Annotated in this window: 51 protein-coding genes, 2 tRNA genes and 1 other RNA gene (2 of these 54 only partly in view); 34 read left to right on the plus strand and 20 right to left on the minus strand. The window is 33.3% G+C overall.

Annotation, left to right across the window (positions count from 1 at the left end):
* The 3 genes from ACFSC2_RS07160 to ACFSC2_RS07170 form a co-directional block, all read right to left on the minus strand.
* On the minus strand, positions 1–2,087 hold the 5' portion of the coding sequence (locus tag ACFSC2_RS07160; RefSeq protein ID WP_379816707.1) for a hypothetical protein. Its footprint begins 154 nt before the window's first position; 2,087 of the gene's 2,241 nt are visible here — the first part of the coding sequence; it begins with the start codon at positions 2,085–2,087; its stop codon lies beyond the left edge, outside the window.
* A gap of 242 nt (positions 2,088–2,329) precedes the next feature.
* A tRNA-OTHER gene (locus ACFSC2_RS07165) sits at positions 2,330–2,453 on the minus strand.
* A 178-nt stretch (positions 2,454–2,631) separates the two neighbouring features.
* Positions 2,632–2,747: transfer RNA gene (locus tag ACFSC2_RS07170), tRNA-OTHER, on the minus strand.
* 634 nt (positions 2,748–3,381) lie between these two features.
* Between ACFSC2_RS07170 and ACFSC2_RS07175 the strand changes: the two genes are divergently transcribed.
* The 7 genes from ACFSC2_RS07175 to ACFSC2_RS07205 all read left to right on the plus strand — a co-directional run bounded on the left by ACFSC2_RS07175 (position 3,382) and on the right by ACFSC2_RS07205 (position 12,952).
* The gene (locus ACFSC2_RS07175; RefSeq protein ID WP_379816708.1) at positions 3,382–3,891 is read left to right on the plus strand and encodes an HD domain-containing protein; all 510 of its coding nucleotides are present in this window, start codon (positions 3,382–3,384) and stop codon (positions 3,889–3,891) included.
* Between the two features lie 268 nt (positions 3,892–4,159).
* Positions 4,160–5,197, plus strand: coding sequence for a helix-turn-helix transcriptional regulator (locus ACFSC2_RS07180; RefSeq protein ID WP_379816709.1), 1,038 nt, complete (start codon positions 4,160–4,162; stop codon positions 5,195–5,197).
* A 220-nt stretch (positions 5,198–5,417) separates the two neighbouring features.
* Complete coding sequence (locus ACFSC2_RS07185) at positions 5,418–5,876, plus strand: MarR family winged helix-turn-helix transcriptional regulator (RefSeq protein WP_379816710.1); 459 nt, start codon at positions 5,418–5,420, stop codon at positions 5,874–5,876.
* Positions 5,877–5,922: 46 nt separating this feature from the next.
* Entirely contained in the window at positions 5,923–8,313 is a 2,391-nt protein-coding gene (locus ACFSC2_RS07190; RefSeq protein WP_379816711.1) for a 3-hydroxyacyl-CoA dehydrogenase/enoyl-CoA hydratase family protein, read from the plus strand.
* 93 nt (positions 8,314–8,406) lie between these two features.
* Complete coding sequence (locus ACFSC2_RS07195; RefSeq protein ID WP_379816712.1) at positions 8,407–9,588, plus strand: thiolase family protein; 1,182 nt, start codon at positions 8,407–8,409, stop codon at positions 9,586–9,588.
* Between the two features lie 173 nt (positions 9,589–9,761).
* Complete coding sequence (locus ACFSC2_RS07200; RefSeq protein WP_379816713.1) at positions 9,762–11,567, plus strand: acyl-CoA dehydrogenase family protein; 1,806 nt, start codon at positions 9,762–9,764, stop codon at positions 11,565–11,567.
* 368 nt (positions 11,568–11,935) lie between these two features.
* The gene (locus ACFSC2_RS07205) at positions 11,936–12,952 is read left to right on the plus strand and encodes a glycoside hydrolase family 18 protein (protein ID WP_379816714.1); all 1,017 of its coding nucleotides are present in this window, start codon (positions 11,936–11,938) and stop codon (positions 12,950–12,952) included.
* 74 nt (positions 12,953–13,026) lie between these two features.
* Here ACFSC2_RS07205 and ACFSC2_RS07210 read toward each other — a convergent pair whose 3' ends face one another.
* The 3 genes from ACFSC2_RS07210 to ACFSC2_RS07220 form a co-directional block, all read right to left on the minus strand.
* Complete coding sequence (locus ACFSC2_RS07210) at positions 13,027–13,512, minus strand: hypothetical protein (RefSeq protein ID WP_379816715.1); 486 nt, start codon at positions 13,510–13,512, stop codon at positions 13,027–13,029.
* Between the two features lie 95 nt (positions 13,513–13,607).
* Positions 13,608–14,129, minus strand: coding sequence for a DUF4251 domain-containing protein (locus tag ACFSC2_RS07215; protein WP_379816717.1), 522 nt, complete (start codon positions 14,127–14,129; stop codon positions 13,608–13,610).
* A gap of 4 nt (positions 14,130–14,133) precedes the next feature.
* Complete coding sequence (locus tag ACFSC2_RS07220; protein ID WP_379816718.1) at positions 14,134–14,571, minus strand: META domain-containing protein; 438 nt, start codon at positions 14,569–14,571, stop codon at positions 14,134–14,136.
* A gap of 213 nt (positions 14,572–14,784) precedes the next feature.
* Here ACFSC2_RS07220 and ACFSC2_RS07225 point away from each other — a divergent pair, with 213 nt between their 5' ends.
* From ACFSC2_RS07225 to ACFSC2_RS07245, 5 genes are all read left to right on the plus strand, one after another.
* Positions 14,785–15,312, plus strand: a complete 528-nt coding sequence (locus ACFSC2_RS07225) for a superoxide dismutase family protein (RefSeq protein ID WP_379816719.1) — start codon at positions 14,785–14,787, stop codon at positions 15,310–15,312.
* Positions 15,313–15,421: 109 nt separating this feature from the next.
* Positions 15,422–16,624: an LETM1-related biofilm-associated protein gene (locus ACFSC2_RS07230; protein ID WP_379816720.1), complete on the plus strand. Its 1,203-nt coding sequence runs from the start codon at positions 15,422–15,424 to the stop codon at positions 16,622–16,624.
* A gap of 89 nt (positions 16,625–16,713) precedes the next feature.
* On the plus strand, positions 16,714–17,580 hold the full coding sequence (locus ACFSC2_RS07235; protein ID WP_379816721.1) for a hypothetical protein: 867 nt from the start codon (positions 16,714–16,716) through the stop codon (positions 17,578–17,580).
* Positions 17,577–18,266, plus strand: coding sequence for a hypothetical protein (locus ACFSC2_RS07240; protein ID WP_379816722.1), 690 nt, complete (start codon positions 17,577–17,579; stop codon positions 18,264–18,266). The genes ACFSC2_RS07235 and ACFSC2_RS07240 overlap by 4 nt, the downstream gene beginning before the upstream one ends.
* A 64-nt stretch (positions 18,267–18,330) precedes the next feature.
* Positions 18,331–18,627 carry a hypothetical protein gene (locus ACFSC2_RS07245; RefSeq protein ID WP_379816723.1) on the plus strand — a complete coding sequence of 99 codons (297 nt, stop codon included), beginning with the start codon at positions 18,331–18,333 and terminating at the stop codon, positions 18,625–18,627.
* 445 nt (positions 18,628–19,072) lie between these two features.
* Here the strand turns inward: ACFSC2_RS07245 and can are convergent, their stop codons facing one another.
* The 4 genes from can to ACFSC2_RS07265 form a co-directional block, all read right to left on the minus strand.
* Positions 19,073–19,708 (minus strand): carbonate dehydratase, encoded by a 636-nt coding sequence (gene can, locus ACFSC2_RS07250; RefSeq protein ID WP_144218771.1) that lies wholly within the window; start codon positions 19,706–19,708, stop codon positions 19,073–19,075.
* Between the two features lie 113 nt (positions 19,709–19,821).
* A complete protein-coding gene (locus ACFSC2_RS07255; RefSeq protein ID WP_379816724.1) occupies positions 19,822–21,471 on the minus strand; it encodes a SulP family inorganic anion transporter in 1,650 nt (549 codons plus the stop codon).
* A gap of 81 nt (positions 21,472–21,552) precedes the next feature.
* Positions 21,553–21,834, minus strand: a complete 282-nt coding sequence (locus ACFSC2_RS07260; protein WP_379816725.1) for a hypothetical protein — start codon at positions 21,832–21,834, stop codon at positions 21,553–21,555.
* Positions 21,835–21,956: 122 nt separating this feature from the next.
* Positions 21,957–22,436 (minus strand): Dps family protein, encoded by a 480-nt coding sequence (locus ACFSC2_RS07265; RefSeq protein WP_379816726.1) that lies wholly within the window; start codon positions 22,434–22,436, stop codon positions 21,957–21,959.
* Between the two features lie 108 nt (positions 22,437–22,544).
* Between ACFSC2_RS07265 and ACFSC2_RS07270 the strand changes: the two genes are divergently transcribed.
* Positions 22,545–23,489 (plus strand): LysR substrate-binding domain-containing protein, encoded by a 945-nt coding sequence (locus ACFSC2_RS07270; RefSeq protein WP_379816727.1) that lies wholly within the window; start codon positions 22,545–22,547, stop codon positions 23,487–23,489.
* 29 nt (positions 23,490–23,518) lie between these two features.
* On the opposite strand, the gene ACFSC2_RS07275 is transcribed toward ACFSC2_RS07270, so the two are convergent.
* Both ACFSC2_RS07275 and mnmC2 read right to left on the minus strand, forming a co-directional pair.
* Positions 23,519–23,716 carry a hypothetical protein gene (locus ACFSC2_RS07275; RefSeq protein WP_379816728.1) on the minus strand — a complete coding sequence of 66 codons (198 nt, stop codon included), beginning with the start codon at positions 23,714–23,716 and terminating at the stop codon, positions 23,519–23,521.
* Positions 23,717–23,878: 162 nt separating this feature from the next.
* Positions 23,879–24,547, minus strand: a complete 669-nt coding sequence (gene mnmC2 / locus ACFSC2_RS07280; RefSeq protein ID WP_379816729.1) for a tRNA (5-methylaminomethyl-2-thiouridine)(34)-methyltransferase MnmC2 — start codon at positions 24,545–24,547, stop codon at positions 23,879–23,881.
* A 295-nt stretch (positions 24,548–24,842) separates the two neighbouring features.
* Here mnmC2 and ACFSC2_RS07285 point away from each other — a divergent pair, with 295 nt between their 5' ends.
* Positions 24,843–25,913 carry a branched-chain amino acid aminotransferase gene (locus ACFSC2_RS07285; RefSeq protein ID WP_379816730.1) on the plus strand — a complete coding sequence of 357 codons (1,071 nt, stop codon included), beginning with the start codon at positions 24,843–24,845 and terminating at the stop codon, positions 25,911–25,913.
* A gap of 213 nt (positions 25,914–26,126) precedes the next feature.
* On the opposite strand, the gene ACFSC2_RS07290 is transcribed toward ACFSC2_RS07285, so the two are convergent.
* Positions 26,127–26,507, minus strand: a complete 381-nt coding sequence (locus tag ACFSC2_RS07290; protein ID WP_379816731.1) for a pyrophosphohydrolase domain-containing protein — start codon at positions 26,505–26,507, stop codon at positions 26,127–26,129.
* A gap of 467 nt (positions 26,508–26,974) precedes the next feature.
* Between ACFSC2_RS07290 and ACFSC2_RS07295 the strand changes: the two genes are divergently transcribed.
* The 4 genes from ACFSC2_RS07295 (at position 26,975) to ACFSC2_RS07310 (ending at position 29,715) form a co-directional block, all read left to right on the plus strand.
* Positions 26,975–28,174: an SRPBCC family protein gene (locus ACFSC2_RS07295; RefSeq protein WP_379816732.1), complete on the plus strand. Its 1,200-nt coding sequence runs from the start codon at positions 26,975–26,977 to the stop codon at positions 28,172–28,174.
* 78 nt (positions 28,175–28,252) lie between these two features.
* Positions 28,253–28,795, plus strand: a complete 543-nt coding sequence (locus ACFSC2_RS07300) for an RNA polymerase sigma factor (protein WP_379816733.1) — start codon at positions 28,253–28,255, stop codon at positions 28,793–28,795.
* 33 nt (positions 28,796–28,828) lie between these two features.
* On the plus strand, positions 28,829–29,242 hold the full coding sequence (locus ACFSC2_RS07305) for a hypothetical protein (RefSeq protein WP_379816734.1): 414 nt from the start codon (positions 28,829–28,831) through the stop codon (positions 29,240–29,242).
* A 14-nt stretch (positions 29,243–29,256) separates the two neighbouring features.
* Positions 29,257–29,715, plus strand: a complete 459-nt coding sequence (locus ACFSC2_RS07310; RefSeq protein WP_379816735.1) for a sensor of ECF-type sigma factor — start codon at positions 29,257–29,259, stop codon at positions 29,713–29,715.
* A gap of 92 nt (positions 29,716–29,807) precedes the next feature.
* Here ACFSC2_RS07310 and ACFSC2_RS07315 read toward each other — a convergent pair whose 3' ends face one another.
* Positions 29,808–30,869 carry a WD40/YVTN/BNR-like repeat-containing protein gene (locus ACFSC2_RS07315; RefSeq protein ID WP_379816736.1) on the minus strand — a complete coding sequence of 354 codons (1,062 nt, stop codon included), beginning with the start codon at positions 30,867–30,869 and terminating at the stop codon, positions 29,808–29,810.
* Between the two features lie 395 nt (positions 30,870–31,264).
* Here ACFSC2_RS07315 and ACFSC2_RS07320 point away from each other — a divergent pair, with 395 nt between their 5' ends.
* The 3 genes from ACFSC2_RS07320 to ACFSC2_RS07330 all read left to right on the plus strand — a co-directional run bounded on the left by ACFSC2_RS07320 (position 31,265) and on the right by ACFSC2_RS07330 (position 36,040).
* Entirely contained in the window at positions 31,265–32,548 is a 1,284-nt protein-coding gene (locus tag ACFSC2_RS07320) for a hypothetical protein (protein WP_379816737.1), read from the plus strand.
* A gap of 143 nt (positions 32,549–32,691) precedes the next feature.
* Positions 32,692–34,671, plus strand: a complete 1,980-nt coding sequence (locus ACFSC2_RS07325; RefSeq protein WP_379816738.1) for a KUP/HAK/KT family potassium transporter — start codon at positions 32,692–32,694, stop codon at positions 34,669–34,671.
* Between the two features lie 136 nt (positions 34,672–34,807).
* Positions 34,808–36,040, plus strand: coding sequence for an RsmB/NOP family class I SAM-dependent RNA methyltransferase (locus ACFSC2_RS07330; protein WP_379816739.1), 1,233 nt, complete (start codon positions 34,808–34,810; stop codon positions 36,038–36,040).
* Positions 36,041–36,382: 342 nt separating this feature from the next.
* On the opposite strand, the gene ACFSC2_RS07335 is transcribed toward ACFSC2_RS07330, so the two are convergent.
* Together ACFSC2_RS07335 and ACFSC2_RS07340 are read right to left on the minus strand one after the other, a co-directional pair.
* On the minus strand, positions 36,383–37,423 hold the full coding sequence (locus tag ACFSC2_RS07335; protein WP_379816740.1) for an AMP-binding protein: 1,041 nt from the start codon (positions 37,421–37,423) through the stop codon (positions 36,383–36,385).
* Between the two features lie 7 nt (positions 37,424–37,430).
* Positions 37,431–38,363 carry a CPBP family intramembrane glutamic endopeptidase gene (locus tag ACFSC2_RS07340; RefSeq protein ID WP_379816741.1) on the minus strand — a complete coding sequence of 311 codons (933 nt, stop codon included), beginning with the start codon at positions 38,361–38,363 and terminating at the stop codon, positions 37,431–37,433.
* A gap of 113 nt (positions 38,364–38,476) precedes the next feature.
* Here ACFSC2_RS07340 and arsC point away from each other — a divergent pair, with 113 nt between their 5' ends.
* Positions 38,477–38,821, plus strand: a complete 345-nt coding sequence (gene arsC, locus ACFSC2_RS07345; protein ID WP_379816742.1) for an arsenate reductase (glutaredoxin) — start codon at positions 38,477–38,479, stop codon at positions 38,819–38,821.
* 90 nt (positions 38,822–38,911) lie between these two features.
* Entirely contained in the window at positions 38,912–41,356 is a 2,445-nt protein-coding gene (locus ACFSC2_RS07350) for a TonB-dependent receptor (RefSeq protein ID WP_379816743.1), read from the plus strand.
* A gap of 240 nt (positions 41,357–41,596) precedes the next feature.
* On the opposite strand, the gene ACFSC2_RS07355 is transcribed toward ACFSC2_RS07350, so the two are convergent.
* A complete protein-coding gene (locus ACFSC2_RS07355; protein WP_379816744.1) occupies positions 41,597–41,776 on the minus strand; it encodes a hypothetical protein in 180 nt (59 codons plus the stop codon).
* A 346-nt stretch (positions 41,777–42,122) separates the two neighbouring features.
* On the opposite strand from ACFSC2_RS07355, the gene fumC reads away from it, so the two are divergent.
* Positions 42,123–43,508, plus strand: coding sequence for a class II fumarate hydratase (fumC, locus tag ACFSC2_RS07360; RefSeq protein ID WP_379816745.1), 1,386 nt, complete (start codon positions 42,123–42,125; stop codon positions 43,506–43,508).
* An 89-nt stretch (positions 43,509–43,597) separates the two neighbouring features.
* On the opposite strand, the gene ACFSC2_RS07365 is transcribed toward fumC, so the two are convergent.
* Positions 43,598–44,800 carry an NAD(P)-dependent oxidoreductase gene (locus ACFSC2_RS07365; RefSeq protein WP_379816746.1) on the minus strand — a complete coding sequence of 401 codons (1,203 nt, stop codon included), beginning with the start codon at positions 44,798–44,800 and terminating at the stop codon, positions 43,598–43,600.
* A gap of 240 nt (positions 44,801–45,040) precedes the next feature.
* Here ACFSC2_RS07365 and ACFSC2_RS07370 point away from each other — a divergent pair, with 240 nt between their 5' ends.
* The 3 genes from ACFSC2_RS07370 to ACFSC2_RS07380 all read left to right on the plus strand — a co-directional run bounded on the left by ACFSC2_RS07370 (position 45,041) and on the right by ACFSC2_RS07380 (position 47,389).
* Positions 45,041–46,243, plus strand: a complete 1,203-nt coding sequence (locus tag ACFSC2_RS07370) for a serine hydrolase domain-containing protein (RefSeq protein WP_379816747.1) — start codon at positions 45,041–45,043, stop codon at positions 46,241–46,243.
* A gap of 67 nt (positions 46,244–46,310) precedes the next feature.
* Positions 46,311–46,707, plus strand: a transfer-messenger RNA (tmRNA) gene (gene ssrA / locus ACFSC2_RS07375).
* A gap of 205 nt (positions 46,708–46,912) precedes the next feature.
* Positions 46,913–47,389: a hypothetical protein gene (locus ACFSC2_RS07380; protein WP_379816748.1), complete on the plus strand. Its 477-nt coding sequence runs from the start codon at positions 46,913–46,915 to the stop codon at positions 47,387–47,389.
* Positions 47,390–47,465: 76 nt separating this feature from the next.
* Here ACFSC2_RS07380 and ACFSC2_RS07385 read toward each other — a convergent pair whose 3' ends face one another.
* Positions 47,466–47,621: a hypothetical protein gene (locus ACFSC2_RS07385; RefSeq protein ID WP_379816750.1), complete on the minus strand. Its 156-nt coding sequence runs from the start codon at positions 47,619–47,621 to the stop codon at positions 47,466–47,468.
* A 300-nt stretch (positions 47,622–47,921) separates the two neighbouring features.
* Positions 47,922–49,259: a DUF6734 family protein gene (locus tag ACFSC2_RS07390; RefSeq protein ID WP_379816751.1), complete on the minus strand. Its 1,338-nt coding sequence runs from the start codon at positions 49,257–49,259 to the stop codon at positions 47,922–47,924.
* 320 nt (positions 49,260–49,579) lie between these two features.
* Between ACFSC2_RS07390 and ACFSC2_RS07395 the strand changes: the two genes are divergently transcribed.
* From ACFSC2_RS07395 to ACFSC2_RS07425, 7 genes are all read left to right on the plus strand, one after another.
* A complete protein-coding gene (locus ACFSC2_RS07395) occupies positions 49,580–51,709 on the plus strand; it encodes a tetratricopeptide repeat-containing sensor histidine kinase (protein WP_379816753.1) in 2,130 nt (709 codons plus the stop codon).
* 510 nt (positions 51,710–52,219) lie between these two features.
* Positions 52,220–53,038, plus strand: coding sequence for an alpha/beta fold hydrolase (locus ACFSC2_RS07400; RefSeq protein ID WP_379816754.1), 819 nt, complete (start codon positions 52,220–52,222; stop codon positions 53,036–53,038).
* Positions 53,039–53,111: 73 nt separating this feature from the next.
* Positions 53,112–53,429, plus strand: coding sequence for a phosphoribosylpyrophosphate synthetase (locus ACFSC2_RS07405; RefSeq protein WP_379816755.1), 318 nt, complete (start codon positions 53,112–53,114; stop codon positions 53,427–53,429).
* A gap of 113 nt (positions 53,430–53,542) precedes the next feature.
* Positions 53,543–54,175 carry a hydrolase gene (locus tag ACFSC2_RS07410; protein ID WP_379816756.1) on the plus strand — a complete coding sequence of 211 codons (633 nt, stop codon included), beginning with the start codon at positions 53,543–53,545 and terminating at the stop codon, positions 54,173–54,175.
* Between the two features lie 86 nt (positions 54,176–54,261).
* Positions 54,262–55,647 (plus strand): alginate export family protein, encoded by a 1,386-nt coding sequence (locus ACFSC2_RS07415; protein WP_379816757.1) that lies wholly within the window; start codon positions 54,262–54,264, stop codon positions 55,645–55,647.
* Between the two features lie 201 nt (positions 55,648–55,848).
* The gene (locus ACFSC2_RS07420; protein WP_379816758.1) at positions 55,849–56,580 is read left to right on the plus strand and encodes a M17 family peptidase N-terminal domain-containing protein; all 732 of its coding nucleotides are present in this window, start codon (positions 55,849–55,851) and stop codon (positions 56,578–56,580) included.
* Between the two features lie 8 nt (positions 56,581–56,588).
* On the plus strand, positions 56,589–57,671 hold the 5' portion of the coding sequence (locus ACFSC2_RS07425; RefSeq protein ID WP_379816759.1) for an amidohydrolase. It continues 804 nt past the right edge of the window; the window shows 1,083 of its 1,887 coding nt (coding positions 1–1,083); it begins with the start codon at positions 56,589–56,591; the stop codon falls past the right edge of the window.

Consider the following 57,671-nt stretch of genomic DNA (forward strand, 5'->3'; position numbering starts at 1 on the left):
GCCAATAAAGCCTGAACTCCTTTAAAATCCAAACCTTGTACAACCTGACCTCCGAAAGTCATCTCTAACCAAACGATTTCTCGTTTTGCTACATCCAACACTCCAAAAACCAAACCTTTGGCAACATTCTGCGTCACACGAACTTGGTGATCTACACACGACGGATCGTACGCCACACCTGTTCGTTCCGAAATTTTCATCGGATATTTGCTGTTCATCCAACCTACAACCAAATTTGGCGTTATACTTCCGTTGCTGTACGCATTGCAGGTAAAAGTCACAAATTTTGCATCGGCTTTCGCCAATTCGTCGATGTTGATGTTGATGTATTCAGCAGTTCCAATTTTATTCGGAATACTTCTGATATCACCACTATGCTGACATCCCGTTGTAGTTAATCGGCTGAAAGAACAGATATCTGAACGTGTTTCATATGCGATATGACAGCTTAAATCCATATCCAAGTGCTGTGCTGGTAAATCTTTACCCCATTGCATAAACAATCGAACTTCGTTACCTTCAATTGGAAAACGTGTTCCCATTAAAGCAACTGGCAGATCTTGAACCGTATCGCTTCTATCACCAATCGAAACTGGCATATTGTACAATTGCGGATCGATATAGATCGTTTTGTTTGGGTTTGAAACCGACGCAAATCGTTTCTTCATTGCCAAAATACACAAATCTTCAACTTTAGCTTTCATGTCGTTTAACATAAAATCTTCGTACAAATTCAACAATGCATTTGGTGCAACACGTTTGTTATTTCCTCCCAAAGGTTTTACACTTCGTTGTATGTTTTTATCAAAATAGTTCTGTGCGTACATATTCAAAGTAAAAATCAATCTCGCCGGAACTTTATCGATAATCTCAGAAAAATGCGCCACAGTTTCTTCTGCACCAAACCAAAGCATATTCGAAAATAATGAACGTGCAAACAAACCTGGACGCTGTTTTAACAACGCAAATGTTTTATCGGCATCAAATTTCAATCTTGACGAATTCACTTTGCTTTGCCAAACATCATAAACTTGGTTGTAGAATACATCCATTAAAAAATTCAATTTTTCAAATCCTTTTCTTTTGCTGTATTCTGCCAAACGCAAGGCGCGGATAAAACGAACCCACATTCCTCTTTTCGGATGCATAGTTTCGCACATAGCTTCTACATCCATTTCCATATTATTCAACCAAGACGCGACCATTAAACATTCTTTTCGAGAATACTTAAGTTTCAAATCTTTTTGAGCTGCAATTCTAGCCTGCACACTTGTATCCAAAACACCATAAAAATGCTGACCGTTTTTAGACGCTCTTTTTACAATCGTTTTTGGCTCGATAATCTGCAGCATTCCGGTATTTTTATACCATAAATAACGTAAGATATCTGTTGGTGTTTTCAAAAATTGAGATGCCTGATCTTCATTACCGTTTTCAATCAAAAGATCAATCACCAGCATCAAAGTTTCCTTCATTGCAATGTCTGTTTTTGGCAGCGGCAAGTATTTTAAAGCTACTTTTAAACTATCAACCTGAGTTGCGTCTAAAGCTGTTTTAGATTGTAATAATGAAATATAGAAGTCTTGTAACTCTTTTTCAGTCCACAATTCAAGGACTTTCAATTTGCTTCCTTGACCGATATTTTCCAATTTACCAAATTCAAACGGAGTTCCGCAAAACGGACAACCGTTGTATCTTTCTAACGGAAAAGTATTATCTGGGATCATATGACCACATTGCAAAGTTGTTCCGTTTTTAGTTTTAAAAACGTTTGCAAACAATGTCAGGATATGATCTACCACATTTTCTCCAGTTGGAATATTCCATTCTTTCACCAATGGCGTCCAGTTTTTATCGGTTCCTAGAATTTCTCTTAAAACTTCTAAAACCTCGATTTTATATTTTGGGTTTACGTTGTTTAAAGCATGAAGCAATGACTCAGAAAAGGTGAATCCCAATTTTGAAACATTGGCTAACAAAACGGATGTTGTTCCTGATAAATTTTTAACCTCATTCGTAATCATTTCTGATGGAATGAAAATAGCATTTTGGCGTAAACTGATTTTTAATAATTCTTTTGTTTTCATTTTTTTTAGTTTTTATAAATTTAGATAATGGCGTTTCTGAGTTCTACCTAAAAGAGTTTTGAAGTAAGAAACACTTGACCTGAAATTGAGTGTAATTGATGAACTGTTTTATCTGGTGGGTTTCCCCGAGAAGTAAGTTAATCTTGACCCTCGATATTTTTATTAATGATGATTTTAAAACTTGCTGGACTCGAACCAGAAAAACCAATTTCTAGAAGTAAGTTTCAATTGACCATTAATAGTAAAGCAGATGGGATTCGAACCCATAACCCCAGGGTCCCCGATTGAAGTAAGTTTAGATTGACCTTCAATGAGATAATTTCGAAACTAATATGACCTGTGCTCTATCCGTTGAGCTACTGCTTCAGATTTTAATAAAGAGATAATTGTTTAAGTGTGTACGTGGAAGGTGTTTTCGAAGTAACTTAAACTTGACCTGCTCTATTTAATTTTATTTGTAAGAACGTGTTGTTTTATTTCTTGAACAAAGATTTCAAAACTCCTGCGCAGTTATTTTGCGCAGTAAAAAATTTTATTCAAATTGTGGAGCAGACGGGATTCGAACCCGCGACCTGGACATTAAAAGTGTGAGAAGTAAATTCTGATTGACCTTTTAAGGTAATTTCAAAATTACCTGCTCTACCTCTGAGCTACTGCCCCAATTTATAATATGAGTTTAAAAGGTAATGGAATAAGTTTGTACATTGGAAAGTGTTTTCGAAGTAACTCAGACTTGACCTATTTAGACTCTATTTTTATTTCTATGAACGTTTGTTTTTTATTTCTGAACAAAGATTTCAAAACTAGTGCGCGGTTATTTTGCGTAGTGAAAATTTGTTTTTCCTTTTTTAGAAATTCTGTTTGTTTTATTTCTTGAGCAAAGATTTCAAAATCACTACGCAATTATTTTGCGCAGTAAAAAAAGAATTTTAAATTTGAGAAAAAAAGTCCCAGAGGGACGGTATATTTATAGCTTTTTTTTCGATGTATCCGAAGAGCCCCAGTGGGGTGACATATTTATATATTGATCAACATAAATGCTGAAGTGTCGCTCCGATGGAGCTTTTACAACCGTGGTTTATGAATTAGCTATAAATATTTAGCTCTTTCAGAGCTTCTGTAATTTGAAATATATTGATCTATACATATTTTGATCTGCTGGAGCTTTTATAACCGTTGTGTATAAATTTGCTATAAATATTATTTAGCTCTTCCAGAGCTTTCTTCTATGCACGAATGTAATTAGCTATAAATATTGCGCTTCTCCGAGGCTCTATTCAATACAAAGATTAATATGGATTTAAAAAAAATCTACACCGATTTACTGCTGAATATTGGTTTTGAAGATAAGGAAATTCAGCAAAACTGGACTGAATTACAAAAAGCATATTCCAAGAAATCGAGATATTATCATAATTTGACGCATTTAGAAGAAATGATCGAATTATTTGATCAATATAAAACTCAACTTCAAAAACCAGATGAAATTCTTTTTAGCATTTTCTATCACGACATTATATATAAGGTAACGCGAAAAGACAACGAACTCAAAAGTGCCGAACATGCAGTAAAGGTTTTAGATCAAAATTCGGTTCTTGATAAAGATCTCATTTTTGAGGCGATTTGCGCTACACAATTGCATCAGCATAATAAAATTGAAGATATTAATTGGCTGATTGATTTTGATTTAAAAATCAATCAGCCAAAGAATGGGAGGATTATCAAATCTATTTTGAACAAATTAGAAAAGAATATCGTCTTTATCCCGACTTACTCTACAAACCCGGGCGTGCAAAAGCTTTGAAACATTTTCTGGAATACGAATTTATTTTTCAAACGGATGAGTTTCAGAATTTATATGAAGAGAAAGCTCGGGCAAATATTGAAAAAGAAATTTCATTATTAACGTAATTCCGTTGTTAAACCCGACATATTTTAAAAACCTGTCGGATTTTGAACACAAAGTATATATGTAGAGACGCACTGCAGTGCGTCTAACGTTGTGGATATCCGTTGCGTAGACGCACTACAATGCGTCTCTACAATTCAAACCGAAAAAAAACACAAACAGTATGTCACAAAACAAAAACGCCTTAATTCGCTACAAAACCATCGATAAATGTCTGCAGAATAAATACAGACAGTGGACATTGGAAGATTTGATCGAATGCTGTTCTCAGGCTTTAGAAGAATATGAGGGCAGACAAATTCCGATCAGCAAACGAACGATTCAGATGGATATTCAGATGATGCGCAGTGAAAAACTGGGTTATAATGCTCCAATCGTAGTGTACGATAAAAAGTATTATAAGTATGACGACGAAGATTTTTCGATAACCGATATTCCGCTGACGGAAACCGATATGAATGTTTTGACCGAAACCGTTTCGATGCTCAAACAATTCAAAGATTTCTCTTTATTCAGCGATGTATCGGATATTCTGCAGCGTTTGGAAGATAAAATCTATTCTGAAAAATCGAATACACAGCCCGTAATCTATTTGGACAAAAATGAAAAGCTGAAAGGATTACATTTTTTAGATGAAATTTATCAGGCGATTATCAAAAAAGTAGTACTGGTAATAACCTATAAATCTTTTAAATCCCGAGAAGAGAATAAGTTTCATTTTCATCCATTTATTTTAAAAGAGTTTAATAACCGCTGGTTTCTTATCGGAAAGAAAAAAGGTTCTCAGCCCATTACCAATTTAGCATTGGATAGAATTATTGCTATTGATTACGATTTTAATCTCAATTATCTAGAAGAAAAATTTGATGCTGAATCGTATTATAAGAATATTATTGGTGTAACTGTTAATTCGGGTCTTCAGCCGCGAAAAATCGAATTGTGGATTGATGCTGTCAATGCGCCTTATGTAACTACAAAACCTTTACATGCTTCACAACGTCTCATCAAGGAAAATGAAGATGGCAGCATACTCATTCACCTTTTTCTAATTCCAAATTATGAAATGGAACGTTTACTATTAGGCTTTGGCTGTGGATTGGAAGTTTTGAAACCAGAATACCTTCGAAACAGAATGAAAAAGATCTTAGACGAAGCTATTTCTAAATACCAAGAACCAAATATTACTGAAATAAATGCATGATTTTTTGAATAATTCAGAATTAAAACCAAAATAAATATCACAAAGAGATTTTTGCTAAAGTTAAATTGTTAAAATCCAAAAAAAGAATAGTATATTTCAAAATAAATAAACCACAAAACCCTCGAAATCAAAGGGATTTTTTAACTAACCAAAAATTTATCAAAAAATTATATGCATGCATAGTATTTTTTGATTATATTTGAAATCGATATAGTTACCTATGAAAGACAAAACGATAGATTATATTTTGAGAGCAACATGGCAGGCTGTTTCTAGAATGTATAATGAAGAGGCTGCAAAATACGATGCTACAATGGCAACAGGATTTGCTCTGTTAAGTATTGATAAGGAAGAAGGTACGCCATCAACCGCTTTAGGTCCAAGAATGGGTATGGAAGCTACGAGCTTAACAAGAACATTAAAATCAATGGAAGACAAAGGTTTGATTGTTCGCAAAAAAAATCCGAGCGACGGAAGAGGTGTTTTGATCTATCTGACCGAATTTGGAAAAGAAAAAAGAGAACTGTCTAAAAACACCGTTTTAAAATTTAACGAAACGGTTAGAAAACACGTATCAGACGAAAAATTAAATCATTTTATTGAGGTTTCTGAAATCATTAATGAATTGATTCACGATAAAAACATTTTTAATCAAACAGAAAATACAGATAAAGAATAATCAAAAACTATTCTAATTCTAACAAAAAACAAACAAGTAACAAATTATGAAACGCACAATTAAAAAAGTTGCTGTAATTGGATCCGGAATTATGGGTTCAGGTATAGCTTGTCATTTTGCCAACATTGGTGTTGAAGTTTTACTGCTTGACATCGTGCCGCGCGAGTTGACAGAAGCTGAAGCTAAAAAAGGATTAACGCTTGAAAGCAAAGCCGTTCGCAACCGTGTGGTAAATGACCATTTGGCGAACTCATTAAAATCGAAACCTTCTCCTATTTACAGTCAGAAATTCGCGAACCGAATCACAACTGGAAATACGACAGATGACATGGCAAAAATTGCTAATGTTGATTGGATTATCGAAGTTGTTGTAGAACGTTTAGACATTAAGAAATTAGTTTTTGAACAAATCGAGAAATTCCGCAAACCGGGAACTTTGGTTACTTCTAATACTTCTGGTATTCCAATTCATTTTATGAGTGAAGGAAGAAGCGAAGATTTTCAACAACACTTCTGCGGCACACACTTTTTTAACCCTGCGCGTTACTTAAAATTATTTGAAATTATTCCTGGCCCAAAAACTTCTACAGAAGTATTGGATTTCTTAAACGAATACGGATCTAAATTCTTAGGAAAAACTTCAGTTGTTGCTAAAGATACTCCAGCGTTTATTGGAAACAGAATTGGTATTTACGGAATTCAGAGTTTGTTCCATTTAGTTAAAGAAATGGGATTAACAATTGAAGAAGTTGATAAATTGACTGGCCCAGTAATTGGTCGTCCAAAATCGGCTACTTTCCGTACGGTTGATGTTGTTGGATTAGATACTTTGGTACACGTTGCCAACGGTATTTACGAAAACTGTCCAACAGACGAACAACACGAATTATTCAAACTTCCTGATTTCATCAACAAAATGATGGAAAATAATTGGTTAGGAAGCAAAACTGGACAAGGTTTCTACAAAAAAGTAGATAAAGATATTCTTTCTTTAGACTTAGATACATTAGAATACAGAGCTGCAAAAAAAGCAAATTTTGCGACTTTAGAATTAACTAAAACAATCGATAAACCTATTAATCGTTTTAAAGTTTTAGTAAAAGGAACGGACAAAGCGGGAGAATTCTACAGAAAAAGTTTCGCTGGAATGTTTGCTTATGTTTCAAACAGAATTCCTGAAATCTCAGACGAATTATATAAAATTGACGATGCCATGAAAGCTGGTTTTGGATGGGAAAATGGTCCATTCGAAATCTGGGATGCTATTGGTGTTGCCAAAGGAATCGAAATCATGAAAGCAGAAGGTTTAGAGCCTGCTGCATGGGTTACTGAAATGCTGGCTTCTGGAAGTGACAGCTTTTATACTGTAAAAGAAGGAGCGACTTATTTCTACAATATTCCAACAAAATCACAAGTAAAAGTTCCTGGACAAGATTCATTTATTATTCTGAACAACATTCGCGAAAGCAAAAAAGTTTGGAGCAACAGTGGTGCAATTATCCAAGATTTAGGAGATGGAATTTTAAACTTAGAATTCCAATCTAAAATGAATACCATTGGTGGCGACGTTCTACAAGCTATCAATAAAGCTATCGAATTAGCAGAAAAAGAACATCAAGGTTTAGTTATCGGAAACCAAGCAGCGAATTTCTCTGTTGGAGCGAACATCGGAATGATTTTCATGATGGCCGTTGAGCAGGAATATGACGAATTGAACATGGCAATTAAATTGTTCCAAGACACTATGATGCGTGTTCGTTATTCTTCGATTCCAGTTATCGTAGCGCCTCACGGAATGACTTTTGGCGGTGGATGCGAAATGAGTTTACACGCTGATAAAGTAGTTGCCGCTGCGGAAACTTACATGGGATTAGTTGAATTTGGTGTTGGAGTTATCCCTGGTGGTGGTGGTTCTAAAGAATTGACTTTAAGAGCATCTGATTTGTTCCGTAAAAATGACGTGGAATTGAACGTTCTTCAAGAGTATTTCTTAACCATCGCAATGGCAAAAGTTTCTACTTCTGGTTATGAAGCTTTCGACACTGGACTTTTACAACATGGTAAAGATATTATCGTGGTAAACAAAGACCGTCAGATCGCTGAAGCTAAAAAACATGCATTGTTAATGGCTGAAGCGGGTTATACACAGCCAATCAGAAGAAACGATATTAAGGTTTTAGGAAAACAAGCTTTAGGGATGTTCTTAGTTGGAACGGATCAAATGGAAGCTGGAAAATACATTTCTGAACACGACAAGAAAATCGCTAACAAACTGGCTTACGTAATGGCTGGTGGTGATTTATCTGAAGCGACTTTAGTTTCTGAACAATATTTATTAGATATCGAACGTGAAGCTTTCTTATCTCTTTGTACTGAGAGAAAAACTCTTGAGCGTATTCAGTATATGTTAACTAAAGGAAAACCACTTCGTAACTAGAAAATAGAACAAAGACAATAGAATATCGATTCAAGACTTTGTAAAGTCTATTTTCTATACTCTATCTTCTATACTCTTAAAAAACAAAAACAAATGAAAACAGCATATATAGTAAAAGCATATAGAACAGCAGTTGGAAAAGCTCCAAAAGGTGTTTTTAGATTTAAAAGACCTGATGAATTGGCTGCAGAAACGATCCAGTTTATGATGGACGAACTGCCTGATTTTGACAAAAAACGTATTGACGACGTAATGGTTGGAAATGCAATGCCAGAAGCAGAACAAGGTCTTAACGTTGGTCGTTTAATCTCCTTAATGGGATTAAAAGTGGAGGACGTTCCTGGAGTAACTGTAAACCGTTACTGCGCATCTGGATTAGAAACTATCGGGATGGCGACTGCTAAAATCCAGTCTGGAATGGCAGATTGTATCATTGCTGGTGGTGCAGAAAGTATGAGTTATATTCCGATGGGAGGCTACAAACCAACTCCGGATTACAAAGTTGCAGCAGCAGGTCACGAAGATTACTACTGGGGAATGGGTTTAACTGCCGAAGCGGTTGCTAAACAATACAATGTTTCCAGAGAAGATCAAGATGAGTTTGCTTACAATTCTCACATGAAAGCTTTGAAAGCGCAGGCAGAAGGAAAATTTGATAAACAAATTGTTCCGATTACAGTTGAGCAGACTTTCATCAATGAAAATGGTAAAAAAGAAACAAAATCATACGTTGTAAACAAAGACGAAGGACCAAGAGCAGGAACTTCTAAAGAAGCTTTAGCAGGTTTAAGACCGGTTTTTGCTGCTGACGGAAGTGTAACGGCTGGTAACTCTTCTCAAATGAGCGATGGTGCCGCTTTCGTTTTAATCATGAGTGAAGAAATGGTTAAAGAATTAAACCTTGAACCGATTGCACGTTTGGTAAACTTTGCTTCTTCTGGTGTTGAGCCAAGAATTATGGGTATAGGACCTGTAAAAGCGATTCCGAAAGCGTTGAAACAAGCTGGAATGACATTAAACGATATCGAATTAATCGAATTGAACGAAGCATTTGCTTCTCAAGCTTTAGCAGTAACTCGTGAATTAGGTTTAAATCCAGACATTGTAAACGTAAACGGTGGAGCAATTTCTTTAGGACACCCTCTAGGTTGTACTGGTGCTAAACTTTCAGTTCAGTTGTTTGATGAGATGAAACGTCGTGGTAATAAATACGGGATTGTTTCTATGTGTGTAGGTACTGGGCAAGGTTCTGCTGGGATCTACGAGGTGTTGTAAAAAGATATTATTAAGTAAAGTATATACGTTCAATTTGTCATTTCGACGAAGGAGAAATCTCCGTAAGTGGCTCGACAAAGATTGGAATACTATGCGGATAATCGTCGCGGAGATTTCTCCTTCGTCGAAATGACAAAAATTGAGCAAAAACAAAATATATAAAAAACATAATCATGGCAGATACAATCGAAAAAAACGTGACTCGTGGTGGTCAGTTTTTGGTAAAAGAAACAAAATGTGAGGACATCTTTACTCCAGAAGATTTCTCAGAAGAGCAGTTAATGATGCGTGACTCTGTAAAAGAGTTCGTAGACAAAGAATTATGGGCGCATAAAGATCGTTTTGAGAAAAAAGATTACGCTTATACAGAATCTTCTATGCGTAAAGCGGGTGAATTGGGACTTTTAGGAGTTGCGGTTCCAGAAGAATACGGCGGACTAGGAATGGGATTTGTTTCTACAATGTTGGTTTGTGACTACATTTCTGGAGCAACTGGATCTTTCTCAACTGCTTTTGGTGCTCATACTGGAATTGGAACTATGCCAATTACACTTTATGGGTCTGAAGAGCAAAAGAAAAAATACGTTCCGAAATTAGCTTCTGGAGAATGGTTTGGTGCTTACTGTTTAACGGAGCCAGGCGCAGGATCTGATGCTAACTCAGGAAAAACTAAAGCTGTTTTATCTGAAGACGGAAAATACTACTCTATCACTGGTCAAAAAATGTGGATTTCGAATGCAGGTTTCTGCAGCGTTTTCATCGTTTTTGCTCGTATTGGAGATGATAAAAATATTACAGGTTTCATCGTAGAAAACGATCCGTCAAACGGAATTTCTATGAATGAAGAAGAACATAAATTAGGAATCCGTGCTTCTTCTACTCGTCAGGTTTTCTTCAACGAAACAAAAGTTCCAGTTGAAAACATGTTATCTGAAAGAGGAAACGGTTTCAAAATCGCTATGAATGCCTTAAACGTTGGTCGTATTAAATTGGCTGCGGCTTGTTTAGATGCACAAAGAAGAGTTACTTCTGGAGCAGTAAAATATGCTAACGAAAGAATTCAGTTTAATACTTCTATTTCATCTTTTGGAGCTATTCGTTCTAAATTAGCTGAAATGGCAACTAGCGCTTACGCTGGAGAAAGTGCTTCTTATCGTGCTGCAAAAGATATCGAAGACAGAATCGCTGCTCGTGAGGCTGAAGGAACTTCTCACCAAGAAGCAGAATTGAAAGGTGTTGAAGAATATGCTATCGAGTGTTCTATCTTGAAAGTGGCTGTTTCTGAGGACGTTCAAAACTGTTCTGATGAAGGAATTCAGGTTTTCGGTGGTATGGGATTCTCTGAAGATACCCCAATGGAAAGTGCTTGGAGAGATGCTCGTATCGCTCGTATCTACGAAGGGACAAACGAAATCAACAGAATGCTTTCTGTAGGTATGTTAATCAAAAAAGCCATGAAAGGACACGTTGATTTACTTGGACCAGCAATGAAAGTTCAGGAAGAATTAATGGGAATTCCATCATTTGATACTCCGGATTTCTCTGAATTATTCGCAGAAGAAAAAGTAATCGTAGCAAACTTGAAAAAAGTTTTCTTAATGGTTGCGGGAAGCGCTGTTCAAAAATACGGACCGGATTTAGATTCTCACCAACAGTTATTAATGGCTGCTGCCGATATCTTAATCGAAATCTACATGGCTGAAAGTACAATCTTGAGAACTGAAAAATTAGCAAAATCTCAAGGTGAAGATAAAGTACAAGAGCAAATTGCTATGGCAAAATTATACTTGTACAAAGCGGTTGATATTGTAAACTTAAGAGGAAAAGAAGGAATCGCTTCTTTCTCTGAAGGCGACGAACAACGTATGATGTTAATGGGACTTAAACGTTTCACTAAATATACCAATCTGCCAAATGTTGTGGCATTGAGAGAAAAAATCGCAGAAAAATTAGTTGCAGAGAATTCATACTGCTTCTAATATAAAATAGTTTTTAGCTTTTAATTTGTTTTTAAACCCGCGCAAGTCCGAAACTGTGCGGGTTTATTTTTTTTGTTTGCCACAAATTTCAAGGATTATTAGGATTTTTTTAAATCATTTAAATCTTTGTAATCTGTGGCATTTAATTTTTAATTCAAAGACAAAGCGACGCAATATTTTTGCAACTATTTGCAAAATTTTCGTTAAAATTGTTTTTTGATTCATAAATAATATGAATTATTGCGTGTATTGCTGTACTTTTAACATTCTAAAAACTCAAAAAACATAAAATGAAACGATTTAACCTAATCGCACTTTTTCTATTTTGCCTTTGCTCTTGCAATATTTTTGCGCAAAAAGATAAAAAAATGGATATTATCGCCTACTACACTGGCGATGCTAATTTAATTGATCAATACGAGGTCAATAAATTAGACCAGATTATTTTTAGTTTCTGTCATTTAAAAGACGGAAAATTAACTGTAGATTCTCCTAAAGACTCTATTACAATCAAAAAATTGGTTTCGCTTAAAGCGAAAAATCCGCAACTAAAAATTATCGTTTCTCTTGGTGGCTGGGGAGGTTGTGAGCCTTGTTCTACAGCATTTTCTACAGCAGAAGGCAGATTGACTTTTGCAAAATCAGTAAAAGCATTAAGCGATTCTTATAAAGTAGACGGATTAGATTTAGATTGGGAATATCCTGCAATTGAAGGACTTCCTGGTCATTTATACCAAGCTGTTGATAAACCAAACTTTACAGAATTGTTAAAAATATTACGTTCTACATTAGGCAAAAAATACGAATTGAGTTTTGCTGCAGGTGGATTCCAAAAATATTTAGACGAATCTATTGATTGGAAAGCGGTAACTCCTTTAGTAAATCGTATTAATATTATGAGTTACGATTTAGTAAACGGATACTCTACAGTAACTGGACATCACACTCCATTATACAGCACAAATCCAAAAGAAGAATCTACAAACAGAGCTGTTGAATTTTTATTAAAACAAGGTGTTCCTGCTTCAAAATTAGTAATTGGAGGTGCTTTTTATACCAGACAATGGAAAAACGTAGAAAATATCAACAACGGATTATATCAGGCTGGAGAACACTTTCAAGGTGTTGACTTTAAAAACTATTCATCTGTTTATACTGAAGCTAACGGCTGGAAATATTTTTATGACGAAAAAGCACAAGCTCCATATTGGTACAATGCTGGTACAAAAACTTTTGCAACATCAGACGATTTAAAATCTATTAAAGCAAAAACAGAATATGTAAAAGCTAAGAAATTAGGAGGAATCATGTTTTGGGAATTAACTCTTGATAGCTTTCGCGACGGAATGGTCAATGAAATTTATAAGGTTAAAACAGCTAAATAAATACTATTCAATCATAAAAAAAACGGAGACTATTTAAAAATGATCTCCGTTTTTTTTATGGTTAAAAATGAAAATTAATTCACTTTCGTTTTATCTAATTCACCGATAAAAGGAATGGCTTCTAAAATTTCACTGCGAATAATAGTCTGCAGATAAACCTCAAGCTGAATAAACTTTGCTGCATTTATGGCGCCAATCGCTTTCTTTGCTTGATTGTATGTTTTAGTGTAAAGTTTCTCATAAGCGATATGATTTTTTAAAGTTCCTTTTACCAATTCATCAGCTTTTGCATCTGTCAGCGTCTCATAACTGGAAGCATAATCATTTATTAATTGAAACTTACTCTGTCCAAGTGCTTTACGCTCTGTTTCATAATTGTCATACACTTTTGCAAAAGCTGTCGCTTGAGCATCAGATAAGTTCATGTACTGTTTTACGAGCTCACTTTTAGATTTTCCGTAAAGACTTTGAACTACTTCTACATCTTCTTTAAAAGAAGACTGCGCATAAGATGAAAATGTGGCTGCCGCCATGATAAGAATAAGACTTAATTTTTTCATAGTTTTGATTTTAAATTTGTTTGTAATTACCTATATGATCAAAAAATATATTGATTTTATTACAAATTTGAAAAGTCTATTATACTACAATCATTCTATTTTTTACTAGTATCTTTAGGTGCACTTACTATACCGTCATAAGAAATAGGACCTCTATTATTGCTGTTTACAGATAATGTTGCAGTTCCATTATAAAAAATATTAAACATTAAATCATAAACATCATTCTGCCCTTTTACAGTCGTTTTGATAGTTGTACTTTTCTTCTTACTTTCAATCTTAATATTTTCGGGTTTTCCTTCAAACTTAATACCGCCGTCACTACCGCCATAACCAACATTAAAACCGCGTCCAAAAAAAGGCAGATCGCAAGTGGTTTTTTCGGTATTAAAGTTCAAGAAATACGTATTATAATCTAAATTGATTAATCTTCCTCCTTGAGGCGTTAATCGCTGCGCCTCAAAAACAAAGCTTTTATTATCAATTAATGCCTGAACTTCTTTTTGTTTCTGAAGTTCTCTTTCTGCCTTAAGTTCTTTCTTTGATTTTTCTTGTGCCAAAGCCGAGAAACTCGAAGAAAACAAACAAAAGAATAAAATGTATACTGTATTTTTCATGATTTTATTTTTTAGTAAAACGCATCATTGCAATATCTCCAGAAATAAAATTTAAAGTTTTACCCTCATCTGTGATGTCGTATGATGTAATTTTCTGAAGTGTGCTCATATAAAGTTGTTCGCCTTGTGCGCCATCCATACACATCATTTTTGTAACTGCCATCGGCTGTGTAAAATCGATTAAATTTGCATTTACGCTCAATTTTCCAGTATAAGAATTGCAGCTGTTATTTCCCGAAACACGATTTTCTTTGATATCAAAAACAATCGTCGGTTTTTTATTAGGATAGAGCCCTTCAAAAGCTATTTTTGGACCCGTAATATAATTGAGTTCCCAAGTACCATCGAGCTGAGAAACAGCATCTTTCTTTTTGCATTTAAATATAGAGCAGGAAATTAATAGTGAGCTCAAAAAAACGAGGATGAATATTTTCTTAGCCATAACTTCAAGAATTAAATTTAACAAATCAAAACACTGATTTTCATTACTTTAAATCAAAAACACTTCTCGAATTTACGTAATATTTTTGGACTAAACTGTCAAAGAGTTTGTAAATTATGCTGAAGAGTTTGTCTTTTTTTTAACTTTTAGAGTTAATTAGTTCCGTTATTTTATGTTAAATTTACTTAATAATTAATTTAAAAGCCTTCAAATATGAAAAAGATAATCGTTTCTTTCGCTATAATTACAGCCTTAATCATTGGCTGTAAGACCAATACAAACTCGAATGATGCCAAGACTCTGACTGTTGCCTTAGAACCAAAAAGCAATAGTAAAGTAGGCGGAACAGCTGTTTTTACAGAGAAAAACGGAAAAGTGACTTTTACAGCAAAAGTTAGTGGACTTGAACCTGGAGTTCACGCCATTCACATTCACGAAAAAGCAGATTGCAGTTCTGCAGACGGAAGCTCTGCCGGCGGACACTGGAATCCAACTTTCAAAAAACATGGAAAATGGGGAGTTGGAGAATATCATAAAGGTGATATCGGGAACTTTACCGCAGATGCAAAAGGAAACGGAACAATCACTCTTACTACTGACGAATGGTGTATAGGATGTGGCGATACCAACAAAGATGTTCTAGGAAAAGGCTTAATTGTACATGCAGGAACAGATGACTTTACAACCCAGCCAACTGGGAATGCCGGCGGAAGAGTTGCTTGTGCAGGAATCATCAAATAAGAAAAAACGCAATAACCACTAAATTTTCACAAAATCTAGTGGTTATTTCATTTAAAATGAATACTGAAACAAGAAAAAGACATAGCTTTGCAGCAGCAAAATTAAGTCAATGATTAACCCATCAGCACACGGCTGGATCGATAAATTTTTTAGTGAACAAAAGTTTTCAGAGGCGATTCCTTTTGAGACTGCAGATTCTTTTTACTATAAAGTAAGGGAAACTGGGTTCATTTACGGTCATATCATTGCCATTGATTCTCAGGTTCCTATTCCGATAAAAGGCTGGTTTAAAACCGAAATTTCTAAAGTTGCTTTACTCAACACACTTTATCATGTTTTTTGTTTAGAAAAAAGAAATTCGGAACCTAATAATTTTATTTCAGAGGTTTTAAAGTTTTACAAACAAATGAATCCAGAAGGCTTTAATTTGTTTAAAATTTTATTACCAAAAGATACTCCTTCGCATTCTTTAGAAAACATAATCGATCAAAGAGTTCAAACTAATGACAGTATTATTAGTAAAAACTTTTCGCATTTAGTAACCAATGCATTATTGTTTATTGATGTTTTGGCTTTTAGACAATATCTAGAACATGGCGAAATTCCAGAAAAATATCTAAAACGTATTGAAGAAACTGTACTAGGAATAGTTGGTTTAGCTTTGAAAACCAAAACAGCCAAATCACAGCATGATGATTTATTGATTAAATTATTCGAAGCCTCAATACGTTATTCTAAATTTTCAAAAGTTACTATTGAAACTCTAGAAACTTTACAACTCGATTATTTCAAAAATAAATTAGAGCATTATTATTTGATCGATATGGCTGGAATGGCTTTATGGAGTGATGGTGTTGTCGAAAATGAAGAATCTTATTTTCTATATTCATTAGGTTCGGTTATGGGTGCAGGCGATGATTTTGTAACAAAAAGCATCGATACAACTCACGACTTTATTACAACTCACAAAAAGAAAATCCCCTATTTTAATTATTCCAATCCGGTCAAACATTTCTATGATCAAATGACACACAGTGTTGTTAAACTGATTATTAGAAATAAAAATAGATTGATTAAAGAGATTGTTCAGAGTAAAGAATTGATGGTTTTATTGGCTTATTCTACAACAAGAGATTTAGATGCCAAAGAAAAGAAAAAAGTAAAAAAACAGCTTTTGGACATTTGCAAAACCATTCCGTCGTTGACTATATTTTTACTTCCGGGCGGTAGTTTATTACTTCCAATATTAATAAAGTTTATTCCGACGATGCTTCCTTCTGCATTTAATGAAAACTTAGACGAAAACGAATAAAAAAACTTATTATAATACTTTTTTGTCTTTTGTTGGTTCTTTTTTTTATTCTTATAAAATATTTTTACTAAAACTGTAAAAATATAAAAATGGGAGCATCAATTAGTCTTGGTGATTATGAGCCAGAAATTATTCCAGAACCTTGGGAAGAGTATCAATATAGAGATTTATATCGGTCATATTACACTCAAAGTATTTCAATGAAGATCAATGGATTATTTCATTGCATAACAGCATTAACTTCTTTAGAATTAAACAAATGCTATACTGATCCTGTTGAAAAGGGAGAATACGTTTCTACAACTCCACGAAATTGTTATTTAAGTGCACTAACTATTTATATGGATAATAAAGGACGAATAATAAAAGGTGAAAAAGTAATTACACGATTTCGATTAAAATATAAGAATGGTGACTATATCTTAGATTCTTCATTTAAAATAACAAAAGAAATAGAGCGATGTGTTGACAAAAAGGAACTCCATAATCTTGTAATAAAAAAGAAGCAGATTACTTTTAGAAACGGAAATACATATTTATTAGAAAAATTTCATAAGTATATCATACAAGCTTCCATTTGTAATCGCAGAACTTATATAAACTATACCTATTTAAAAGTTTGCGAAAATCGTGAAGAACTAAACAATAAACTAAATCTTCTAGGAATTATGACAGCTGCTGTTGGTTTTATACCAGGGAAAGCAGCAGTAATTGCTGATTACGCAATAAAAATTTTAGGATTTACCTTAAGTACAGAGCCTAGGTTTAGTCTTGCAGAATATACATACCCAGTTAACGGGCCTGTTTATCTTGACGAGCAAACCTTTTATCAACATTACAAAAGAGACAATACAAATGGTTATGTTTCTCCTCAAAGAGGTGAAAAACCAGAAAAAAATGAAACAGATATATTAAAAGAATTAGAAGATTATGGATTAAAAACAGCAATAAAATGAAAATAATAGCATCACTATCAATTGTCTTATTGCTTTTTTCCTGCAATAAGAAAGATACAATCAATCATTATTTACCGAAACCAATAACACAAAAAGAGTTAATTGATAATGGTTTTTATAAATACTCATCTATAGATACAATTAGGAGTGGGAATGAGTATGAGGATAACATTGATGACACCATAAAGTCTATCATTAAATATAATATGTACTCCAATGTAAAACCTGAAAAAAATGATAAAAAGCAATTACGTCCAACTCAGTTATGGCATTTTTTTCGCGAAGATTCAATCAAAAAAAAAATAAATCTTGACTATCTTAAAAATAAATTAAATGATCGAATAATAACCTATCTTTTTAGAAATGATACCTTAATGTACAAACATATAATTGTATTTTCTTTAGATAAGTCCCGAAAAGAAATAGCCAATTTTACAAGTATGGATGAAATTATTAAGTACTATGACAATCTTAAAATTTCAATTAAGCCACAACAAATTAAAAACAAGAAAACAGGAGAAGTATATTCTAATCGATTTATGCTAGATAATTATGAAACTCAATTTTATATTGGAAATAGTTTTGATATAAAAAATACTTCTTATGCCATTTTTGTAAATTACAAAGAGCGTAATTATCAAGATGTTTTAGAAAATTTATATGGAAACTACTTCCACTGCTATTAGGCTGTAATTAAAGCGGGTAGTGATTAGAAAAACGGAAATATTATAGATTAAAAGCAACAATAAAATGAAAATAGCAGCATCATTATCAATTGTCTTATTGCTTTTTTTCTGCAATAAGACAGATAAAATTAATCATTTTTTAACTAACCCTATAACTCAAGAAACTTTGAAAGAAAATGGGTTTTATAAATATTCTTACATAGCAACATCAGATGACCATGATGTGATTGACGATACTATTAAATCTATTGCGAAATATGATATGTATTCTAATGTAAAACCAGAAGTAAACAAAGAAAGAAAATTGTGTCCAACACAATTATGGAATTTCGACAAAGAAGATTCTCTAAAAAAAACTTAGATTATTTTAAAAACGAGTTAAATAGTAAGATTATAACATATCTATTTAGAAATGACACTTTATTCTATAAAGAAATCGATGTTGAATTTTTTGACAAATCCCACAATCAAACACCTGGATTCACAAGCTGAAAAAAAAAATCACTAATTATTATAATAGCTTGAAAATTTCTATAAAACATGTAGTAAAACACTAATACAGGAGAGTTATATACTGAACTATTTATGGTTGACAATTACAGAACTCGATTTTTTTTTTCAGAAAAAGATAAGTACTATGGAATGTTTACAAATTATTTAAATAATTTCACTTATTATGATATTCGCGAAGATTGGTACTCTGGACGTATAAGTGAAATATATTATTATGATTAAATAAAAAATTAAGACAAAATAAAAAAACGCCCTTTTAAAAAGGGCGTTTTTTTTCTATTAAGTAAAATCTATTAAAGATCTAATTGATAAACATTATCAAGCTCAGCATTTGAACTGATTGTAACATTTAAATCTGTTACAAAACCAGAATTCAATCCATAAACCCAACCGTGAAGCATAAGATCTTGGCCATTTTTCCAAGCACCCTGAACGATTGATGTTTTAGCTAAATTGTAAACTTGTTCTTTAGCATTGATTTCAACGAAAGCATTAAAACGTTCTGTTTCATCTTCAATTGAATTTAAATATTTGTCATGCAAACGGTACTCATCTTTAATGTGACGAATCCAGTTATCAATAATTCCAACTGATTGATTTCCCATAGCAGCTTTTACACCTCCACATCCGTAATGTCCGCAAACAATAATATGTTTTATTTTCAAAACATTTACCGCATAATCCAGTACACTCAGCATGTTCATATCAGAATGTACAACCATATTTGCGATATTACGGTGAACGAAAACTTCACCTGGTTTTGCACCAACAATTTCGTTAGCAGGAACACGGCTGTCAGAGCACCCAATCCATAATAATGGCGGTTGTTGTCCTTTTGCCAGATCAGCAAAATAATTAGGATCTTTTGCTAATGAAGTTTCAACCCATTTTTTATTGTTTTCTAATAACTGCTCATAAAATTTTCTCATTTCTTTTCTGTTTTTAGTGGTATTTTCTAATGTGCAACACTATCAAAATGTAAAGTTACCTAAATTTTGACATTTCTTTTACTTAGAAAACCTCTTAATTTAATTTATACAGTTTAAAATTTTTCTTTTAAAACTTCTTTCTGAACCATTTCTCTTTTAGCAACATCATAATAATGTTCGATCGTAACGTGATTGTTGTTTTCTGGAGTATTCTCTAATTCGTAGGCTTCTTTAAAACCTTTAAGCTTTACTTTGATATTTTCATCAATAGCTCTGGTTTCTTTAAATTCACGAATTAAGTCTAAAACGTCATGCGCAATATACTCTGTATCATGTGCAGTAATAACAACTTTAGAATTTTCTGGAATTTCGGTTAAAGTCTGTTTAATTGCAGCTTTGTTCAAAAATGAAACTTCCTGCGCTAAATCAATATGGATAATATCTCCGTCTTCATATTCTTCTTTTTTGAAAATATAGGCTCTTTTTAAGTTTCCTCTAAGAACAAAAATGATACTAATAATGATTCCTAACGCAACACCTTTTAGCAAATCTGTCGCAACAACAAAGACTAATGTTGCAATAAAAGGAACAAACTGGTATTTTCCCTTTTTCCAGAAATGCATAAAAGTTGCTGGTTTTGCTAATTTATATCCGACCAAAATTAAAACTGTAGCTAATGTTGCCAGCGGAATTTTATTTAAAAGAGCTGGAATAGACAATACACTTATCAATAAAAGAACACCGTGAATAATGGTTGACATTTTTGATTTTGCTCCTGCATTATTATTCGCAGATGAACGTACTACAACAGAAGTCATTGGAAGTCCTCCTAAAAGTGAACTTATCACGTTACCTAAACCTTGCGCACGAAGCTCTACATTGGTATCTGTATAACGTTTTTGAACATCCATCCTATCAGAAGCTTCGATACATAATAAAGTTTCAATAGAAGCTACAATAGCGATTGTAATACCAACAACCCAAACCTGTGGATTTGTAACTGCTCCAAAGTTTGGTGTAATTATAATTGATTTAAAATCATCAAAAGATTTTGGAACTGGCAAAGAAACCAAATGTTCTTTTGCAATTGCCAAACTGCTTCCTGTTGATACAAAAATTTCGTTTAAAGCAATTCCGGCAATAACCGCAACAAGTGCACCTGGAACTAATTTTATTCTTTTTAAAAATGGAACTTTCTCCCAAGAAAGCAAGATTACAAGAGAAACCGCAGAAACTACCACAGCTCCTAAATTTATATGATTTAAAACATCAAATAAAAACGAAAAAGAGTTGCTCCCATCGTTTTGTATAAAAGCTTGATCTCCTTCAAAATCTGCATCATAACCAAAAGCGTGTGGCAATTGTTTTAAAATAATGATGATTCCGATACCCGCTAACATTCCCTCAATTACATTGGTTGGAAAATAATTTGAAATACTTCCGGCTTTTAAAAATCCTAATGCCAATTGAATTAATCCAGCAATAAATACAGACATTAAAAATACATCGAAAGCTCCCAAATCGGTAATAGCGGTTAAAATAATAGCTGTTAACCCAGCAGCAGGACCTGATACACTAATATGTGACTGGCTTAAATAACCAACAACAATACCACCCACAACACCAGCGATAATTCCAGCAAATAGAGGCGCTCCAGAAGCCATTGCAATACCTAAACACAACGGAAGAGCCACCAAGAAAACCACTAAACCTGAAGCAAAGTCAGATTTAAGGTTGGCAAAAAGATTGATTTTTTTTGTCATAATACAATACTAAAAAATTGATACATAAAGATTCAACCGTATTTCACAGAAATACAGTTACTTTCAAAATAATCGGAAGTATTATACTAAATTGGGAGGTGGAGCAAAAATGCTCGGAGAAATATTGTCAAGTTTTACAATATTTTCAGAAATGATTGTTTTTTTCTCAATACAAATCGGCAATAAAACTTCGTGTTCTAAGATTGTCGGATGTACTATAGATTTCAGTTCTTTATGAACTTCTTCTTCTGAAAGACTGATAGACATAGTCGCACTGTTACTTTTCTTAATCGCCTGAACAATTGTCGGAGTCGATAAGAAAGTAATAAATATGAATAATAATATGCGTGCAACTAATTTCATCGAAACAAAAATAGCGTTAAACAGATAAAATCAAAGAGATTTTTATAGAAATTTAACAATAATAAAAAAGCAGAATGCAATTTTCACTCCATTCTGCTTATAATTATTTAAAAAACAATCGATTAAAGCGTTTCTTCCAACCACGCGTTCATCATCCAAATTGTTTTTTCCTGCTCTGCAATAAAGTCGCTCATCATCGAATTTGTTCCTTCATCGTTAATTTCGCCAGATTTGTTTAATATTTCTCTCTCGATTTTCAATAAATCAGACAATGAATGAACGATTAATTGTACGGCTTTTTCATCATTTGAAATATTTTTACCAACAGTCAATTTATTGTTTTTGATATAATCGTCCAAAGTATGCAATGGTGTTCCGCCAATTGTCAAAACTCTTTCAGCTATCAAATCTATTTTTAGTTGCGCGTCTGTATATAATTCTTCGAATTTTACATGTAAATCAAAAAAACGTTTACCACGAATATTCCAGTGAATTCCCCTTAAGTTTTGATAATAAACTTGAAAATTTGATAATAACACATTTAATTCCTGAACTAATAATTCTGATTCTTTTACAGGTAGTCCTAAAATATTTGTTTTCATAATACTTATTTTTTACTCTAATTTACTACAAAATTAAAGTATGTTCAAAAATATATACATAATTAAAAATTATATTTTCTTATTTTTACATCACAAAATACTATCAAAATGACGATAACTCAATTACAATATGTTCTGGCAGTTGCCGAACACAAAAACTTCACTCTTGCTGCCGAAAAATGTTTTGTTACGCAGCCTACGTTGAGTATGCAAATTCAAAAAATAGAAGAAGAACTTAATATTTTAATTTTTGATCGAAGCAAGAAACCGATTCAGCTTACCGATATCGGGCAAAAAATTGTAAATCAAGCCAAAAACATTGTTAATGAAGCCGACAGAATAAAAGATATTGTAGAACAGCAAAAAGGTTTTATTGGAGGCGAGTTTCGTTTAGGAATTATTCCAACGATCATGCCTACTCTTTTACCAATGTTTTTAAATAATTTCATTAAAAAATATCCAAAAGTAAAACTGCTGATTGAAGAGTTAAATACAGAAGAGATTATTCTAAAATTAAAGAATGGTCATTTGGATGCGGCAATTGCTGCGACGCCACTTGAAGACGAAAAAATAAAAGAAATTGTTTTATACTTCGAACCTTTTGTGGCTTACATTCCTGAGAGTCATTCTAGTTTTCAAAAAGAAGAAATCGAAGTTGCTGATTTAAATTTGAATGAAATTCTGCTTTTACAAGACGGACATTGCTTTAGAGACGGGATTTTAAATCTTTGCAAAACGGTTTCAGAAGCAGATCAAAATAATTTTCAGATTGAGAGCGGCAGCTTTGAGACTCTTATAAAATTAGCCGACGAAGGTTTGGGCACAACGTTACTTCCGTACTTGCACACCTTAGACTTAAAAGAATCCGATAAACTGAAACTACGAAACTTTAAGGAACCAAAACCAGCTCGTGAGGTAAGTTTGATTTACCCAAAGAGCGAATTAAAAATGCAGATTATAGATGCACTCCGATCTACAATTGCTGGCGTTATAAAAGGTGCAATTGTTTTTCAGAATGTCCAAATCATAAGTCCGCTGCAAAAGAAAGCATAATAAAAAAGGAGCCAATTTGGCTCCTTTTTTTATACTGTAATTAGTAGTAGACTAGGTTTTAGTTCTGGCTTTTCAATAATAAAATTTAACAACCATTCTTGTAATTGCTCCATTTCATATGGTAACAGTGTTTTGATAGCTTTTTCTAACTCTTTGCAGAAAAGTACCGGATCGAAACTAACTCTTTCAAGTATAGATTTCGTGTAATCGAACATCATTTTTGACATAATAAAATAAGATTTTTGGGGGTTATCTATTTTTTTAAACTCGCACCAAATTTAAACAAATTACCTATATAAAAACCTCTTTTAACTTATTTTTTTAAAAACTTTATCTACGAATACGTTTTCTTAAAACACATAAATCAATCTAGAATCATTCTAAACAATTCATTTTAAAGGGTTTTTCAAGGCTCTAAACATTTCTCGTTTCCCTGGAGGACCTGCTAATTTTTCTACGGTAAATCCTACAGCAATCATGCTTCTTTTTACAACTCCTCTCGCTGCATAAGTTACTAAGACGCCGCCGGGCTTTAAACTATTGTACATTTTCTGAAATATTTCGGTACTCCAGAGGTCGGGCTGCACCCTATATCCGAAGGCATCAAAATAAATCAAATCAAAAATTTCAAAATCGTTTATTTCGTGAAAAAATTGTTTCCTTTTGGTTAACGAGAACCGGCTGCTAATTTCTGTTTTTTCATCCCATTGTGATTTATGCATTTTTTCGAAAATATTACTAAATTCCAATGCTTCCAATTCTTCAGCATAATTCATCTCCAGAATTTCATCGCCTTCAACGGGATAAGCTTCTACTCCAACATAATCGATAGTTTGTTCTTTTCTTACTGATTCTAAAAAAGTGATAAAAGCATTTAAACCAGTTCCAAAACCTATTTCTAATATAGTGACAGGATTTTCGAACAACGAAAGTCCGTTTTTAATAAAAACGTGTTTTGCTTCTTGAATTGCCCCGTGTTTAGAATGGTAACATTCATCCCATTCTGGCAAACGAATTGTGGTTGAGCCATCTAAGGTCTTAATTATTTCTCTTTTCACTTTTACGAATATTATGTCAGCTTTTTATTGATTTTCAAGCCATTTTAAGATTCAAATTTACTTAAAACAAATGCGTAAAGCCTTAAAAAACGATACTTTTTTCATAAATTCTTTATAAAAACCAATTAAATATTTGAGTTTATTATAGGATAAATAAATCTCAATTAAAGACAGGAATTAATGAATTTTTACCAAGTATTTTAGAGATTTTTACTTAATTTTGCATTCAATAAATTCTATTTTACATGGTATCATTACTTTAGATTTTGATACCTCACAAAAAACTTACATAACTATGAGTACAACTCAAACAAGCAAAATTGAAATCATAAAAGCAACTTCGACAAAAATAAACGAAGTAGACTTTGACAACTTAAGTTTTGGTGCTGTATTTACAGACCATTTATTCGAATGCGATTTTAAAAACGGGCAATGGCAAAACCCTGTCATTAAACCTTATGCTCCTATTTTGATGGATCCATCTTCAAAAGTCTTTCATTATGGACAGGCTATTTTTGAAGGAATGAAAGCTTATAAAGATGACAATAATGATGTTTGGTTGTTTAGACCAGATGAAAACTACAAACGTTTCAATAATTCTGCTGTTCGTATGGCAATGCCAGAAGTTCCAGAAGCTGTTTTTATGGATGGTTTGAATGAATTATTGAAATTAGATAAAGAATGGATTCAAAGAGGAAACGGAGCAAGTATGTATATTCGTCCTTTTATGATCGCTACAGGTCCTGGAGTAATCGCAAATCCATCTGATGAATATAAATTTATGATTTTACTTTCTCCAGCAAAAGCATATTACGGAGGTGAAGTAAAAGTAATTATTGCAGAACATTATAGCAGAGCTGCAAACGGCGGAATCGGTGCTGCTAAAGCGGCTGGAAACTACGCTGCTCAATTCTATCCAACTAATTTGGCAAACAAAGATGGTTTCCAACAAGTTATCTGGACTGATGATGCAACACATACAAAACTAGAAGAAGCGGGAACAATGAACGTTTTCTTTAGAATTAACGATACTTTATTGACAGCTCCAACAAGCGAAAGAATTTTAGATGGTGTTACTAGAAAAAGTTTGATCGCAATGGCTGAAAAAGAAGGCTTAAATGTAGAAGTTCGTCCAGTTATTGTTTCAGAATTGGTTGAAGCTGCAAAGAACGGATCTTTAAAAGAAATCTTCGGGGCTGGAACTGCTGCAGTAATCAGTGTTATTAAAGGTTTCTCTTATCAGGATACTTATTACGAGATGACTCCAATTGAGAATTCTTACGCTTCTCTTTTAAAAGAAAAATTAACGAGCCTTCAAAACAAACTATCTGAAGATACTTTTGGATGGACAGTTAAAGTTCAATAATCCAAAACCATTATAAAAAGAAACCCGATAAATTTAGTTTTATCGGGTTTCTTTTTTATTGCTATTCCGCAAAATAAATCCTAAACACATAGAATTATAGAGATGTAAAGAGAAAATTAAAAAGAAACCCGTTTCTTAACACATATCTTATGTGTATTGATGCAAGCTCCTCAATTTAAAGACTATGTTTCTATGTGTTTAAATAGTACTTTTTTATAATAATTTAGAAAAATCAGGTTTAAAATAATTCGGCCCTTTCATTACTTTTCCGTCTTCGCGATAAATCGGCTGACCGTCTTCGCCAAGCTTACTCATATTACTGCGCTGGATCTCGTCAAAAACGGCTTCAATTTTATCCTGAAGTCCATGTTCGATGATTGTGCCGCATAAAATATACATCATATCACCAAGAGCATCAGCAATTTCAACTATATCATTATTCTGAACCGCTTCGTAATACTCTTCATTTTCTTCTTTCATTAAGTTATATCGAAGCAGTTTTTTCTCTGCACTTAAGTCTGCAGTTGGCATCTGACTATGTCCAATTCTAAAAGCTGTATGGAATTCTGTTACGGCGTCGAGTTGTTTTTTCATATTCTCCTTTTTGTTTTTTTGTATCAGTTTTTAAAATTACATTATTTTAATGAATTTTTAACATCAATAAAAATGATTTCATCAGTAATCCAATCAAAAATCAACTAAAAATCGCGTTCAATTCTCTAAATTTGTCGAAAATTAAATTTATGTTCAGTCAAGGTCAAATTACATTTGGAATCTGCTTTTTTATCGCGTTTGTTATCATCATGATTTTTGCATATCGCAAAGATTTAGCACTTCATAAAATATTCTATAAAGGAAATTATAAAGTCTTATTAGTCTTTCTTCTTTTTATTGCTATTCTGTTTTTAATCAAAATATTTATGAAACGATAAGCTTATTTAATCTATTACCTGATTTTAAAAATAAAAAGTCTAAGTTTAGCATAATAAAAGTTATAAAATTCTTGTTGTAAGTAAGACTCGAAATAAAAATTTATAACTTTACGACCAAACAACCTACCAATGAAGATTCTTAAATACTTATTTCTTTTAGCATTATTAAGCCTTGTAGCTCTAACTGTTTTTGTTGCCACTCAAAAAGGCGACTTTGACGTAGAGAGAAGTAAAGTAATCAATTCTCCAAGAGCAGTTGTTTACAGCTATATAAATGATTTTAGAAATTACGAAGATTTCGAATCTTGGGCGCTTGAAGATCCAAGTATTAAAATGACTTTCCCTCAAAAAACTTCAGGAAATGGCGCTTCATTTTATTGGGACGGAACTGAAGGAAAAGGAAACGCTATCACTCTAAAAACTAAAGACGGCGAAAGTATTGAACAAAAATTAAACCAAGAAGGTACAGAAGCCGACATTAACTGGACCTTAAAAGATACTTTAAACGGAAAAACCAAAGTGACTTGGAAAGGTAAAGGAACGATGAGTTTTATGTTTAAGATTTACGCTGCTCTTCACGGAGGTTCAGACAGAGTTATTGGAACTATTTACGAAAAAAGTCTTGCCAATATCGACAAAAACCTAGACTACGAAACCAAAACTTACGCAATTAAAGTTAATGGTGTAGTAAAGAAAACAGAAACTCCATACATTAAACAAACTTTTACCAGCGAAATTCAAAAGATAAATAAGAATGCCAGAATTGTAATTCCGAAGTTGATTCATTTTAGCGAAACAAACGGGCTTTCAGCAAGCGGAAAACCATTTATTATTTATCATACTTATGACACTGCGAGAGGTTTAGCAAAAATTTCTATTTGTTTACCTATCAATAAAGAAATTTCTATCAGTTCTGGAAGCGATATTTTATCTGGAAAACTAAATAGTTTTGATGCCGTAAAAACTACTCTTACAGGAGACTATTCGCATACTAACGAAGCAATTGCAAAAACAACAGCTTTTATTAATAATGAAAAAATAATTCCGGAACTGGCTTGGTCACATCTTGAAATTTTAAGTGTGAGTAAATTGGATGTAAAAAGTCCTTCTAAATTGATGACTGAAATTTATTTCCCAATTAAACCAAAAGAAGTTCCTGTTGTTAAAACTCCTGTTTACGATCCAGAAACTGGAGTTCAAACAGAACCATCAGAAACAACGCAACCAAAACCAGCACAACCAAAACCGGTGCAAGCTAAACCCGTACAGCCAAAACCGGCTCCAACAACTCCAACAGCTAAACCAGAAGAAGAACAATCTGAATTCTAATTTTTTTAGGTTCCTTTTTAAACCTTTTACAAAAATTAGATTCTAACTAACCATAAAGGTTTGATAAATCTATAAAGTTTGATAAACGAAAAGGAATTTATACAAGAATTATTAAATCCGAAAACGCAGAACACAGCGTTTCAAAAACTCTTATCTGATTATCAAAAACCTTTATATTCTCATATTCGAAATATTGTTTTGAATCATGATGATGCTGATGATGTTTTACAAAATACCTTTGTAAAGGTTTTTCAATACCTTAAAAACTTTAAAGGAGAAAGCAAACTTTTTTCTTGGATGTACCGTATCGCCACTAATGAAGCTTTGACATTTTTGAGTCAAAAAGCAAAATTAAACGGAATTACCTCTGAGGATTTGCAAAATAAAACTATTGACAACTTAAAAGCTGACAGTTATTTTGATGGTGATGAAATTCAGATCAAACTGCAAAAAGCTATTGTAACGCTTCCAGAAAAGCAACAATTGGTTTTTAAGATGAAATATTTTGAGGAGTTGAAATATGAAGAAATAGCAGATATTTTAGGTACTTCTGTAGGCGCTTTAAAAGCATCTTATCATCATGCTGTCAAAAAAATTGAATTATATGTTACGTCAAATTAAACCTTTTGTAATAAAAACTATCTAATTGCTATTATGAAAACATTTAAATTAGAAAACGAACCGAAAATAAAATCTGGATTTAAAACTCCAGAGCATTATTTTGACCATTTTTCGGCAAAAGTTTTACAACAGATAGAAGAAAAAGAAGTAAAAGTAATTCCGTTTTATAAGCGCAGTAGAGTAATAAGTTTTGCTGCTGCCGCTGTAGTTGTTTTTGCCTTAATGATTCCTATTGTCAATAATTACAAAGCAACATCTAATGATTTAGACGAAGCAACTTTAGAAACTTATTTATCGTACCAATCTAATTTAAACCAATACGATTTAATTCAAAAATTAGACGATAAAGACATTAAGAAGCTTAATGAGAATATTGCCCTAGAAGACGAAACTCTAGAAGATATTTTATCTTCAAATCCAAACATAGAACACTTAATTTCAGAATAAACAAAACTTACGATATGAAAATAAAAAATATACTATCACTCCTACTCTTTCTGATAAGTTTTTCATTTTTTGCTCAAAGTACTAAAGCAGATGAGAAACGAGAAAAAATTAAGGCTTTTAAAGTTTCATTTTTAACTACAGAATTAGAATTAACTTCTACAGAAGCAGAAAAATTCTGGCCTATTTATAATGCTTATGACGACAAGCAATTCGAATTAAGACATTTAAAAATGAAAACCTACCTGCATAAACTAGATGATGATAATCTAAGTTCTATGACCGAAAAAGAAGCAGTTGCATTACTTTCTCAAATGGAAAGTACAGATAAAGAACTTTATCTTCTAAGAGAAAAATACATGGCTAATTTGAAAAAAATTCTTTCTGCTAAAAAAATATTACAGCTTAAAAAATCTGAAGACGACTTTAATCGAAAACTATTACAGCAATATCGAGATAAAGCTGCTAAAGATTAAAAAAGTTATAACGTACAACAGCGATAAGCCCCCTATATAATAATACTTACTTTATTATTTAGGGGGCTTGTTATTTTGTGTTGTGAACAAATTTATTTAAAATTCAATCGAGCCATAATGTTAAAACCAGCTGCAATTGCAGTGTTTTTATTTATAAAACGCAGTGTAAAGAATTTCCCGTTAGGAGATAATTGAACCCAGCTTGCACCGCCGTCTGTTGAATAATATATTCCTGAAGCTCCTACTGTAACCAGCTCTTGCCCGTTACCGCCTGGAACATACTGAACACAAGAAGTATAACCAAAACCTTGTTTCTGGCCAATTAACTGCCAGGTTTTTCCGCCGTCTTTAGTAAATGCTTTGTTATCTGAATTTCTATCTGGATCATCAAAATCACCACCAGCAATAAAACCTTGCTTTTCATCATAAAAATCAGCTGTAAAAATACCCGTCATTTCGCGACCTTGTACAATCGGAGTATCAATAGCTTTCCAAGTTTTTCCTTTATCTGCAGAATAAAACACTCGTGATTTTTTTCCTCCAGAAACCAGCCATGTTTGATCGCCTTTTATTACAATATTAGTATTACTTGCTGCAAAAGCGGCTTCACCAACAGCGTTTGTAGGCAATTTATCAGACAATACTTTTGTCCAAGATTCTCCTCCGTCACGCGTAATTATGATAGAAAAAGTATCTTCTGTTGGATCTCCAATAGCAATTCCTTCTTTATCGTTCCAAAACTGCATACTGTCGTAAAAAACTTTAGAATTAACTTCTTTATAAACTAATTTAGTTTTATTTGTTTTTTTATCAACTTGATAAAGCAGCGCAGGATTTGCTACACTTAGTAAAAAAACGTGTTTTGAAGTTTGAGCGATACTTCTGAATTCTAAACGAAGTGTATCGCGGTAAATGTGCTCTTCGAATTTTTCACGTTTGTCCAAATCAAAGAAACCGAATCGAGAGTTATCACCTCCGTACCAAACCTTATTTTTATCAATTGATATGGCACGAATACTAATGTGATCTTTAAATAAAGTGTCAACTTCTACGGTCGAAAACCAGTTGTAAACTTCTATTTTATCTTTATAATTGAAAGTTTTAAAAGACATCAACAACAAAAATGCACCAAAAAGAAGTAATATTTTTTTCATATAATTAGATTTAGGATTTTGCGAAAATACGATTATTTACCACATATATTATTTAAATTATTTTTTTTTATATCGTAATAATCGAATACTGCATATCGCAAAGAAATTAACCAGAAAATAATTCGTTTAAAATTAAGACCTTCGGTTTTCATTCTGCGTTAAGAATATATAATGCTTCAATTAAAACAAACATTTATTTTTTTAAGGTATTTGATAAGCTAATAAAATAGCGTTTAAATTAGATTTCCTCAAAGGAACAAATACTATAAAACACTTAATAACAAACAATTAAAACAAATTCACATTCAAAAAACAATTTATCAGCAACAACAACTTTTTTTTGTGGCACAGTAATTGGATATCTCATAATACAAATAATTTAATATGATTTTATCATGAAAACGAAATTACTTTTGATAGCGGTTGTAGCTTTAGTTTTTGGTTCTTGTGCTGCACAAAGTCAGACTACTGTTTACGCAAAAAATTCAGATATAAGTGATAATTTAGATTTGAGAGCTGTTGCTTCTATGTTTGGAGAATCAGCTAATCTTCAAGATTTCGAGAGACGTCTAAACGATCCTAAATATCAAATATCAAATCTTGATTTAAATGGAGATGACGAAGTAGATTATCTTCGTGTAATTGAAACTGTAGAAGACAGAACTCACGTTGTGATTATTCAAGCTGTACTTGATCGCGATGTATATCAAGACGTGGCTACGATTGATGTAGAAAGAGACAATTACAATAAAGTAAGTGTTCAGGTTGTTGGAAACACTTATTTGTATGGTGCGAATTACATCTACGAACCTGTTTACAGCGTTGCTCCTGTAATCTATGCTTCATTCTGGGTTAACAATTACAGACCGTATTGTTCTACTTATTATTGGAACTATTATCCAACGTATTATACAGCTTGGAGACCTTATCCAGTTTTTAGATACAGAAACAATATTAATGTTTGTATCAATGTAAACAACCATTACAACTATGTAAACAATAGAAGAAGCTACAGAGCTCCTGCTATTTACGAAACAAGACGTACGTATGGTTACGAAAGAATGCGCCCTAATTACAGCTTTGCTCAAAGAAACTCTAGCGTAAATAATAGATATGAATTAGATCAAAGACGTGTCGCAATGAGAGAAAGTAATAGAAACAATTACAATACTAACAGAACAAGTACATCAAGACCAACGTCTAATGATAATAGATCTTCTAATAGAAATTATACTGATAACAGAGTTTCATCAGACAGAAATTACAATACAAATAGAAGCGTAAATACGCAAAGATCTGAAAACCGTGACAATTCTGTTCGAGTAGAAAATACGCCTAGGGTTACAAATCGTGATAATACACCTAGAGAGAACAATCCTGTTAGAGTTGAAAACACACAGAGAACAGAATCTAGAAATAATAGATCAAATGAAAACAGAAGCTATTCTGACAACAGAATGAGCAGACCTTCAAACAGTCAAAGAAGTGAACCTTCTTCTTCTAGAGGTTATTCTGAAAATCGTTCTAACAATGAAAGCAGAGCTAATACTGCAAGACCACAACAAAGTATGCAGCGTTCTGAATCTCCTAGAGTAAGTCAAGAATCTAGAGGCGGACAACCTCAAAGAGAAAGCGGCTCTAATTCAAGAGGCGGTAACGGTGGCGGAAGAAGAGGTTAATACTGCTATTTTAAATTATTATTAAAACTAAAAGCACAATTTGGGGATTGTGCTTTTTTTATGTTTAAAATTATATTTAAATATAATAGATGCTAATTTGTTTTAAAACAGTAAATTTGCAACCGTCTTTTATAAAAATATACATGAGCGCATCGCATAAAAACTTACATAGTAAGTTGACTCTAGGGGGGTTACTAATAACTTTAGGGATTATTTATGGAGATATTGGAACTTCTCCATTATATGTAATGAAAGCCATTCTGGGCGATCACACGATCAATGCAGATATTGTCTTGGGAGGTATTTCCTGTGTTTTTTGGACTTTAACCCTGCAAACAACAATAAAATACGTACTTATAACCTTAAGTGCTGATAATCACGGCGAAGGTGGTATTTTCGCATTATATGCATTAGTCAAGAAAACAAAAATTCAATGGCTTATTGTACCCGCAATTATTGGGGGAAGTGCCCTGCTTGCAGATGGTATTATAACGCCGCCTATTTCTATTTCTTCGGCAGTAGAAGGAATTAGGGCTTTTTATCCAACAATGGAGACACAAACTATTGTTTACATAGTAATTAGCATCTTATTTGTTTTATTTACTATTCAACAGTTTGGAACCAAACTTGTCGGCAAATTTTTTGCTCCGATGATGTTGATCTGGTTTGCAATGCTTGGAACATTAGGAGTTATTCAAGTACTTCATTATCCTGAAGTTATAAAAGCTATTAATCCGTATTACGCTTACAAACTATTATCTATCCACCCTGACGGTTTCTTCGTTCTTGGTTTCGTATTTTTATGTACTACCGGAGCTGAGGCTTTGTATTCTGACATGGGACACTGTGGTAGAAAAAACATCAGAATCAGCTGGATTTTTGTTAAAGCAACTTTAGTATTAAACTACTTTGGACAAGCAGCTTATTTAATTCATCACGAAGGAAGTACACTGCAACAATTAGGAGGTGAAAACGGAAATCCGTTTTATTTAATTATGCCGCATTGGTTTTTACCATTCGGAATCGTTGTTGCAACTTTAGCTGCTGTTATTGCTTCTCAGGCCCTTATCAGCGGTTCGTTTACTTTGATTAACGAGGCTATGCGTTTGAATTTCTGGCCAAAAGTTAAAATTAAATACCCAACAGAGGTAAAAGGACAATTGTATATTCCGTCTATCAACTGGTTGTTGTTTATTGGCTGCGTTGGAATCGTTTTACATTTCGAAAAGTCAGGAAATATGGAACACGCCTATGGTCTTGCTATTATTTTGTGCATGATCATGACGACCATTTTATTGAACTATTATTTAATCATGAAACGTGTAAAACTGTACTTCATGGTACCGCTTATCACGATTTATCTGCTAATAGAATTCAGTTTCCTTTTTGCTAATATTACAAAATTTGCAGAAGGTGGTTATGTTACTTTAATCATAGCTTCAATGCTTATTTCGGTAATGACGATTTGGTATTTGGCTAAGAAAATTAATAAAAACTACACCAAAGTCGTTAAAATTGATGACTACAAACAAGTTTTAGTAGAGTTGAGCCAGGATTTATCTATCCCAAAATATGCAACACATTTGGTTTATATGACAAATGCGAATCGTGTTGATGAATTGGAGGAAAAAATAATTTATTCGATTCTGCAAAAGCGTCCAAAAAGAGCTGATATTTATTGGTTTGTTCATGTAAATATTCTAACAGAACCTTATAAAACACAATATAAAGTAACTGAAATCGCAAAAGATGATATCTACAGAATTGATTTTAATTTAGGTTTTAGAGAACCAACCAAAATCAATTTAATGTTTAGAGAAGTAATTAAAGATATGGTAAAACGCGGCGAAGTGGATATTACGAGCCGTTACGAATCTTTAAACAAAAACAATATTATTGGTGACTTTAAATTTGTATTGTCTGAGAAATTCTTATCAAACGACAATGATTTAAGATGGCATGAAAACATCATCATGAATTCTTATTTCTTCATCAAAAAACTGAGTTTGTCCGAAGAAAGAGCTTTTGGTCTAGACAGCAGTTCAGTTAAAGTAGAGAAATTTCCAATGGTGCTTCATGCTCCAGAAAATATTGGCTTAACGCGTATTGTTTCGAAAGAATAAAGCCTTAAAAAATATTTCAAAAAAAACACTCTAAATTAGAGTGTTTTTTTTCTTTAATAGGAGTCAAAGTAAGATTCACTATTAAAAATTTAACTTTCAATCAATTAATAGTACCTTTGCAACTCAAATTATAGAAATGAGATTACACAGAAATTTAGTTTATACTACCATCGACTCTTTGAATGCAATTTTCAATGAAGGAGAATATGCCGATAAAGTGGTAGCAAGAGCATTAAAAAAAGACAAACGTTGGGGAAGTTCTGACAGGAAATTTGTTGCTGAAACGATATACGAAATTGTTCGTTGGAAAAGATTATACGCCGAAATTGCCGAAGTAAAAGAACCTTACGACAGAGATAATTTATGGAGAATGTTTGCTGTTTGGGCCGTTTTACGTGGTTATCCGATTCCTGATTGGAGACAATTGGAAGGAACGCCAGAAAGAAAGATCAAAGGACGTTTTGACGAACTATCTAAAACTAGAGCTCTAAAAGAATCTATTCCTGATTGGATGGATGAAATTGGAGTGAAAGAATTGGGTGAAAAAGTTTGGACGAAAGAAATTGCAGCGCAAAATCAGCCGGCAAAAGTTATCCTTAGAACCAATACTTTAAAAGGCACTAAAGAAAACTTAAGAAATACTTTGATGGATTTAAATATTGAAACAGAATATTTAAAAGACCAGCCAGAAGCTCTTGTATTAAAAGAAAGAGCCAATGTATTTTTGACAGATGCTTTTAAAGAAGGACTTTTTGAAGTTCAGGACGCCAACTCACAATTGGTTGCTGGATTTCTGGATGTAAAACCAGGAATGCGTGTTGTAGATACTTGTGCAGGAGCTGGAGGAAAAACATTGCATATTGCTTCTTTGATGGAAAACAAAGGTCAATTGATTGCAATGGATTTGTACGAAAGCAAATTAAAACAATTAAAATTAAGAGCTAAAAGAAACGGCGCTTTCAATATCGAATATAGAATTATTGACACTACAAAAGTGATCAAAAAACTACATGAAAAAGCAGATCGTGTTTTAATTGACGCACCTTGCAGTGGATTGGGAGTTTTAAAAAGAAATCCTGATTCTAAATGGAAATTACAACCTGAATTTATTGACAATATCAGAAAAGTACAGGCAGAAGTTTTAGAAAGCTATTCTAAAATTGTAAAACCAGGAGGAAAATTAGTTTACGCTACTTGTTCGGTTTTACCATCAGAAAATCAAGAACAAGTCGAGAAATTCTTAAAAACAGAAATCGGGCAACAGTTTACTTTTATTGAAGACCGTAAATTATTAGCTTCAGAATCTGGTTTTGACGGATTCTATATGGCTTTGATGGAAAGAAAAAATACAGGAGAAATAAAAAAATAAGCCCATCTTATAAAGATAAAAGCCTTTAGAAATTGATCTAAAGGCTTTTTTTTATACTAAGACAAATAGTCTTCATCTGGACACATATCTGGTGAAGTCAAACAAAATGATGGTATATTATTTGGTTTACAAGTTGGTTGTTCAATAAGAGGTTGTGAACAATCCATTTTATAACCGTTTAAATAATAAATATAATTACCACCTTTAATTTGTTTAAGCTCATTCTTGTTTAGTAATTTCACGTTTGGGAGATTCAGAACATGTTTCATAGTTATTTTTTTTAAAGTTAATAGTTATTAAATTTAAACTAATTTTCTTACATGTACAAAATAACTAAAAACACTAAACTAAACTTGGTTTACGAAGCAGTTTTCCGTTTTCGTTTTCCTTAAATTTTGACACGAAAATAATTTCTTTTGGCTTTTCGAACTTTCCTAAAACATCAAAAAAGTCAGTCGGGAAATCCTGTTTTTCTCCCTCAATAACCAAAACTAATTTTTCACCTAAAACGGCATCAGGAAGTCCAGTTACAAAAAATCTTGAATCAATTTTATTAATAAGTTTTGCTTCAATTTGTTCTGGAATAAGCTTTACTCCTCCACTATTCACAACATTGTCAATTCTTCCTAGAAAAATAAACTGCTGATCGTTTATCAAATCAACCAAATCATTTGTAACAATTGGTTCATCAGAAATTGAAGCAACATTTATCACAAGACATTGACGATTGTCTTGTTTTATTTTTACATTTGGCAGTATCGAAAAAGCTTGCGTTCCTAAACGTTTTGCAGCAATGTGCGTAATCGTTTCGGTCATTCCGTATGTTTCGTAAATTTCTGTTTTTATCGGCAGTAATTTCTCTTCTAAAGCGGTATCTAATTTTGCTCCGCCGATTATCAGTTTACGAATATTAACCAGCTTTTCAATAGAATTTTGAACTTGTAAAGGCACCATCGCAACAAAATCGTAAACTTTTGAATTGAATGCCAAAGGTGTAACGCTTGGCGCAACGACATCTAATTCTAATCCTAAAATCAAACTGCGCATCAGCATCATTTTTCCTGCTATAAATTGTGTCGGCAGACATAATAAAGCTTTGTTACCCGGTTCTAAACCAAAGAAATCTCCAGTCGCGAGAGCCGATTGTATCATGGCTTGTTTTTCTAGTTTTACCAATTTCGGAAGTCCGGTAGTTCCAGAAGTGGTCATTTCGATATAACTTTTCTTATCGAACCAATCCAGAAAAAATTCTCCGATAGATTGTTCGTAAGCATCTCCTTCTTTGACATAGCTATAGGCCACACGGCACAAATCTTTTGCGTTTAAATGATAACCGTTTAGCTTAAAGTAATTATGAACTTTATGTTGAGTTAAATGTGACATAACTTTTTTATTTTATTTCTTCGTTGATGAGAATATTCCCTGATAATCTTTCTTTCCAATTTGTCCAGCCATACTTTTTACTAAAAATAAAAAGCAGAATAGGATAAATAACCACTACAGGCAGAATAACATCGATTCCTGCAGATGGCTCTGATAAATCTATGAAAAGCGAATGCGTTTGAAAAACCGTCCAATCTGAAGTAACCAAAAGTGCACCTACAAGATTATTTGCAGCATGAAATCCTAACGCTAATTCCATTCCTTCGTCCATTAAAGTGATAACACCCAAAAATAGACCTGTTCCGATGTAGTAAATCATGATAATATTTCCCATTTTAGTCACTTCAGGATTAAACCAATGCATCGATCCAAAAATTAAAGAAGTCATCATGAGCGGAAACCATCTATTTTTGGCAAGATTAGCAAACCCCTGCATCAAATATCCTCTAAAAACATATTCTTCTGTACTGGTTTGAATCGGAATTAATAGCGAACCTAAAATTACTAATATCAAAAAAGGAATTGGTTTGAAATTAAAGACAAAATGTTCAGGCGCTTTTAAATACACAAACAAAAAACTCAAAACAGAAAAAAATGCCCATAAAAAGAAAGAAAACCAAATTCGTTTCCAATCTGTTTTTGGCCGAGAAGTTGTGACAGACAACATGGTTTGATGATGAATAAACTTGACCACAAAATAAATTCCAGCAAAAGCAAAAACAAACGAAATCATCACCAGAAACAATGTCATATTAGATTCGAACATTTTCATTACACCTTCATTTGTGGTTGGAAAAGCTTGATTTTCTGTAAATGTTTTATAAAAAACAGCTGCTGAAAGCGGAATCTGCCCTACAAAAGATGCCGTGATAATAAAAACAGATCCTAAAATATATTTCCAAAATTTATTTTCAGGTTTAATTCCTTGCTCTAAAAACATACACTCAAATTTTAAAAATGACAATTCAATTCTAATAAGATAATCTTATTTTTGATCCTGCTAAAATACCGCTTTTTTATTCTAGCTTTAAACAAACACTTAAATATAACAAAATGATACAAATATATCACAATCCGCGCTGTGGGAAATCCAGAAATTGTTTAGCCTTTATTGAGAACACGAATCAGGAATTTGAAATCATTCCATATTTAACAGAAACACCGACTTTTGAGGAATTAAAAAGCTTACTTCAAAAATTAAATTTAGCTCCATTACAACTCGTTAGAACAAAAGAAAAAATCTGGATCGAAAATTATAAAGGAAAAGATTTAAATGACGAAGAAACGATTCAAGCAATGGTTGACAATCCGATTTTAATAGAAAGACCAATTGTCATAAAAGACGGAAAAGCCATTATTGGAAGAGATTTAGAATTGGTCGCTTCTTTTTTAGATTAATTCTAAAATGCATTATTAACATTTTTTTATGATTTGACTCTTTAAACCAAAAACTACTTTTGGCGTCTAAAAGATCAAAGACACCAAAAAATGAAAAAAATCAAATTTGCTGTAATGCTTGTCTTATTATTGACAAGCTTTTACAACTATTCACAAGAAGGTCCCGGACCAAAAAACAAAGTCAAAGTTACAGGAAAAGTTTTCGAAAAAGTAACAAAACAGCCTTTGGAGTATGCTACAATTTCTATCATGCTGCCAAACGATACTAAAGTTGTTGCCGGCGGTATTACTAATCCTAAAGGAGAATTTGAAGTTGCTGTTAGTCCTGGCACTTATGATATCAAAATTGAGTTTATTTCTTTTAAACCAACAGAAATTAAACAAAAAAGCATACAAGAAGACACTAATTTAGGCGCTGTAAATCTTTCTGAAGATGCCGCGCAGTTAAATGAAGTTGTTGTACGTGCAGAAAAATCATCGGTTGAAATTAAACTAGATAAAAAAGTGTACAATGTTGGTCAGGATATGATCGTAAAAGGCGGAAGCGTAAGCGACGTTTTAGACAATGTACCTTCAGTTTCTGTTGATACAGAAGGAAATGTAAGTTTAAGAGGAAGTGATAATATCCGTATTTTAATCGATGGAAGACCATCACAAGCTATCAACATGGCAGAAGCTTTAAGACAGCTTCCTGCTGATGCAATTGATAAAGTTGAAGTTATCACAAACCCATCTGCCCGCTATGATGCTGAAGGTGGATCTGGAATCATTAATATCGTTCTTAAAAAAGGAAAAAATCAAGGTTTTAACGGAACATTGATTGCTTCAACTGGTTTACCAGAAACTTACGGTCTTAGTGCCAATGTAAATTACAAGACAGAAAAATTTAACTACTTCACAACTGCTGGATACAACTACAGAACAAATGAAGGAGCCGGTAAAACAAATTCTGAGTATTTAGATGATAACAAAAACACAACAAGATTCTTAGACGAAACTCGTGATACTAAACGTATTAGAAACGGATTTAACGGAAGAGCCGGATTTGAGTGGACAATTACTCCAACTACTTTCTGGACAAACGCCATTAATTACCAAAAAAACTCTGGTGATGACCGAGATTTGATCAATTATTTTAATTATGATGCTGGTCGTAATTTTACAGGAACAACTTATCGTTTAAACAACGCTGATACTGGAAGTGAGAATGTTGAGTTTACTTCAAACTTAATTAAAAATTTCAACGATAAAGGTCACAAACTTACTGCAGATTTTTCTATTTCAAGAAATACAGATGACAGTAAAAGTACCATCACAGATTCACCAAACTTTGATACTACGTTAAACGACCAAATACAAAAACAAGTTTTATTTCAGGCAGATTATGTATTACCATTAGGCAAAGGAAGTCAGTTTGAAGCAGGTTACAAAGGAAGTTTTGGTGACTTGAATAACATTTATGATGTTACAAATGGTACAACTCCAAATCCTAATTTATCAAATACATTAGAATACAAGGAAAACATTAATGCGCTTTACACTTCATATGGTTTCAAAGTAAATAAATTCTCTTATTTATTTGGCTTAAGATGGGAAGACACAAATATCCAAGTTAACTTATTAGACAACAGCGATTTCAACACTAAAAAATACAACAATTTATTCCCAAGTGCATTTATTAGTTACGAAATCTCAGACCAAAGTAATTTCTCTGCAAGTTACAGCAAACGTTTATCAAGACCAAGAGGACGTTTTATGAATCCAGCTGTTAATTACGCAAGTAACATTAACATCTTTCAAGGAAATCCAGATTTAGATCCTTCTTTAACAGACAAATACGATATTGGTTATATCAAAAGATGGAGTAAAGTTACTTTTAATACTTCGGCTTATTTTGAAGACACAAAAGACGTTTTCAGCTTTGTAAGATCTCCTACTGGTGACGAAGTTAACGGAGTTCCAGTAATTAAAAGTTCTCCAATCAACTTAGGAAGAGAACAAAAATTTGGTTTCGAATTTACTTTGAATTACACACCTTTCAAGTGGTGGAGATTGAACAGTAACTTCAACTTCTTTAATGTAAAAACAACTGGAGAAAACAGCTACGTAGATACACAAGGAAACGAGATTGTTCAAAATTTAGACAATCAGGCTAATTCTTGGTTCGCAAGAATAAACTCTAAAGTTACGTTACCTTACAAAATTGACTGGCAATTGACAGCAATGTATAATGGAGAGCAAAAAACCGCTCAAGGTAAAAACTTAGGCCAATTCGGAATGAATACTGCTTTTAGCAAAGACATCTTAAAAGACAAAGCAACAGTTGCTTTTAATGTCAGCGACGTATTTAATTCTAGAAAAATGAGATCTTACACTTATTTAGATAATGTAAATTCATACAGCGAATTCCAATTCCGTAAACGTCAATTCAATTTATCATTTACTTACCGTTTCAACAAACCAAAAGGTGAAAGAGATAAAAACGCACAGCCTAAAAATGATGGCGGTGGAGATGGCGGAGAATTTCCTGGATAACATTTTAAATTCCAATACTGAAATTCCAAATTCCAATTTTTAAAGTTGGGATTTGGAATTTTTCATTTATGAAGAACCCGACAGATTTTAAAAACCTGTCGGGTTTAAATATACTCACTCAATTGGAATTTGGAATTTAAATTTTGGAATTTCATTTTTTTTGGAATTTCATTTTTTTTGGGCATAAAAAAAAGGACTCGTAAAACGGGTCCTTTTTTTATGACATCAATCTTAAAATATTTATATTTTAACAGATTGTTCTTCTTGTCTTTTTTTAGCTTTTTTTTCTTTGATCATTTCCCAGCTTGCTCCCGTAACCCAATAAGATACGAAACCAACTAAGAAAAACATTAACCAAAATCCTATTGTAAGAATGGTTAAGAAAAGTAAAAAGCCTAAGTACTGTGAAAATTCAAACATGTTTTCCGGAATTTTTGAATGTTACGACAAATGTAAGCCATATATTTTTCCTCAGCAATAAAATCTAAATCAATTTTCGTTAAATAACATTTATCCGTATATTTATACTCATTTTAAATAAGCTTTTTTTTGAATGCCAAACCTTTTAAATAAAGAGTTCACAGAACGTCCTAATAATTTTCAGGAGCTGTTTCCTGCTGTCCGCTATATCTTTTATGGTGAACCCCACCATAAAAGGATGCCGCTCCCATCAGGGCTAGGGCACTCATTTTCAAAAGAATATTTTCAATTATAATTATCACAAGTAACATTTCACATTTTTCAAATAACATTTTACAAACTACAAATGAAATACCGTATAGAAAAAGACACCATGGGCGAAGTGCAAGTACCAGCCGATAAATATTGGGGCGCACAAACAGAACGTTCTAGAAACAATTTCAAAATAGGAAATTCGGGTTCGATGCCGGCAGAAATCATTGAAGGTTTTGCTTATCTAAAAAAAGCCGCTGCATATGCCAATTATGACTTAGGTGTTCTGCCAATCGAAAAAAGAGATGCAATTGCTGCTGTATGCGACGAAATCTTAGCAGGAAAATTAGACGATCAATTTCCGCTTGTAATCTGGCAGACAGGTTCGGGAACACAAAGCAACATGAATGTTAACGAAGTTATTGCCAACAGAGCGCAAGTTTTAAAAGGATTTGAAATCGGCGAAGGCGAGCAATTTATCAAAGCAAATGATGATGTAAACAAATCACAATCATCAAATGACACTTTCCCAACAGGAATGCACATTGCCGCTTACAAAATGGTAGTCGAAACTACGATTCCTGGTGTAGAAAAACTTCATGCTACTTTAGTAAAAAAAGCGGCAGAATACAAAGATGTTGTAAAAATTGGAAGAACCCATCTTATGGATGCAACTCCATTAACTTTAGGACAAGAAATTTCGGGCTACGCTGCTCAATTAGCATTTGGACTGAAAGCTTTAAAAAACACATTAGCACATTTATCTGAAATTGCTCTTGGCGGAACAGCTGTAGGAACTGGCTTAAATACTCCAAAAGGCTACGATGTAAAAGTGGCAGAATATATCGCACAATTTACTAATCACCCTTTTGTAACAGCAGAAAATAAATTTGAGGCTCTTGCAGCACACGATGCAATTGTTGAAACACATGGAGCATTAAAGCAATTGGCTGTTTCTTTAAATAAAATTGCAAATGATATTAGAATGTTAGCATCTGGACCTAGATCTGGAATTGGCGAAATTCATATTCCAGAAAATGAGCCAGGTTCTTCTATTATGCCTGGAAAAGTAAATCCAACGCAATGTGAAGCTTTAACTATGGTTTGTGCTCAGGTTATTGGAAATGATATGGCAATCGCAGTTGGCGGTATGCAGGGACATTATGAATTAAATGTTTTTAAACCTGTTATGGCCGCAAACTTTTTACAATCGGCACGATTACTTGGAGACGCATGCGTGTCTTTTGACGAACACTGCGCGCAAGGAATTGAACCAAACCATAAACGTATTAAAGAATTAGTAGATAATTCTTTAATGCTGGTTACCGCTTTAAACACTAAAATTGGTTATTACAAAGCTGCTGAAATTGCTCAAACTGCACACAAAAATGGTACAACATTAAAAGATGAAGCAGTTCGTTTAGGCTACGTAACTCCTGAAGATTTTGATGCATGGGTTAAACCTGAAGATATGGTTTAATCTTAGTTTCTGAGGTGCTAAGCTTCTGAGATACTAAGCTGAAAACTGCTTAGAAACTTAGAAGCTTAGAAACTTAGTATCTTAGAACCTCACTCTCCATCTACATAATCCTGCAGATAACTGAATCGTGGTGTTAGCTTTCCGTTTTCGGTGATTTTTGCACGTTCCAAGATACCGTCTTTATCGTTGTTGAAGAAGGCAGGAATTACGTACTCCATAAATTGTTCTCCAAAACCTTCGCTGGCGTCTTTTGGAATTTCGCAAGGCAAATTGTCAACAGCCATTACCGCAACTGCAGCTGGGTGAAAGAAATCTACTTCTTTGTCTTCTAAAGGAAAATATCCGTATAAAGGCTCCTCAATTGTAGAAGAACGAATGGTACAGGCAATTGGACCGTTTACGTCACAAGAAATATCTGCTACTACTTTTAGTTTACAATCGCTTGCATTAAGCATTTCTTTGGTCAGAATCATTGGTGCATTGCTTGCGTAAAAATGTCCTGCAAAATAGATATCGGAAACTTTGGTAAATTTTTCGAAATCTGATTCGTACTCTTCTGGATGATTTACAAAATCTTTGAAGTCTAAAAGCTGACCGTCTTTTCTTCTGTTATATTCCAAAACATCAAGCTGCACATAAACAGCTTGTGCATATTTTTTAGTTAAATAATTATCTACCGTTATTTCTTTGATTTTTATGGCATCTAGAATTTCTTTTGCACCGCTCCCTACCTTTCCGGTTCCAGTAACTACAAATTTTAGAGCGGGCATTGTGATACGCTTTAAATGCTTAATCAAATCCTCTTTTCCCGAAAGGGTTTCTGCTTTTGGAAGTTTAAACAATTCAAATTTGATTCCGAAAGCACGAATTCCGTTATAAACGCCAACCATTCCAGCATAACGCCCAAAACCAATTAAACGGCGGTCAAGCTCATCTACAATGGTTTCATGGTCGTATAAAACGATATTTTTTTCGAGAATAGCCTTAAGCAGTTTTCTATTATGAGGTTGTTTTTTTATGGTGTGTGAAAAAAAGAAATAACTTTTGTTTGGAATCAGATTTTCTACTGGAACTTCTTTTACACCAAATAAAACATCGCTGTTTGAGATATCTTCTGTCAGCGCAATTCCCATATTTTTATAGTCTAAATCGGAGAATATTCGAATATCAGAACTTTCGACTTCAACGTTTAAATCGGGATGCTGCTGTTTTAATTTTGCTAATTGGTCTGGAGTAAAAACAACTCTTCTGTCCGGCGGATTTTTTCTTTCTTTTATGATTCCAAATTTCATTTAAACAGATTTAAATATTTTTATAATATAACTTTTTACATCTTATTTGTTTCAAATATAACAATTTTAGTTAAAATTTTGTTGCTAAATTCTAATTTAGAATGTTTAAAAACCGTTAGAAGCTGAATTCCAAACTACTAAATTTATTTTATGTTAACAAAATGTTAAAACAGGCTTTTGAGTCATCTATAAATGTGAAATCAACAAAATTGAATTCGATATATTTGTTTTTAAAGAACGATGCAAATGATTTTCACGAAAAAAACAAAGATACTACAATTCCTTTTCGCAGCACTGGTTTTAAGCTCTTGTGGAAAAGATAAAAAAACTGAAACTGCCCAAACACCTCAAGTCGAAGATACTTTACCCAAAATGAAACCTTTAGGTCCTGAAAAAAGAATTTCTCAGGCGTATAAAAATTCTGTTGTCGGACGAATTAATCATTTTTACAATAAAAATTGGCCGAATAATACCATGAATGGAAGTTTTTTGGTCGCTAAAAATGGTCAGATTCTTTTTGAAAGATATAATGGTTTTGCTAATAAAAATGAAGGAACAAAAATAACTCCCGAAACTCCTGTACAAATTGCTTCGGTAAGTAAGGTTTTAACTGCTACGGCTGTATTAAAACTGGTTAATGCTGGTAAAATCGATCTGGATCAAAAAGTAAATACGATTTTAAAAACGTTTCCGTACGAAGAATGCACAATCAGAATGCTTTTAAGTCATCGTACCGGAATGCGTAATTATGCTTATTTTACCGATCACGACAAGTCGGTTTGGGACAGACATAATCAGCTTACCAATAAAGATATTTTGGATATTCTGGCTACAAAAGATGTTGGTTTGGAGTCGAGAGTGGGAACGCGTTTCAGCTATTGCAATACTAATTATGCTATGCTGGCGCTTATTATAGAAAAAATTACAGGTTTAAGTTATAAAGAGGCAATGTCTGAAATGATTTTTAAACCTCTTGGCATGACGCATACGTATGTTTTTGATGATGATAAGGAACGTAAAAAAATTGTTCCGTCTTATAAAGGCAATGGTGTAGAAATTGGTTTTGATTATCTGGATAATGTTTACGGTGATAAAAATGTTTTTTCTACTGCACGCGATCTTTTAAAATTTGACCGCGCCAGACAATCACCTGATTTTTTAAAGCCCGAATTACTAAAACAAGTTTACACCGGTTACAGCAACGAACGTAAGGGAACTAAAAATTACGGTTTAGGAATCAGAATGATTAACTGGGAAACTGGACAGAACTATTACTTCCATAACGGCTGGTGGCATGGAAATACTTCATCTTACATCACTTTGATGAAAGAAGGCGTTACGATTATTTCGCTTTCTAACAAAATGACGCGAAACACTTACGCGGTTCGTAAACTGGCTCCTGTATTTGGTGATTATCCGTTTAATTTTAAAGAAGAAGAATAGCCAAATTTTTCTGAAAATTTTAATAAAAAGTAACTGCAAATAGTATACATTTGCAGACTCATTTTTCGGGGTCGACTGGTTTTGACAGCAAGTCGAATTGAAAAGTAAGCACGTCGAGCATTGAGACCTTGCTCGTAAATATAAGATCTCACAATTTTACACGGCGAAAATAACTACGCTTTAGCTGCATAATCCGAATCATAGTACGATTAGCCACGTCTCTACAAGGTAGAGAAGCTGGATTCTCCTAGAAAGCCTTGGTTTGTGGCGTTCTGTCAAGGGGAACCGTAAAAATAAACCTAGATTTCCATGAGCTTCGGGTGGATTTCGAAAATTAAGAAGATAAGTGTTGAGTGGTTGTTCCTGACCTAGCTTAACATCGAAAATCCAATCAGGAAATAAGCGTGTAGAAAGCTCTTTAGTTGCTTGTTTGGACCCGGGTTCGATTCCCGGCGACTCCACAAAAAAAAATCGCAATTATCTAATTTATTGATAGTTGCGATTTTTTATTTTTATTACTTTCCCGAAATTTCTCCAAGAATAATTATTTTTTAAAGTATTGAAGGTTCAAACTTTACTATTCTCCACATACAAATCTCAAATATTAATATGTAACATATAGTAGTAAAAAGAAAGTAAATTTGATGTACTTACTTAAAAAATACGATTATGAAATTTTTTATGATACCGCTGCTTACTATTTTCTTTTTTTCCTGCCAGCAAAAAGAAACCCAAAATGTCACTGTTACAGCTTCTGATGCTGAACCTGTTCTTGAAAAGAGCAGCATAAGCAACAAGGAAGAAAACAAACAAATTGGCGATACTATTTTTATGACTTATAAAGATGAAAAAGGCATTTTTAACGCAGAAGGTTCTTTAGATTCTATTCAATCCCGAGTTTACGTTAAATTTAAAACGGAAGATATTGGCGAATTAAACGGAAAAATTACGCCGAGTACAGGCAAAGGAAATATTCGTTTCAATCAAATTATTTTTCCTGACAAAACATCCGATGGTCCTTTTGGGGTAGATTTAAAAGTACAACTTCATCAAAAAGGAAATTACATATTAGTTATTGGACATTCGCAAATGGCAGATAATCCCTTTATTGGAAAATTCAAAGTAGATTTGGAAATTAAAAAATAAACAACAAATTTAAATATAAAAAAACTGCTTGTAAAATTACAAGCAGTTTTTAGTTGATATTGGACTTAATAACTAATTAACAAGGATAATATCTATTTCTAAATTCATCATAGCAAAGTATAGGCTCTTGATAACCGCCCATTGTTTGTTTTAATTCTTTAACTGTCAATTTTTGCACGTCTTGGGCAACAAATTTTTTAACCTCTTTTGTTTTTGAAATTTTCTTAAACATAATTAAATAATTAAAGTGATTACTATTCCAATCATTTAAAGACATTTGGAATTTATGTCTATCCTTACGTAAGATTTTTTATATATTTTATTTAATATTTCAAATACAATATAGTTTTTGATATTTCATTAAATCAGAACTCCTCTGACAAATATGGTTTTAATTTTTTATATTTTCTTACGTAAAACCACATTTTGTAAAAATTTAACATTTATAATATTCATACAATAACACTTGTCGTAAAAACTTCAGAAAACAAAAACATCATTCAATATTCATTGATAAATTCTTTTTTTTGACTTATTTATAAATGGCAATAATTTTATAAACAATATAGTTCGTCAGTTTTTTATTTAACAACATCAGAATATCATTTTTTGAAGTTTCAGAATCATATTCAAAATGAACCAGCATTTTAGAAATAAAATCAAAATATCGAGTTCCTTCGGCTATTTCAGATAACGCTTCTTCATCCAAATCATCCAATTCGTATTTTCTGGGTACAGAATTGAGTTCTTCAATTTCTAAAGAAGAGATTTCTTCCTGGTTACGCTTAGTTCTGGTATGTTTAAATCCGTCAAGTAATACAATCGTAAAATCTTCCTTATTACGTAATAAACTTTGTAAATAATTGGGCAGGCTTTCTGTGTATAAATCTCTTTTCAACAAATAATCATCGATTGTATGTTTTTTATTTTTAAGTTCAAAATCAAAATCTTCGATCAATTCTGTAACCTTGTCTTTTGTTAGAAATTCCACTTCATTTTGATTTCTTTCGGCTTCATTTACCAAGGCGGTTAATTTTGAATAACTCTCTGGATAATTTTTCATGATGTAGACTTCCATCGCTTTGCATACAAAAGGGTTTCGCTTATAAACTCCTAATAAATGCAGATAGGTTTTATCCGGTACTTCGTGAAACTCTGCAAAGCCGAAATATTCGCCGTCATTATATATTTCATCAAACAAAAAGTCAACTTTTACCTCTTTAATTGCAGCAAATTGGTAAAACAAAATCTGTTCAAAGAAAAGATTAAAACTGAGACAATTAATTTTAGAAAATGCACTTTTATTTTTATCCACAAAATCGATACTTGCTTTCGCATATTCTTTAAAGAAACTAATATCATTCCCGCCGACAACTCCCATATTACAAGCAAAATTATTGGGATTCGTATGATACTTTTCCATCTCAATTGGCATGTAGACAAGATTTGGCGAAATTTCGTTCCACTTTTTGATGTAACTGGCAGCTGTAATTTCTAAGTTTTGAGTCAGCAAAGCCGTAACTTTAAATTTATTTGTCAACGATTCCCATACAAAAACATCGCCGTCCACGTGCAGAAAAGGTTCATTCTGCATTTCATAAACTTTAATTTTAGAAACAGCCCAGAGATCTTTGTGATATTCATTTAAATCATCCAAAATCACATGCACTTTTGTGTAGGGCAATTGCAGTTTTTTAATTAATATTTCATACCCAAAACGATCCGTATAAAGCTCAACTTCTTCATGAAATTTTACTAGCTGATGACAGCTTAATATCCAGCTGAGCCAATTGTATTTATAAGAGAACCAGCCGTAACTATTCGTAAAATCAGTTAAGTTTCCTGACCAAAAGCTTTGTATAATTTTCATTTAAAATATGGCTTAAAATTGTAAACTAGGATCTATTCAAATAAAGAAATAAATTTCTTATTTTCTTTACGTCATTCCACATTTTATTTTGTCAATGGCACATTATTTTGCTTGCAAATCCTAATTTAGCTACTTTTAAAAACTTATTTGTTTTCTTTACCGCAAACAATTTCCAAGAACAATTCTTTTTTTACTATTTCCTTATGATTAAATGCTGTATAGCAAATTTGTGGTTCGTTTTTTTTATTCTTAGCTCGAATTGCTATTCTACTGCTATTCAGCCAAATTCTAATGTAACTCCGGCTCAGAAAAAGCATACTTTGATTGCAGAAAAAATTAAAGGTCTTCTGGAGCATGGCGCCGATTTCTTATACAAACCAGATAGTTTTAAAATTGATATGGACAGCGCACGTGCTAATTTTAACAAGGCTTTTGTGCTTAGTCATAAAATCAATGATGAGAACCTGAAACATAAGTGTCTTTTCTATTACGGCGAACTTTTATTCGAAGAAAATAATTATCCTAAAGCGCTTGAGTTTTATCAAAAGGCTATGATTTTTTATCAAAAAACAAAACAATATAAAAAGCAAGCCGATTTATGGACAAAGCAGGGAAGAAGATTATTTTGGCTGTTTCCGCGAAATTTCAACTCTTTTGATGAAGCTGTAATTTGTTTTGACAAAGCCGCTGTTCTGTACAAAAATCTAGGCGATCTTGAGAATTATGCTTATCTCATAAAATACAAAGCTGATGCGCATTTAAACCAAGGAAGATTGGATTTGGCAGAAAAAGAACTCTTTCAGGCTTTGGGCATTTATAAAAAAATCGGTTATAAAAAACTGCATTTTACTTACGATTTATTGGCTGATGTTAACCGACTTAAAGGCGATCTAGGCAAAAGCCTTTACTATTCTCTTGCTTGTGTTAAATACATGGAAGAAACGAAGGATTTTGACTTTGCTCCCGATTTTTATGAACAGCTGGCGATTGCATATAAGGATCTTGGCAAACACGATTTAAGTATCGAACTGCTTAAAAAAGCAATCTCTATTCTTAAATCTAAAGAAAAAATGGATTATAGCAGTCTGTACTCTTTTACAGATTTATTGAGTAAAGAGCTCATTCAATTAAAAAAACCAAGAGAAGCTTTAAAAGAGGTACAAAATATCATAAAGGAATATCCTCCTCAAAAAAACAACGATAAGGCAATAATTTACGGCTCTCTCGCCTATTGTTACAACAAAAATAACGAGCCAAAATTAGCCGAAACTAACTTCATTGAAATGATTAATCTTTATGAAAGAAGTAACTCTATCATGGACTTTGATTTATCTGAAGCTTATTTTGAATTCGGAAAATTCTATGAAGAGCGTAAAAACTATGATAAGGCAAAAGTCAATTTTCAGAAATCGCTTAATTTTCCAAAAGGAATTGTAGAGCTTTCTCAAATCAAAGAAGCGAATTTGTATTTGTTTAAAATTGATTCTGCGAAAGGAAATTACATTACGGCAATCCAATATTTTCAGAAATACAAAGATTTGAACGATTCTATTTTTAATGAAAAAAAGAACAAACAGATCGAAGAACTTCAGATTTTATACGGTCTGGAAAAGAAAGAAAAAGAGGTTTCTAATCTAAAACTAGAAATGGATGCCGAAAAACAAAAAACAGTACACGCCCAAAGTACCATTAAATTTGGCGTCTGTCTTGTCGCTTTTCTTTTAGTAAGCATCATTCTATTTTGGATAAGTTATCAGGAAAAGAAGAAAAACAATGTTCTTTTGATCAATCAAAAAAATGAAATTGATCATAAAAATGAAGCTTTACAGAAACTCGTAATCGAAAAAGAATCGCTTATGCAGGAGATTCATCATCGTGTAAAGAATAATCTGCAGATTGTGATGAGTCTTTTAAGCTCGCAATCGTCTACTTTAAAAAATAAAGAAGCTTTTGACGCCATTCAAAAAAGCCAGCACAGATTGTACGCGATTTCTCTTTTGCATAAAAAATTATACAGAACAGATATTGTTCGCGAAATTGAAATGGAAAATTACATTAATGATCTACTCCACAATTTCCGTGATACTTTTGATATGCAGCAGATTATTTTCGAAGTAGAGCTTGATCCGTTACTTTTAGATGAAGCGCAAGCGGTTTCTGTTGGTCTAATTTTGAATGAAACTATTACTAATGCTATAAAATATGGATTTCCAGAGAATCAAAAAGGAACTATTTTAATCAGTATGAAGTCTCTTGAGAATTTTAAAATAAAACTTCAAATTAAAGATAGCGGAATTGGTTTTCCTAAAGATTTTGATCTTTCTGAGACTTTAGGCATCAATTTAATCAAAGGTTTGGCACAGCAGCTTGATGGCGAAGTTTCGTTTTTTAATGAAAACGGCGCTGTGGTAGAAATTCAATTTATAAAAAATAATATTTCACAGAAATAGAACGCCATTTTTTATAAAATATCACTTCTTCGTTTTTCTTTAGACTCGATTAAAGAAAAGAAAATTTAAATTTTCATTAAAAAAAAGAAAGTCTGATAAGGTTACTAAATAATCTTATCAGACTTTCTTTTTTGCTGCATACTGAAGATTAAATCTTCTCTAAATTTCCTTAATTCTCATGAGTACGCTAATAAATTTACGATATATCGTAACAAAAAAATACAGCTAAAATCTACAAAACCCTTATAAACAAAGGCTTCAGCAGAAAGGCATGTTATTTGGCTATTGTTGGGCATCGTTCAAATAATTCAAATAAAAACAATCAAAATATTGCTTTGGACAAAAGCCAAGAAGATTAATCTAGATTAAGAACTAACAGCAATAAATGCCTTCTTAATCTAGGTTAATAGATTCACTTTCTACTCCACAATAGATTTGCAGTATCAATAACACAATACCACATAACAAACAAATAGTAAAAATTAAATCAATAATTAAAAACCATAACAAATGAGCACAATTACAGTAAAAGACGGAACACAGATTTATTACAAAGACTGGGGAACAGGACAACCAATCGTTTTCCACCACGGATGGCCATTATCTAGCGATGATTGGGATGCCCAAATGATGTTTTTCCTAAAACAAGGATACAGAGTTATTGCTCACGATCGCCGCGGACACGGACGTTCTGGACAAAGTTCTGAAGGAAATAACATGGACACTTACGCAGCAGACGTAGCAGCTTTGACTGAAGCATTAGATTTAAAAGATGCTATTCACGTTGGACACTCAACTGGAGGCGGTGAAGTTATTCGTTATGCAGCAAAACACGGAAAAGGCCGTATCGCAAAAGCAGTAATCATTAGTGCGGTAACGCCAATTATGATTCAAAACGAATCAAATCCAGAAGGTGTGCCATTATCTGTTTTTGACGAAATCAGACAAGGAACAGGATTTAACAGAGCACAATATTTTTATGATTTCCCAATCCCGTTTTACGGATGGAACCGCGAAGGACAAACCGTTCAGGAAGGTATCAAACACAATTGGTGGAGACAAGGAATGATGGGTTCAGTTTTAGCTCATTATGAAGGAATTAAAGCTTTCTCTGAATCAGATTTCACAGAAGATCTTAAAAGTTTAGATATTCCTGTTTTGGTTTTACACGGAGAAGACGATCAAATCGTACCATTCGGTCAGGCTCCAAGAGCAGCAGCACTTTTGAAAAACGGAAAATTAATTGCCTATCCAGGTTTTCCTCACGGTATGCCGACAACTGAGGCTGAAACTATCAATAAAGATATTTTAGAATTTATTAAAGCATAATCTGACAGACTTTAATTAACCAAACTGCCTGATAAAAGTTCGCTTTTACAGGCAGTTTAAAAAAAATCTTCTTATGAGTTTATTTCAACAACCCTCGTTTGACACGGTTACAGAAGCACTTCAATGGCTGAATCTTCAAGGTTTTACACAAAATTTTAATCTTGATGTAAACTGTATACGTTACAACAATAATTCGCAGTCGATGTCGCCTGACGAATTTAAGATTGAATATATTTTCCGTTTTGAAGGCGATACAGATCCCGGCGACGAAGATATTGTGTACGGAATTATCTCTGACGTCTACAATATAAAAGGAGTTTTAACCAGCGCTTTTGGAATTTACGCTGATTCTGTTTCTGTAGAAATGATCAGAAAACTTTCTACACATTAATATACTTCTCCAGCTAAAACAGGAGATACTTCATCCTTACAAATCAATACAAATCATCAAAGCCCAATAATTTACAGGCTTATCTAATTAATAATTCTTTAAAAATAAATAACATGAAACCATCAGTAAACTTATTATCACCAGACAATCACGCATTAGTATTAATTGACTTTGAAGGTCAAATGGCATTTGCTACAAACAATATTCCATTAAGCGAATTAAGAAATAACGTTGCTATTATCAGCGGCGCTTCAAAAATATTTGATGTTGCTACTGTAGTTACAACAGTTGCAGAAGAAAGTTTTTCTGGACCAGTTTTCCCAGAAGTAGAAGAATTTTTCCCAATTGCAACTTCAGGATATATTGATCGTACATCAATGAATACTTGGGAAGACGAAAATGCATACAAAGCTATCGTAGCAAAAAACAAGAAAAAAATCGTTCTTGCCGGCTTATGGACAAGTGTTTGCATCGTTGGGCCAGCGTTATCGGCAATCGAAGAAGGTTACGAAGTTTATATCATTACAGATGCCTGCGGTGATGTAAGTGCAGAAGCACACGAACGTGCAGTACAAAGAATGATTCAAGCTGGTGCGCAGCCAGTTACATCTATCCAATATTTATTAGAATTACAAAGAGACTGGGCTCGTGAGGAAACTTATGTTCCAGTAACCAATTTAATGAAAAAACACGGTGGTTCTTACGGATTAGGAATTCACTATGCTCACAACATGTTGAAACACTAAATCAATTTCAAATTTCAAGGTCAACTTGAAACTTGAAACCTGAAACTTGAAACAAAACAACCTAAAATCTCTAAGCCTTCATTATTTTGGAATCAGCTAAATCCATATCAAACAACGTCAAATTACTTTTTCTTTTTCTCTTTTTAGGAAGCATCGCATCGGCTCAAAATTTTAAGCTTTTGCGTTACGACGAAAATTACGAATCGCTGAAAGATTCAGCCCGAAACTTTTACGAGAAACTAAAATTTGTTCCTTTAAATCAAGAGAAAGATTTTTACCTGTCTTTTGGAGGCGAAGCACGATATGAATACGTTGATTTCAATAATGAAGATTGGGGAAGATTAAATATTGGTCACAACAATTTCCTTTTACAGCGCTACGATCTTCATACCGATATTCATTTAGGAAAAACCTTTAGAGTATTTGCGCAATTAAGAAGTGCCTTAGAAGACGGCAGAGTAAATGGAGCAAGAGGTATTGACGAAGATCAATTAAATGTTCAGAATTTGTTTTTGGATGTCACTCTTTGGCAGCAAAAAGATAAAAAAATCATTGTCCGCGCTGGAAGACAAGAACTCGATTACGGTTCTGGAAGATTAATTTCAGTAAGAGAAGGGCCAAATGCAAGATTGTATTTTACAGGAGGAAAAATAATGTACTCCTCTGCCCGATTCTCGATTGACGGTTTTGCGATGATGGCCGATACGATTTACAATGGCGTTTTTGATAATAAAATGTCGAAACAACTGAATCTTTGGGGCGCTTATTCTAAAATCATTTTTCCAAAAGCAGGAAATCTTGATTTGTATTATCTCGGAATCAAAAGAAATGAATCACTTTTTGAACAAGGAATTGCTCCAGAAAAACGACATACCGTTGGTACACGATTTTGGAAATACGGCGGGGGTTTTATCTACAATCTCGAAGCCGCTTATCAATTTGGAAGTTTTGGTTCTGGAGATATAAACGCTTGGACAGCCTCGGCAGATTTAGGTTATTCTTTTGAAAACATCAAATTTAAACCGACCATAAATCTTCGAAACGATTATATCTCAGGAGATCAAGACAAAGACAATCCGAATTTACAAACCTTTAATCCGCTGTATCCAAAAGGAGGTTATTTTGGTTTCAGCCCGCAGGTTGGACCAGTCAATCTTATCGATATTCATCCTTATGCCACAATGGATTTACTGCCAACGCTGAAGATGCAGGTCGATGTAGTTTTTAACTGGCGATTCTCAACTCAAGACGGGGTTTACAGACCAAGCGGAACGCTGAACCTTCGAGGAAGTGAATCTGACGAACGCTATATTGGAACGGCCTATTTAGCTAATTTCACTTACAGCGTCAATAAATATATATCAGTCGTAAGCGGGATTCAGTATTTTAAAACAGGCGCTTTTATCAACGACATTATTCCAAATTCTAAAGACGGCCTTTTCTTTAATGCCCGACTTGGATTTAAATTTTAAAACATAAAAATAATTTAAACACTAAATGTGAAAAGAACGCTGATGACGCGGATTTGCTATCGCAAAAACGCTGATAAAAACGGATTGATAGAATTTATAAAAATCTGTGTAAATCCACGTTTTTGCGATAGCAAATCCGTTTTATCCGCGTCAAAACCTCTATGTGTTTAAAAAAAATCAACAACAACTAAATTTTCAAACATGAAAAACGTAACCATTTCTAAAAATTATACCATTAGAACAACGTTTCTAATTCTTCTACTATGCGCAGGTTTAACAAATAACGCTTTTGCACAAAACGCAGCACTCGGATCGACTACTACTTGGGGGAAAGTAGACGGAGTTGCTGTAAACGGATTGGTTCAAGGACCATCTTCGGCAGAAGCAGATTTACAAGTTGCCTGCGTTTTTGAATATACAGAGGGTGATATCTTCAATCCTCCTGCTCTTCCTGCCAACCTTAACGGTATGGTGCACCTTGATGACGCTTTTAAAGGTCTGATTACCGAATTGAGAAAAAGCGGCAAATTTACAGGACATGCTCTTGAAACCTTATTAATTACACCTCCAAAAGGAACTTTAGCATCAAAAAAACTATTACTTATTGGATTAGGCGACCGCAGCAAATTTACTCCAGATTTAATGATCAGCGTAGGAAGCGTTGCTATGCGTGAGGCTTTGCGTTTAGGCGTTAGCAATTTTTCTTTTGCGAGTGATATTAAAGATGCGGGAATCGACTCTCCTACAGCTTTGGTAGCGACAAATGTAGTTTTAGGATCTTTTGAAGCTTACAGAACTCAAACGTATTTAAAAGAAAAAAAATTATCAGACCATAAACCTTTGACTAAAGTTATTTTGCTTGCCGGACCAGCATTTTATACTGTTGCGGGTGAAGGAATTAAAGAAGCAATCACAAAACTTAACGCTAAATAATTAAAGTTATGAAAGCAGATTTAATTTTATTCAACGGAAAAATTCACAGTTTTAATGCCGAAACGCCAAATGTGACCGCTGTAGCCATAAAAGACGGAAAATTTATTGCCGTTGGTAACGACAGTGAGATTATGAGTTTTGCATCAGAAGAAACTAAAATAATTGATCTTTTGAACCGAAGAGTGGTTCCAGGAATCAATGATTCGCATATTCACTTAATTCGCGGCGGATTAAACTATAATTTAGAATTGCGCTGGGATGGCGTTCCCTCGCTTGCTGATGCACTTCGAATGCTGAAAGAACAAGTAGACCGCACTCCAAATCCACAATGGGTTCGTGTTGTGGGTGGCTGGTCCGAGTTTCAGTTTGCCGAACGCAGAATGCCTACTTTGGAAGAAATTAATGCGATTGCTCCTGAAACGCCAGTTTTTATTCTGCATTTGTACGACAGGGCAATTATGAACAGAGCAGCGCTTAAAGCTGTTGGTTACAACAAAAATACGCCTGCGCCTCCAGGCGGACATATTGAAAGAGATGCAAACGGAGAACCAACGGGATTGATTATCGCGACGCCAAATGCCATGATTTTGTATTCAACTTTGGCAAAAGGACCGACACTTTCGTATGAACATCAAATCAATTCGACGCGTCATTTTATGAAGGAATTAAACCGTTTCGGAATCACAAGTGTGATTGATGCCGGCGGCGGTTTTCAGAATTTCCCAGACGACTATAAAGTGGTTAATGAATTAAACGAAAAAAATCAATTAACGGTAAGAATCGCTTATAATCTTTTCACACAAAAACCAAAACACGAATTCGAAGATTTTTCAGATTGGATTGATACGGTAAAATTATATCAAGGAAACGACATGTATCGTCATAACGGTGCGGGCGAAATGCTGGTTTTTTCTGCGGCAGATTTTGAAGATTTTCTACAGCCAAGACCCGATTTACCAGAAAACATGGAAGCTGAATTAGAGAAAGTAGTTCGCCTTTTGGTAGAAAACCGCTGGCCGTTTAGACTTCATGCGACTTATAACGAAAGTATTACCAGATTTTTGAATGTTTTCGAAAAAATAAATCGTGAA

The organism is Flavobacterium artemisiae, from assembly GCF_042678225.1.
Classification (GTDB): domain Bacteria; phylum Bacteroidota; class Bacteroidia; order Flavobacteriales; family Flavobacteriaceae; genus Flavobacterium; species Flavobacterium artemisiae.

Excerpts from the sequence above, each read along its gene's own strand:
- ACFSC2_RS07175 (WP_379816708.1), top strand. The coding sequence starts at position 3,382 with ATGGATTTAAAAAAAATCTACACCGATTTACTGCTGAATATTGGTTTT.
- ACFSC2_RS07180 (WP_379816709.1), top strand. The coding sequence starts at position 4,160 with ATGTCACAAAACAAAAACGCCTTAATTCGCTACAAAACCATCGATAAA.
- ACFSC2_RS07185 (WP_379816710.1), top strand. The coding sequence starts at position 5,418 with ATGAAAGACAAAACGATAGATTATATTTTGAGAGCAACATGGCAGGCT.
- ACFSC2_RS07190 (WP_379816711.1), top strand. The coding sequence starts at position 5,923 with ATGAAACGCACAATTAAAAAAGTTGCTGTAATTGGATCCGGAATTATG.
- ACFSC2_RS07195 (WP_379816712.1), top strand. The coding sequence starts at position 8,407 with ATGAAAACAGCATATATAGTAAAAGCATATAGAACAGCAGTTGGAAAA.
- ACFSC2_RS07200 (WP_379816713.1), top strand. The coding sequence starts at position 9,762 with ATGGCAGATACAATCGAAAAAAACGTGACTCGTGGTGGTCAGTTTTTG.
- ACFSC2_RS07205 (WP_379816714.1), top strand. The coding sequence starts at position 11,936 with ATGGATATTATCGCCTACTACACTGGCGATGCTAATTTAATTGATCAA.
- ACFSC2_RS07210 (WP_379816715.1), bottom strand. The coding sequence starts at position 13,512 with ATGAAAAAATTAAGTCTTATTCTTATCATGGCGGCAGCCACATTTTCA.
- ACFSC2_RS07215 (WP_379816717.1), bottom strand. The coding sequence starts at position 14,129 with ATGAAAAATACAGTATACATTTTATTCTTTTGTTTGTTTTCTTCGAGT.
- ACFSC2_RS07220 (WP_379816718.1), bottom strand. The coding sequence starts at position 14,571 with ATGGCTAAGAAAATATTCATCCTCGTTTTTTTGAGCTCACTATTAATT.
- ACFSC2_RS07225 (WP_379816719.1), top strand. The coding sequence starts at position 14,785 with ATGAAAAAGATAATCGTTTCTTTCGCTATAATTACAGCCTTAATCATT.
- ACFSC2_RS07230 (WP_379816720.1), top strand. The coding sequence starts at position 15,422 with ATGATTAACCCATCAGCACACGGCTGGATCGATAAATTTTTTAGTGAA.
- ACFSC2_RS07235 (WP_379816721.1), top strand. The coding sequence starts at position 16,714 with ATGGGAGCATCAATTAGTCTTGGTGATTATGAGCCAGAAATTATTCCA.
- ACFSC2_RS07240 (WP_379816722.1), top strand. The coding sequence starts at position 17,577 with ATGAAAATAATAGCATCACTATCAATTGTCTTATTGCTTTTTTCCTGC.
- ACFSC2_RS07245 (WP_379816723.1), top strand. The coding sequence starts at position 18,331 with ATGAAAATAGCAGCATCATTATCAATTGTCTTATTGCTTTTTTTCTGC.
- can (WP_144218771.1), bottom strand. The coding sequence starts at position 19,708 with ATGAGAAAATTTTATGAGCAGTTATTAGAAAACAATAAAAAATGGGTT.
- ACFSC2_RS07255 (WP_379816724.1), bottom strand. The coding sequence starts at position 21,471 with ATGACAAAAAAAATCAATCTTTTTGCCAACCTTAAATCTGACTTTGCT.
- ACFSC2_RS07260 (WP_379816725.1), bottom strand. The coding sequence starts at position 21,834 with ATGAAATTAGTTGCACGCATATTATTATTCATATTTATTACTTTCTTA.
- ACFSC2_RS07265 (WP_379816726.1), bottom strand. The coding sequence starts at position 22,436 with ATGAAAACAAATATTTTAGGACTACCTGTAAAAGAATCAGAATTATTA.
- ACFSC2_RS07270 (WP_379816727.1), top strand. The coding sequence starts at position 22,545 with ATGACGATAACTCAATTACAATATGTTCTGGCAGTTGCCGAACACAAA.
- ACFSC2_RS07275 (WP_379816728.1), bottom strand. The coding sequence starts at position 23,716 with ATGTCAAAAATGATGTTCGATTACACGAAATCTATACTTGAAAGAGTT.
- ACFSC2_RS07285 (WP_379816730.1), top strand. The coding sequence starts at position 24,843 with ATGAGTACAACTCAAACAAGCAAAATTGAAATCATAAAAGCAACTTCG.
- ACFSC2_RS07290 (WP_379816731.1), bottom strand. The coding sequence starts at position 26,507 with ATGAAAAAACAACTCGACGCCGTAACAGAATTCCATACAGCTTTTAGA.
- ACFSC2_RS07295 (WP_379816732.1), top strand. The coding sequence starts at position 26,975 with ATGAAGATTCTTAAATACTTATTTCTTTTAGCATTATTAAGCCTTGTA.
- ACFSC2_RS07305 (WP_379816734.1), top strand. The coding sequence starts at position 28,829 with ATGAAAACATTTAAATTAGAAAACGAACCGAAAATAAAATCTGGATTT.
- ACFSC2_RS07310 (WP_379816735.1), top strand. The coding sequence starts at position 29,257 with ATGAAAATAAAAAATATACTATCACTCCTACTCTTTCTGATAAGTTTT.
- ACFSC2_RS07315 (WP_379816736.1), bottom strand. The coding sequence starts at position 30,869 with ATGAAAAAAATATTACTTCTTTTTGGTGCATTTTTGTTGTTGATGTCT.
- ACFSC2_RS07320 (WP_379816737.1), top strand. The coding sequence starts at position 31,265 with ATGAAAACGAAATTACTTTTGATAGCGGTTGTAGCTTTAGTTTTTGGT.
- ACFSC2_RS07325 (WP_379816738.1), top strand. The coding sequence starts at position 32,692 with ATGAGCGCATCGCATAAAAACTTACATAGTAAGTTGACTCTAGGGGGG.
- ACFSC2_RS07330 (WP_379816739.1), top strand. The coding sequence starts at position 34,808 with ATGAGATTACACAGAAATTTAGTTTATACTACCATCGACTCTTTGAAT.
- ACFSC2_RS07335 (WP_379816740.1), bottom strand. The coding sequence starts at position 37,423 with ATGTCACATTTAACTCAACATAAAGTTCATAATTACTTTAAGCTAAAC.
- ACFSC2_RS07340 (WP_379816741.1), bottom strand. The coding sequence starts at position 38,363 with ATGTTTTTAGAGCAAGGAATTAAACCTGAAAATAAATTTTGGAAATAT.
- arsC (WP_379816742.1), top strand. The coding sequence starts at position 38,477 with ATGATACAAATATATCACAATCCGCGCTGTGGGAAATCCAGAAATTGT.
- ACFSC2_RS07350 (WP_379816743.1), top strand. The coding sequence starts at position 38,912 with ATGAAAAAAATCAAATTTGCTGTAATGCTTGTCTTATTATTGACAAGC.
- ACFSC2_RS07355 (WP_379816744.1), bottom strand. The coding sequence starts at position 41,776 with ATGTTTGAATTTTCACAGTACTTAGGCTTTTTACTTTTCTTAACCATT.
- fumC (WP_379816745.1), top strand. The coding sequence starts at position 42,123 with ATGAAATACCGTATAGAAAAAGACACCATGGGCGAAGTGCAAGTACCA.
- ACFSC2_RS07365 (WP_379816746.1), bottom strand. The coding sequence starts at position 44,800 with ATGAAATTTGGAATCATAAAAGAAAGAAAAAATCCGCCGGACAGAAGA.
- ACFSC2_RS07370 (WP_379816747.1), top strand. The coding sequence starts at position 45,041 with ATGCAAATGATTTTCACGAAAAAAACAAAGATACTACAATTCCTTTTC.
- ACFSC2_RS07380 (WP_379816748.1), top strand. The coding sequence starts at position 46,913 with ATGAAATTTTTTATGATACCGCTGCTTACTATTTTCTTTTTTTCCTGC.
- ACFSC2_RS07385 (WP_379816750.1), bottom strand. The coding sequence starts at position 47,621 with ATGTTTAAGAAAATTTCAAAAACAAAAGAGGTTAAAAAATTTGTTGCC.
- ACFSC2_RS07390 (WP_379816751.1), bottom strand. The coding sequence starts at position 49,259 with ATGAAAATTATACAAAGCTTTTGGTCAGGAAACTTAACTGATTTTACG.
- ACFSC2_RS07400 (WP_379816754.1), top strand. The coding sequence starts at position 52,220 with ATGAGCACAATTACAGTAAAAGACGGAACACAGATTTATTACAAAGAC.
- ACFSC2_RS07405 (WP_379816755.1), top strand. The coding sequence starts at position 53,112 with ATGAGTTTATTTCAACAACCCTCGTTTGACACGGTTACAGAAGCACTT.
- ACFSC2_RS07410 (WP_379816756.1), top strand. The coding sequence starts at position 53,543 with ATGAAACCATCAGTAAACTTATTATCACCAGACAATCACGCATTAGTA.
- ACFSC2_RS07420 (WP_379816758.1), top strand. The coding sequence starts at position 55,849 with ATGAAAAACGTAACCATTTCTAAAAATTATACCATTAGAACAACGTTT.